This window comes from Actinoplanes sp. NPDC051494 (assembly GCF_044454705.1).
GTDB lineage: Bacteria > Actinomycetota > Actinomycetes > Mycobacteriales > Micromonosporaceae > Actinoplanes.
Map to the genome: position 1 here is coordinate 92,859 of NZ_JBITDZ010000003.1, position 57,671 is coordinate 150,529.

Sequence of the window (57,671 nt, forward strand, 5' to 3'; positions counted from 1 at the left end):
AACCCTAACGTCTGCCACATAATCGGGGCCCCGCGCGCCGCCCCCCCCCCCCCCGCCGGGGCCCCCCCCCCCCCCCCCCGGCGGGGGGGGGGGCCCCCCCCCCCCCCCGCGTCGCTGTCGAAAGACCGGTTCAGACCTCGACCGGGGTGAGCTCCGGGAGAACGGCCGGCTCCGGGGCGACAGCGCGCCGGGCCGCCGGGACCAGCAGCGCGACCGCGAAAGCCGCCGCCCCCGCCGCAGCCAGGACCAGGAACGCCAGCGTGTAGCCGCGTTCGGCCGGGAGGCCCTGCGCACCGGGATGGCTGGTGACGATCGCGCTGACCACGGCCGTGCCGATGGACGCGCCGACCGTGCGGATGTTGGTGTTCATGCCGCTCGCCGTGCCGGTCTGGTGCGGCGGGACCGCCTGGACGATCAAGTTGATCAGCGAGGAGTACACCAGGCCCAGGCCGATGCCGAAGACCGCGCCGGCGACCGCGACCGCCCACTTCTCGTCGTGGTTGAGCGCGAAGGAGAGGCAGGCGAGCGTGCTGAGCCCGGCTCCCCAGAGCAGCTGGGCCTTGCTGCCGGCCCACCGGGTGAGGGGGCCGCTGAGCGAGCCGAACACCGCCATGGCCACCAGCATCGGCAGCATCAGCAGGCCGGCGCCGGTGATGTCGGCGCCGAAACCGTAGCCGGAGACCGCCGGCACCTGGACGAGCTGGGGCACGAACGCGAAGACGCCGAACATCGCGGCGCCGAAGAGCAGCGCGACCAGGTTGGTGGTCCAGACCGCGTGCAGCCGCATCATCCGCATGTCGATCAGGGGGTTGGCCGAGCGGACCTCGGCGGCGAACCAGGCGGCGAAGAAGACCACTGCCACAGCAAACAATCCGAGGGTACGACCGGAGCTCCAGCCCCACGCGGTCGCTTTGCTCAACGGGAGCAGCAGAGCGACGAGCCAGCCGGAGAGCAGCACGGCGGAGAGCCAGTTGACCCGTCCAGGGGTGCGCACGGGCGAGGCCGGCACGACGCGCCAGGCCAGGATGCCGACGCCGATGACCACGACCATGGGGATCCAGAACAACCAGCGCCAGTCGAGGGCGCCCACGATCGGGCCGGCCAGCACGATGCCGAACCCGCTGCCGGTGGCGATGACGGCGGCGAGGACACCGACCGCCGAGGTGACCCGGGCGGGCGGGAACTCGTCGCGGATGATGCCGAACGAGACGGGGAAGACGGCGGCGCCGAGACCCTGGACGACGCGGGCGGTGATGAGCACGCCGACGTTCGGCGCGAGTGCGGCGAGCAGGCAGCCGACGGCGATCGCGGCGAGCGCGACCAGCAGCGTGCGGTCCTTGCCGAGCATGTCGCTGATCCGGCCCATCAGCGGGGTGGCGACCGACGCCGAGAGCAGCCAGGCGGTGAGGACCCAGGTCACGGTGCCCGGGGTGGTGTGCAGGTCCTGCTGGATCGTCGGCAGCACCGGCGTGACCAGCGACTGCATCAACGAGAAGGCGGCGGCGGCCGCCGCGAGCACCGCGAACGTGGCCCGCGGTGAGCGATGATAAAGTCGAGGCATGCCTCCACATTAGCGGAGGTGTGCCTCCGGTTAGCAAGGGGCGGGAGTGTGAGGTGGATAACGTGACCGAGCCAACGGTGTCGGCGAGGGTGCGGGTGGCCGCTACGGTTCGCCGTCCGCAGCGGGCTGACGCGCGCCGAAACTTCGACGCTCTGCTTGTCGCCGCGCGGGAAGCTTTTGCCGAGGGGGGCACCGAGGCTTCGCTGGAGGACATCGCGAAGCGCGCCGGCGTCGGGATCGGGACGCTCTACCGCAACTTCCCCACGCGCAAGGACCTCTTCGAGAGTGTCTACGTGGAGGAGATCAACCAGCTGGGCGACGTGGCCGAGGCCGTGGCGACACTGCCGCCGTGGGAGGCGCTGACCGCCTGGCTGCAGCGTTTTGTGGAGTATGTCGTCACCAAGCGGGCCATCATCGAGGCGCTCAACCGCGAGTCGGAGATGTTCCGGTCCTGCCGTGCGGCGATGTACGCGGCCGGCGAACCGCTCATGGCGCGGGCGCAGGAGGCCGGTGAGGTGCGCGCGGATGTCGCGTTCGACGACGTGCTGCGCCTGGTCTCCGGCCTGACCTCGGCGGCCTTTGTGGACGATGGCCAGCGGGACCGGGTGCTGGCCCTGGCCCTGGACGGCCTGCGCACGAAGCGATAGCGGCCCGCTCGCAAAGCGATAGCCGCCTGCGTACGAAGCGATAGCCGCCGGTGCGCGGAGCGATAGCCGCCTGCGTACGGAGCGATAGGACACTTTTGCCTCTCAAGACAAAAGTTGGCGGGGATCATCGAGAAGGTATGGACTAGTGAGGCGGAAGGGACCTAGTGTGACGGGCGTGACACCGTTCCGTTTCGGCGGTGTGAACGGCCGGAGGTACCCGTGCATGTCGTCGACGCCCCCCACCATCGTCTGCTCCGTCTGCTGCGGGACGAGGGTCCGATCTCGCGTGCCGAGCTCGGTGACCGCCTCGGTCTGACCCGCCCGCGACTGCTCGCCGAGGTCGAACGACTCGTCGCCGGCGGCTACATCGCCGAGGCCGGGATGGCCGCCTCGCGGGGCGGCCGACGCTCCACTTTGGTCGAGTTGAACCCCCGGCTGCGGTTCGCCGCCGTCGACCTCGGCGCGAGTTCCATCGACATCGAGGTGACCAACGGGCGGTTGGAGCCCGTCGCCGCGTACCGGGAAAGCACCGACATCCGGTCCGGGCCGAAAGCGATCCTGCACCGGATCAACGAACTGCTGGCGAAAGCGCGCACCGACGGCGCGTACGAGAAGTTGGACGCGGTGGGGATCGGCGTGCCCGGCCCGGTCAGTTTCCGTGACGGTGTCCCGGTCTCGCCGCCGATCATGCCCGGCTGGGACCGTTATCCGCTGCGCGAGCTGCTGACCCGCGAGCACGGCTGCCCGGCGGTCGTGGACAACGACGTCAACATCATGGCGATCGGGGAGCGGCACGGCGGGGTCGCCCACTCGGTGGACGACTTCCTCTTCGTGAAGATAGGTACGGGCATCGGCTGCGGTATCCACCTCGGCGGCGATGTGTACCGGGGGGTGGACGGCTGCGCCGGCGACATCGGGCACATCCAGGTCGATCCGCAGGGGCCGATGTGTTCGTGCGGCAACGCCGGTTGCCTGGAAGCGCTGTTCAGCGGCGCCGCCCTGGCCCGCGACGCGCTCGCCGCGGCCCGCAGCGGGGAGTCCCCGGCCCTGGCCGAACGCCTCGCCGCCAACAAGGCCCTCGGCGCCCGCGACGTGGCCGAGGGGGCCGCGGAGGGGGACGTGACCTGCATCCGGTTGATCCGCGACGGCGGTCGCCGGGTCGGCGCGGTGCTCGCCACGCTGGTCAGCTTCTCGAACCCGTCGATGATCGTCATCGGGGGCGGGCTCGCCCAGCTGGGTCACATCCTGCTCGCGGAGATCCGCAGCATCGTCTACCGGCGTTCGTTACCGCTGGCGACCGGCAACCTGCCCGTGGTCCTCAGTGAACTCGGCGCGCGGGCCGGTGTCACCGGTGCCGCCGTGCTGGCCAGCGACACCGCGTTCGAGCAGGCATCATGACCGAGCCCACGGTTGTTCTGCAGCTCAGCGGCGTCGCCAAGACGTTCCCCGGCGTACGGGCACTGGACGGTGTCGAGCTCGAGGTCCGCGAGGGCGAGGTGCACTGCCTGCTGGGCCAGAACGGCGCCGGCAAGTCCACGTTGATCAAGGTGCTGGCCGGGGTGCACCAGGCCGACGAGGGCACCATCATGTGGCAGGGCGAGCCGTTCGCGCCGGCCAGCCCCCAGGCCGCGATGCGGGCCGGGATCGCCACCATCTACCAGGAGCTCGACCTCGTCGACGACCTGTCGGTGGCGGAGAACGCGTTCCTCGGTCACGAGAGCAGCCGCGCGGGTTTTCTGCGACGACGCGGGACCGCCGCCCGTACCCGCGAGATCCTGGCCCGGCTCGGGCACCCGCAGATCCCGCCGCGCCGCCTGGTCCGGTCGCTACCGGCCGCGGGCAAGCAGATCGTCAGCATGGCGCGGGCGCTGTCGCACGACGCGAAGCTGATCGTGATGGACGAGCCCAGCGCGGTGCTCGCGCACGACGAGGTGGAGAACCTGTTCCGGATCATCCGGGAGCTGACCTCGCACGGCATCGCGGTCATCTACATCTCGCACCGGATGGAGGAGATCCGCGACATCGGCGACCGGGTCACCGTCCTCAAGGACGGCCGCACCACCGCGGCGAACCTGCCCGCCCGCGACACCCCGACGCGCGAACTCGTCAGCCGGATGACCGGGCGCACCATCGAGTACGTCTTCCCGCCCCGCGTCGCAGCGACCTCCCAACCTGAGCCGTTGTTGCAGGTGGAGGGCCTGAGCCGGGCGGGTGAGTTCGAGGATGCCGCGCTGACCGTGCGGGCGGGGGAGATCGTCGGCATCGCCGGGCTGGTCGGCTCGGGGCGCTCAGAGCTGCTCGAGACGATCTTCGGGGCGCGGCGGGCGGACCGCGGCACCGTCACCCTGAACGGCAAGCGGATCAGCTCGATCGGTGCCGCGGTCAGAGCCGGCATCGGCATGGCGCCCGAGGAACGCAAGAGCCAGGCGCTGCTGCTCGACGAGCCGATCTACCGCAACATGACGCTCTCGTCGTTCTCCGGCTATGCCCGGGGCGGATTCACCGACACCGGCAAGGAACGCGCGGCGGCCCTGAAGACGGCCGACCAGCTGGAACTGCGTCCCCGCAACGTGGACCGGGCGGTGCGCACGCTGTCCGGCGGCAACCAGCAGAAGGTGGTGGTCGGCCGCTGGCTGCTGGGCGGCACGAAGCTGTTGCTGCTCGACGAACCGACCCGGGGCGTGGACGTCGGCGCCCGGGCCGAGTTGTACCAGGTCATCCAGGATCTCGCGGCGGGCGGCGTGGGTGTGCTGCTGGTGTCCAGCGAGGTCCCCGAGGTGCTCGGCCTCGCCGACCGGGTGCTGGTCATGCGCGAGGGCCGGTTGATCCACGAAGCACCGGCGGGGGAGATCGACGAAGCCACGGTTCTGGACCTCGTGATGGCGGGGTCCCTCATGGAAGGGGAGGCTCAGCTATGACGGATCAGAGCACCAGACCGAAGCACGTCGACTCCCCGCAGCCGGCGCCGAACACCGCGACACCGTGGTGGCAGGCAACGTGGTGGAGGGGCGACGCGGCCGACCCGGTCCGCCGCAACCTCGGGCTGGTCGGCGTCCTGGTGATCCTGGTGATCATCGGTGCGGTCACCCGCCCGGAGCTGTACGGCGACGCGAACTGGGTCACCAACAACATCTGGACGATCCTGCAGCAGGCCTCCGCGATCGGGGTCGTCACCGTCGGCATGACGTTCGTGATCATCGGCGGCGGCATCGACCTGTCGGTGGGCGCGATCATCGCGGTGGCCGGTGTCTGGTCCACCACGCTCGCCACCCAGAGCTACGGCACGTTCGGGATGATCTTCACCGCCCTGCTGGTCGGGGTCGTGGTGGGACTCATCAACGGGGTGCTCATCTCGTACGGCAGGCTGGTGCCCTTCATCGCCACCCTGGCCATGATGGTGGCCGCGCGCGGTCTCGCCGCGCAGATCTCCGGCAAGCAGACCCAGGTCTCGGCGGACAGCACGATCAACGGCATCGCCAGCACCAAGATCCTCGGGGTGCCGATGCTGGTGATCATCCTGGCCCTGGTCGTGGCCGCCGGATGGGTCCTGCTCAACCGCACCACGTTCGGCCGGCGCACGGTCGCCGTCGGCGGCAACCCCGAGGCGGCCCGGCTCGCCGGCATCAACGTGCGGCTGCACACCGTGCTGCTGTACGCGCTCTCCGGCCTCTGCTGCGGCATCGCGGCGATCATGCTCACCTCACAGGCGACCAGCGCCCAGGCCGCGATGGCGAACCTCTACGAACTCGACGCGATCGCCGCCGCGATCATCGGGGGCACCCTGCTCAGCGGTGGCCGCGGCACCATCATCGGCGCCCTGTTCGGGGTGCTCGTCTTCTCCACCATCACCAACCTGTTCGCGATCAACAACCTCTCCACCGAGGTCCAGAACATGGTCAAGGGCGGCATCATCGTCGCGGCCGTGCTCCTGCAGCAGTTCCGCTACCGCTCTCTCACCCAGCTCCTCGGACGCAAGTCCAGCTCCTGATCTTGTTGAAAAAGTCAGGCGACCCCATGGGCCGCCTGGTCGACCCTGGGAGAAATACGATGAACGATCTGTCCCGTCGTCGCATCCTCTTCGGCGGCGCCGCCGTCGGCGCCGGTGCCCTGCTCACCGCCTGCACCAGCAACGCCCCCACCGAGAACACCCAGATCAACACCAACAAGGACACCGAGGCCAACCCGAACGCCGCCTCCGGCGAGAAGGTCGTCATCGGCTTCTCCGCACCGGGCGCCGACCACGGCTGGGTCGCCGCGATCACCAACAACGCCAAGGCGCAGGCCGCCGCGTACTCCGACGTGGAGTTCCGCAGCGTCGAGGCCGGGACCGACGCCGCCGCCCAGCGCGCCGCGCTCTCCACCCTGATCGCCCAGAAGCCCACCGTCATCGTGCTGCTGCCACACGACGGCAAGGAGCTCAACGCGGTCGGCCTGGAAGCCATGCGGGCCGGCATCCCGGTGATCAACCTGGACCGGGCGTTCCCGGACCGTGGTGCCTACCGGCTGCAGATCAAGGGTGACAACTTCGGTATGGGCCTGGCCGCCGGCACCTACATCGGCGAGCAGCTCAAGGCCAAGAACATCACCAACCCGATCATCGGCGAGATCCCCGGCATCGACTCGCTGGAGCTGACCCAGGAACGCTCGGCCGGCTTCAACGAGGCGCTCGGCGTGTACGGCTTCAAGGTCGCCAACCGCCGCCCGGCCGAGTTCACCGCCGACACCGGGCAGCGCGCCGCGACCGAGCTGCTGCAGGCCCTGCCGAAACTCGACGCGCTCTGGAACCACGACGACGACCAGGGCATCGGCGTGCTCGCCGCGGCCAACCAGGCGGGCCGCAAGGAATTCATCATGGTCGGCGGCGCCGGGTCGAAGCAGGCCATCGACCAGATCATCGCGGACACCAGCGTGCTCAAGGCGACGGTCACGTACAGCCCGTCGATGGCCTCGTCCGCGATCTCCCTCGCCCGGCTCATCGGCCAGGGCAAGGGCATGTCGGACCTGGTTGAGCTGGAGGTCCCCAAGGAGATCACCCTCGCCTCCGAGACGATCACCAAGGAGAACGCAGCTCAGTACGCCAAGCTCGGTTTCTGACGCTCACCGAACGGAGATCACGATGGGGCAGCTGAGAGTCGGCATGGTCGGCCATGCGTTCATGGGCGCCGCGCACTCACAGGCCTGGCGGACCGTCAACCATGCGTTCGACCTGCCGCTGTCGGCACGGATGTCGGTGGTGGCCGGCCGCGACGACCAGCGGGCCGCCACGGCGGCCGCCAAGCTGGGCTGGGAGTCGCACGCCACCGACTGGCGCGATGTCGTCGCCCGCGACGACATCGACCTGATCGACATCTGCACCCCCGGCGACACCCACGCGGAGATAGCCATCGCCGCACTGGCCGCCGGCAAACACGTCCTCTGCGAGAAACCGCTGGCCAACACCGTAGCCGAGGCCCGCGACATGGCCGCGGCGGCCGCGGCGGCGCAGAGCCGGGGCATCCGCTCGATGTGCGCGTTCAACTACCGCCGGGTCCCGGCCGTCGAACTCATGCGCCGGCTGGTGGCGGCCGGCCGGATCGGCACGGTCCGGCACATCCGCGCGGTCTACCTGCAAGATTGGATCGTCGACCCGGAATTCCCCCTGGTCTGGCGGCTCCGCAAGGACGTGGCCGGCTCGGGCGCGCTGGGCGACATCGGCGCGCACATCGTCGATCTCACCCAGTTCATCACCGGCACCCACATCACCGCGGTCACCGCGCTCACCGAGACGTTCGTCCGGGAAAGACCCCTGCTGAACGGATCCAAGACCTCCGGCGAGGTGACGGTCGACGATGCGGCGCTGTTCCTGGCCCGCCTCGACGGGGGAGCGGTGGCGACATACGAGGCGACCCGTTTCGCGACCGGCCGCAAGAACGGCCTGCGCGTCGAACTCAACGGCTCCCTCGGCTCGGTCGCGTTCGACTTCGAGCGCATGAACGAACTCGAGTTCTACGACGGCGCGCTGCCCAGCACCGAACAGGGCTTCAGCCGCATCCTGGTCACCGAACCGGACCATCCCTACCTGTCGGCCTGGTGGCCGCCGGGCCACCCCATCGGCTACGAACACTCCTTCACCCACGAGGTCCGAGACCTCATCGCGGCAATCGCGGCCGGCGAGGACCCGGCCCCGTCCTTCGCCGACGCCCTCCAGGTCCAACTGGTCCTGGACGCGGTCGAACGCTCAGCGGCCTCCGCAGCCTGGGTCCAGGTCGAACCCCAACTGGCCGCGGCCGTCTGACCCGCGGCCGTTTGTTACGCGGCCGTTCGTTACGCGGCCGTTCGTTCCGCTTCCGCTTGCTGCCGCGAGGGCCGGCCGGGTTGCGCCCCGGGCCGGCAGGCAGCAGGCGGGACGGTGGTCCGGCGCCGACCGTCAGGGTTCCCGGTCGGCGCCGGTCCGCCATTTCATCGGTACGACCGACGAAAGCTCCCGTGGCACCAGGCCCGGCCACTGCCGTCCCGGCCCCATCACGCCCGCATCCGGGCAGACCGCCCACGAGACCATCACCCCGCCGTCACCCCGTCCCGGCCTGCCCCGTCCCGGCCTGCCCCGTCCCGGCCTGCCCCGTCCCGGCCTGCCCCGTCCCGGCCTGCCCCGTCCCGGCCTGCCCCGTGCCGGGTCCACGTGCCGCCGGCTCGGCCTCATTTGTCGGCTGCAGCGCGGTCCTGGACGGCCCTCTTCCCGCGGCCGGGTGGTCCTTCGCGGGCGCTTCCCATCGCTGCGGGCACGTTCGGGCACCCCCGGTGACCCCTGCGGGCAAATGCAGTGTGCATTCGCATGGGGACCATTCGCACGTGTGACTGTCCCGTGCATGTCCGAGTATGCATATAGTGCATTGAGAACGCTCTCAGGGTATCTTCATCGGACTGTCAGGCACCCGATGGTCGCCCTGGTCACACCACTCAGGACCATCGGACTACATGAATGTAATTCCCCTTTATGGATCATGTTCGCAGAGGTCAGGACGTCGCACGGCCAGTACGCCCGCTGATCCGGTGGGCGGCCGAGGCTCGTATCCAAGGGCAGGCAACCCATGGATGGAGGCGTCATGGCATCCCGTCGGTCCGCCACGGCGGCAGCGGTGATCCGCGGCCAACTAGTCCATACTGGACGCAGCACGAACCGATGCACGTGCGAATGCACCGGTGACGCCCCGCTCCAGGAGGGATTCTGATGCGTCTGCGCCACCATTCGGGCCGGGTCGTCCATCTGAGTCACGGCACTGACCTGCGCCCCGCCCGGGACCTTCCGGCTGTCGTCGAGCAACTCGACGCCTACGCCGGTCAGGTCCGGGCACACCTGTCCGAGGCCCGCCTCGACGTGGACTCCATCGGGGTGAGCCTCTGGCTGCCACCCACCCTCGCCGCCGCCCTCGCCATCGACGGGCGCGCCCGCACCCGGCTTCGTGCCGAACTCGACGCCCGCGGGCTCGAGGTTGTCACGTTGAGCGGAGTGCCCTACGCCGAGGGCGGCGACGAGGGCTCCGATCTGCCCGACTGGAGCAGCCCGGCCCGCCTGGAGTACACGCTCGACCTCGCGCGGATCCTGGTCGATCTGCTCCCCGACGACGCGGTCCGCGGCGCGCTCACCACGATCGGCCTGGGCAAGCGCGACGGCTGGGACCAGGCCAAGGAGAAGGCCTGCTCGCGGGTGCTGGGCCGGCTCTCCGGCGGGCTCGCCGAGGTGGCCTGGCAGACCGGCCGTGCGGTACGGGTCGGCTTCCAGCCCGCCCCGGGATACGTACTCGACGGATCGGCCTCGGCTGCCGCGGCGTTCTCCCGGCTCGACAAGGACCGGCTCGGGGTCAGCCTCGACCTGGCCAACCTCGCCTGCACCTGGGAGGACCCGGTCGCCTACCTGGAGCGGCTCAAGGGCGCCGGCATCCCGGTGATCAGGGTCCAGGTGGCCGCCGCGCTGCAGGCCACGCAACCGGCCGCCGCCGCCGGGGTGCTGCGGTCCTACGTCGACGAGGCGCACCCGCAACCGGTCACCACTCCCGACGACGGCTATGTCGAGGACCTCGGTGACGCGCTGCGCGACCTTCCGCCGGGGCCGTGGCGGATCCGTCATCGCGTACCGCTGCACACCGATCCGCCCGCTCCGCTGACGGCGACCACCGAGATCTGGCGTACGGCGGTCCGGCATCTGATGAACGCGGTCCTGCCCGGCACCGAATATCTCGACATCGAGTCGCAGGGCGTCGTCGAGCTTGCCGAGCTCGGTCTTTCTCCCCCGGTTCTTGCTGACAGCAGGGTCCGCACCTAGAGTTCGAGGTGGTGCTCCCGCGAACGGCGGGCCCGGCCGGGAGGCGCAGACCCGGCCCGGCCGCGACGCCGTCACGGGCCTGCCGCCGCCGGCTCCTCGCGCCGGCCCCGGAACCCCCTTCGTCACCACGCGAACAGGGGAAACAAGATCATGGCGCGACCCATCACGCTCTTCACCGGCCAGTGGGCGGACCTGCCGTTCGAGGAGGTCTGCCGGCTCGCCTCCGAGTGGGGCTACGACGGCCTCGAGATCGCCTGCTGGGGTGACCACTTCGAGGTCGACCGGGCGCTCGCCGAGGACGATTACATCGACCGCAAGCGCGCGGTGCTGGAGAAGCACAACCTCAAGGTGTACGCGATCTCCAACCACCTGGTCGGCCAGGCGGTGTGCGACCACCCGATCGACGAACGCCACCAGGACATTCTCCCGGCTGTGATCTGGGGTGACGGTGACCCGGCGGGCGTCCGCGAACGCGCCGCCGAGCGGATGAAGGACACCGCCCGGGCCGCGGCCAAACTGGGGGTGAAGACGGTCGTCGGCTTCACCGGCTCGTCGATCTGGCACACGGTCGCGATGTTCCCGCCGGTGCCGCCGGCCATGATCGAACGGGGATACCAGGACTTCGCCGACCGGTGGAACCCCATCCTCGACGTCTTCGACGAGGTCGGCGTCCGTTTCGCCCACGAGGTCCACCCCAGCGAGATCGCGTACGACTACTGGACCACCCGCCGCACCCTCGACGCGATCGGCCACCGCCCGGCGTTCGGGCTGAACTGGGACCCGTCGCACTTCGTCTGGCAGGACCTCGACCCGGTCAACTTCATCCTCGAGTTCCAGGACCGGATCTACCACGTCGACTGCAAGGACGCGAAAGTCCGTACCGGCGACGGCCGCCGCGGCCGGATGGCCTCCCACCTGCCCTGGGCCGATCTGCGCCGGGGCTGGGACTTCGTCTCCACCGGGCACGGCGACGTGCCCTGGGAGGACTGCTTCCGGGCCCTGAACGTGATCGGCTACACCGGCCCGCTGTCCATCGAATGGGAGGACGCCGGCATGGACCGCCTGGTCGGTGCCCCCGAAGCCCTGGCCTTCGTCCGCAACCTGGCCTTCGACGCCCCCACCGCGGCCTTCGACGCGGCTTTCTCCTCCGGCGCCTGAACGCGCAATGGCCCGGCCCACGAGGTGGGCCGGGCCATGGGAACTGCGTCTTAGTACGTGGTGCCGGTGCTGTTCGAGCCCACGCCCGAGGCGGAGAAGTCGTTGGTCGTGGTGCTGGTCGTCGTCGAACGCGTCGTGCTGGCCGAGTGCAGCTTCTCACCGAGCTTGGACTGGTTCAGCTTGTCCTTGCCCTCGGTGTACAGCTTGTTGGCCTGCGCCTGGGCGACACCAGCGGCCTCCTGGACCGTCGGGTGCTCCCACACCTTCTTGGCGTTGGCCGAGATCTCTTCGTACTTCTCCCGGCCGGCACGGCTGCCCAGGACGAAGCCCGCCGCGAGACCCGTGATGAACATGAGCTTTCCGCGCATGGCGGCTCCTTCCACTAGTCGACGCTTCTGCGTCTGACCACCCCATACCCATCCTGACGCCCGATCATTCGCCCAACCCGACTTTCCTCCCCCGGGGGCCCGTCCCGGGTGTGTCGGCCCCCTCCCGAGCGGGGAGGGCGGTCGGTCATGTATTGTTTCTTCCGTCGCCACGACAACCCGCGCGAGCGGGATGTCAGACACGTTCGATCCCCTGTAGCTCAATTGGCAGAGCAGCCGGCTGTTAACCGGCAGGTTACTGGTTCGAGTCCAGTCGGGGGAGCTTTTACGCAGGTCAGGGCCCACTCCAGTGGGCCCTTTCTTGGTTCTGAGGGTCAAGCCATGACTTACCGCCAATCGCCTCGGTGGCCGGTCGCGCCCTGCGTGCGGTCGCGCAGCCTCTCATGGAGTCTGCCGAAGCCGTGATCCAGTGGTGGAACCGGCTCGGTGGCCGAGCCGCGCATCGACCGGCAAAAGCGACCCGCAGGTTTTCCGAAGCCCAGTCGCTCACGCTCGTCCGCGAGGCCTTCGAGCATTGCGTCAAGACCAAGAATCCCCGCCCTTGCCCCGGAATGCCCGAAAACCTGCTCCGGCGCAGGATCGGGGAAAGTCAGCTGGAAGCTTGATGGCGACCCTTCCATCAACGCCGAGCCACAGTTCGAACCGGCGACCGGCCTCAGGCGGTGGGCATGTCCACGGAGAGGCCAGCTGCTGACGCCGCTTCGGCGAGCCGTTTGTCGTAGGTCACGAACGAGGTCAGTCGTTGCTGATCGCGCAGCCGTAGTGCCGTGGCCAGGTGGATGGCGTCAAGGCTGCGTACGGTGGGTGGGGTGACGGTCTGAGCGAGGATGCGAATTCCGGAGTCGATCTCGACGCGGACGATGAGGTCGAGCAGCGCGTGGAATTGATTGATAACTGCGGGCATGTCGGCTGGCCCCGTGGACCGGACCAGTGCCCGGTAGGTCTCGATCTCCACGAGGCTGGAGCTGACCCACTCGATGGTGGAGCGTTTGTCGAGGAAGTCGCGGAGGGCGGGAGAATCGGCTTCGGCATGGACGAGCTTGACCGCGGCAGCTGAATCCAGGTAGATCAACGGATGTGGCCTTCGCGCTCGCGCGCAATGTCGTCGGCAAGGTTGGTTCCGTCCGGCGCTGGCATGGGCTGGCGCAGGAAGGCGCGCTTCATCTCGGTAAGGCGCTCACGACGTACCGCCGCCTCCAGGAGGGCTTGACGGACCGCCTCCGAGCGATTGGTGCCGTCTCGGGTCAATACGTCCAAGGCGTGCTCGGTATCCGTATCGGTGCGGATCGTAACGGTGTCAGCCATGCGCCAAGTGTAAGACGTATCGTAAGACGCAGCAACGCGTCGGCTTCGGTTGCTTGCTGCCCCCGGCTTGTCGCCGCTGTCTCGCTCGTCGCATCAAGGCGCGTACGCCATCTGTCGCTGTGCGCGACTTGAGGCAGTCCGGGGCTGATCGACCTGTCGGGGGTGTCGTTCGTCCGGGTGCCGCCTGCGATCCGCCGGCCGACTGTTTTCGACCAGTCGCATCGATCGTGATTTTTGCGCTGGGAAGGCTCGCCTCCGGCTGACGCGGGTGGAGATCCGGACCCGGGCCGTATCCCGGCAGGTGCAACCGGGCGGGTCGTCGTCGTTGCGGCCGGAACGGCCGGCTTTGCGGTCAATGGCGTTCTGTGCGAACAAAAGCCGTTGCGCACTGTGGACCGCGGAGGCGGCTTCGGGCGTCCGTCCGGACACCGTGGAGTCGTCCCGTCGGGCCGTGACGCACCGTCAGATATGGGCTCTCCCGTGCCCTCGAAACCCCGTGGTGGCGGCCGCTCGAACCGGGCTCTATCGGTGTGGATCTACCGGTATCCGATCGCGTCCGACTTAAAACGATCATGTTGGGTCGGTTTATGTGTGTGGTGCATCAATCAGGTAACGACACGCTTCAGTGACCTTGACCGATGTGTGGGCGGAGAGCGACCTTGTGCCGTCGCGATCACGACGTGGTGACGCTGACACTTTCCGTCACTTCAGGTCGTACGGGGGAACTCATGTCCCAGCCTTCCGATGAGGATTGCCCAGCCTCATCGCTCTTCAAACCGCCGTCGGCGCACCGCGCCCGGCGCCGCACGTCGATCCTCATGGCATCCCTGCTGTTCAGCCCGTTCGCCGTGGCCTCGCCCGCCCGGGCCGAGGCTCCGGTCACCGCTGAGCAGGCCGCTCCCGGTGCGGACGCCGCCGAGCGTCCGGACAAGGTGTCGGCGTTCCTGGCGGCGCGGGCCACCGGTCACGACATCCTGGTGACGGGGGAGACGTCGGCGACCTCGCTGACGTACGCGCAGCCCAACGGCTCCCTGCGGTCCGAGGTCTCGGCGGTCCCGGTCCGGGTCCGGCGCGGTGACGGGACTTGGGCGGATGTCGACTACGACCTGGAGAAGGTCGCCGGCGGGTACGCGCCGAAGGCCTCGCCCGCCGACGTGGTGTTCTCGGCCGGCGGCGACGGTCCGGCGGTGACGCTGGACAACGGTGCCCGTGGCGTGGACCTGTCCTGGACCACGTCGTTGCCGGCGCCCACGGTCGCCGGGAACACCGCTGTCTACCAGCTCACCGACAACGAGCAGCTGGTGCTGACGGCGACCTCCGACGGCTTCGAGCAGTCGCTGAAGCTGTTGTCGCGGCCCACGAGCGCGCCGAAGCTGCGGCTGGGCTTCGACACCACGGGCATGACGATGGTGGCGAACGGCACCGACGGCTACGACTTCGTCCGGACCGACGCCGGCAAGGCCACCTCGACGGTGCTGTACACGATGCCGACGCCGCAGATGTACTCCTCGCTGGTGGTCAACGAGGAGCACACGCAGATCCGCCGGGTCCCGGTGACGCTGACCACCGACGACGACGGCACCCGGTACGCCGACCTGAGCGCGGGACTGGCGTTCCTGAACGACCCCGCGACGGTGTATCCGGTGTGGATCGACCCGGCGGTGTCCTCGGTGTCACGCTACGGCGACACCTATGTGACCGAGGCCGACGCGGACTCGCACGTCTCCGACAGCGACCTGCGCATGGGGGTGTCCGCAGCGGGCAACATCCGCCGGTCGCTGGTGCGGTTCAACACCACCAGCAGTGTCCCGGCGGGCGCGCACGTCACCTCCGCGGCGCTCAAGCTGTGGACCAACTACTCCGGTACGTGCACCGCGCGCTCGATGTCCGTGTACCCGGTCACCGAGAGCTACACGATGACCAGCGCCACCTGGGCGAACCAGCCCACGTACTCGACGTCGGCCTCCTACAGTGCGTCGTCGTCGTTCGCGTACGGCAACGAGGACCTGGGCTGTGCCAACGGCACGGGGTCGATCCCGGTGACGAACATGGTGCAGGCGTGGGTCGCGGGCAAGCTCACCGACTACGGCATGCTGCTCAAGGCCGGCAGCGAGACCGACACGACGTACACCAAGTATTTCTGCTCGATGAATCTCGACACGACCGCGGCGACCAGCTGCACGGTCGCGGCGCATTACCCCACGATGTCGGTGGTCTACAACACCTACCCGGGTACGCCGGCCGGTGTCACGTTCTCGCCGAAGGTGGCCGGCACCACCAGCGACAGCAACACCGGTGGCGCGCGGATCTTCTCGACGTCGCTGACCCCGACGTTCTCGGCGAAGTTGTCCAACGCCGACGGCGGCAAGGTCGCGTTGCAGGTCAAGCTGTCGCGTGACGTCAACAACACCGCCGAGGGCACCGGTGAGATCACCACCGTCACCTCGGCGGCGATCACCCCCGGCTCCACGGCGAAGGTCACCGTGCCCGCCGGGGTGCTCAGCAACAACACCCACGTGATGTACCAGAGCCGGGCGCGGGTCACCAACGGTGCGGGCGGCTACGACTACTCGGCCTGGACACCGGCGGCGCTGTCGGCCACCACGGCCACGAAGTTCCAGCTCAACACCGACGTTCCCGCCGCGCCCGCGATCACCTGCGGTGGGTACCCGGCCGGCACCTGGACCGCGCAGGCCGCGGCCACCACCTCGTGCTCGCTCGACACCACCGCGGCCGACGGCGCCGGCTACTACTGGGGTCTGGACGACCCTTCAACGCCGACCCTGGCCAACGACGCCGGCAACACCGGTGCCGCCGTCGCGGTGTCCACGATCGCGAGCACCCCGGGCTGGCACACGCTGTACGCCCGGAGCCGCGACACCGCGCTGCACCTGTCCACCGCGGCCACCACGTACGCGTTCGGTGTCGGCGCGGGTGGCGTGCTGAGCCCCGCCGCCGGTGCCTCCACCGCCAAGGCCGTGGCCCTGACCGCGTCGGCCGGCCTTACCTACACCGGTGTCACCTACCAGTGGGCCCCCGGCGCCACGTCGGCCACCTGGACCGATCTGCCCCCGGCCGACGTCACCCCGGCCGGGTCGCCGACCCCGATCGGGTCGTGGCCACTGACCGGTACGACCTCCGGTTCCCAGGTCACCTTCACCGGCTTCAACTGGAACGTCGCCGCGACGCTGGCCGCGGCCGGTGAACCGGACGGCGCCCTGCGGGTCCGGGCGAAGTTCACCACCGCGTCCGGCGCCGCCGGGTACTCCGCGGAGCGTTCCTTCGCCCTCGCGGTGACGACCTTCGGTGAGAATGCCGCCACCAGCGACCTCGGCCCCGGCACGGTGTCGCTGACCACGGGTGACTTCCAGGTCTCGGCGGGGGACTCCTCGGTCGGCGGGCTCAGCGTCGGCCGTACCGCGACGAGCCTGGTCCCGGCCGCCTCCTCCACCGGTGCGTCCGGTGTCTTCGGTGCGGGCTGGCGCGCGTCCCTGCCGGGCGCCGACGCGGGCGCCGGAGACGCCACGTTGCTCGACAACTCCGCGTCCGGATCGCTGACGCTGCAGCACGCCGACGGCACCGAGGCCGTGTACGTGAAGCAGACCGCCGGCGTGTACTCCGGCAAGTACCTCGGGGTCGGCGCCGCGAACGACGGCGGCGTGCTGGCCAGGTCCACGACGATCGTCAACCCGGCCGATCCCGCCGACACCACGTCGTACACCGGCTGGCAGCTGACCGGTTCCGACGGCACGGTCACCACGTGGACCAGGACGACCGCCGGCGCGTGGGTGGTCGCCTGGGTCGACGAGCCGGGCAAGGAGGCCGAGACCGCGTACGCCCGCGACGGCAACGGCCGGGTGACGACGATCCTCGCTCCCACCCCGGCGGGCGTCACGTGCACGACCAGTTCGTTCAGCACGGCCGGCTGCAGTGCGCTGCGCCTCACGTACGCCACCGCCACCACGGCGACCGGCACCGAGGAAGCGGGCTGGGGCGCGTACACCGGCCTGGTGTCGGCGATCTCCTGGACCGGCTACGACCCCGCGTCCGCCGCGATGGTCACCAAGCAGGTCGCGGCCTACCTCTACGACTCGACGGGACACCTGCGCGCCGCGTGGGACCCGCGCGTCGCCACCGCGCTGAAGACCCGCTACAGCTACGACCAGGCCGGGCGCATCGCCACCATCACGCCCCCGGGGCTCAACGCGTGGACGCTGGCGTACGACAACCGCGGCCGGCTCTCCGGCGTGTCCCGCACCGACCCGGCGAACGGCGTCGCCACCCGGGCGGTCGCCTACGACCTGCCGGTCTCCGGTGCCGTGGGTGCCCCGGACGTGTCCGGTGCCACCGCGGCCGGCTGGGGGCAGACCACCGACCTGGCGTACACGGGTGCGGGTGTCTTCCCGGCCTCGCACGTGCCGTCCGTCAACCCGGCGACCGGGGCCTACGCGCCGGCCGCGGCTGACTGGCCGTACGCGTCGGTGAGTTACGCCGACGTCGACGGTCATGTCGTCGACACCGCCGGCTACGGCGCCGGGGCGTGGCAGATCGACGCCGTCCGCTACAACGTCGACGGCGACGAGATCTGGTCCCTCAGCGCCGGCAACCGGGCCCAGGCACTCAGCCCGACAGCCGACACCGACCCGTACGTGGCGTCGCAGAACTCCTCGGCGGCCCGTGCCGATCTGCTGGCCACCATCAGCACCTACAGCGAGGACGGGGTGGACCTGACCACCACGCTCGGGTCCGCGCACCCCGCGCAGCTCGCCGGTGGGGACGTGGCGTCCGTCCGGGTCAGGACCGCCTTCACGTACGACACGGGAGCGCCCACCACCGACCAGTACCACCTGGTCACCAAGACCGTGACGAGCCCCGTCGCACTGGACGGAACCGTCACGACCGCCGCGGACACCAGGACGACGGTGACCGGCTACAACCCGATCGACGGCTCCTCGGCGACGGGCAACACCTCCGGCTGGGTGCTGCACACACCCACTACGGAGACCACGTGGCTGGGCATGGCCGCCTCGACGGCCGACCTCACCAACCAGACGCGGTACGACGCCGCCGGGCGCGTCGTGGAGTCCCGTCTGCCGGGTGGCGCGGCCACCGACGCCAACACCACCGTCACCACCTACTACACGAGCGCGGCGAACGCGACCTACCCGGCATGCGGCGCCAAGCCGTACTGGACGGGCATGGTGTGCCGCACCGACCCCGGCGGCGCGCCCTCGGCCGGATTCCCGGTGCCGGCGAAGGCCTACACCTACAACCTGTACGGCCAGCCGCTCACCGTCACCGAGACGTCGGGCACGGTCGTCCGCACCACCACCACGGGCTATGACGCGCCGGGACGCGTCACCGGGACCAGCATCGGCGTCGCCGGGCTGCCCACGTCCACCGCTGTCGCCGCCACCGGCCGCACCTACGACGTCGCGACCGGGCTGCCGGCCACGACGACCCAGGGATCCGCGGTGCTGACCAACACCTACGACGCCCTCGGCCGGGCGGTCTCGTACACGGATGCCGACGGCGGCGTGACCACCTACACCTACGATGTCGACGGCCGCACCATCCGGTTCGCGGACGTCCGGACGACCACCTACACGTACGACTCCGGCACCGAGCACCGTGGTCTGCTGCTCGCGATGAGCGCCGGGATGGACACCGGGCCCTCGGTCTTCACCGCCGCCTACGACGCGGGCGGCAGGATGACCGGCCAGGCGTACCCGAACGGGATGACGGCCGCCTACACGTACGACAACACCGGTCAGCCGACCGGCCTGGCGTACCAGCTACCGGCGGTCACCGGTGCCGCCGCGGGCACGGTCGAGTTCTCCACGGTCGCCAACCCCGGTGGGCAGACGGTGCACGCCCAGTCGCCGCTGTCGGCCCAGGACTACACGTACGACAATGCCAACCGGCTCACCCAGGTGCAGGACACCACCGACGGTGCCTGTGTCACGCGGCGCTACGGGTTCGACAAGCAGTCCGACCGTACGTCGCTGGCCAGTTATGCGGCGACCGCCGAGGGCGACTGCCAGAGCACCACGGCCACCAGCACGGTCACCAGCGGTTACGACACGGCGAACCGCATCACCACGGCCGGCTACACCTACGACCGGCTCGGGCGCACGCTCACCACCCCCGCCACGGACCTGGCGTCGGGCAGCGCCGCGCTGACGGTCGCGTACCAGGACACCGACCTGCCGGTCAGCATGACGCAGGGCACGGCGGCGAAGACCTTCACCGTCGACCCGGCCCGGCGTTACCGCCAGGTCCTGGACACCACATCGGGTACGGAGACCCGGCGGACCACCAACCACTACGCCAACGACTCCGACTCCCCGTCGTGGATCTCGGTCTCCAGCGACGCCGGTGCCACCGCCGCGTGGTCCCGCAACATCATCGGCATCGACGGCAAGCTCGCCGCGGTGCACTCCTCCGACGGCACTTCCACCCTGGAGCTCACGAACCTGCACGGTGATGTCGTCGCGACCGTCCCCAACCACGTCCCCACCGCCGCGGACCCCGCGGGTGCCAGCACCTCCGCCTATTTCGAATCCACGGAGTACGGCATCGCCCGCGACGCCACCTCGACCGGTCGCTACAACTGGCTGGGCGGGGCACAGCGGTCCACCGACGCCGTCGCGTCCCTGATCCTCATGGGCGCCCGGCTCTACAACCCGGCCAGCGGCAGGTTCCTGACGGTCGACTCGATCGCCGGGGGCAACCAGAACGCCTACGAATACCCCAGCGACCCGATCAACTCCTTCGACGTGACCGGCCTGAAGCGGCACGGTGGCTTCAAGCGGCACTGGTGGGGCATCAGCCTGTACCTCACGGAATGGGCCACCAACCGGCTGATGCGCGGGCTCGCGGCCGGGTCCGGCATCGCCTGGGTGGCCGCCGAGCTCACGTCCTGGACGGGAATCGGTGGGCTGACCGGCGGGGCCATCGCGGCGCTCATGGCCGCCATGGGCGGCGCGATCTGGGCGTGTGACTGGCACGACCGAGGCGTAGGTTTCCACTACACCTATCCCTGGTACGGAGGAGGCTTCTGGTGCTGGCCCCGATGAGCCGTAACCTCCGGGCCGTGGCCCTCGTCTGCGGCGTGGCGGGCGTGACGCTGGCGATCTGGGCGCTGTTCGGCGGTCCGTCGTTCGTTCCCGGCCTGTTCCTGATCCTTCTCGCCGGGGGCCTGGGAGCGATGTCACGCGGTAGGTGACACCTGTTCTCCTGATGCTGCTGGGCCGGGCCGCTCGAAAGCGCCCGGCCCAGCATGCTCGGCCCGAAACGCGCCGGCTCCGTGGTTTTTTGATCCACTGTCGAGCACACTGCTCGGCATGGGACAGGTGATGGTGCTCGGGGGCGGGGCCGCCGGGCTCGCGGTGGCGGCTCAGCTCAAGGCCAAGGGTGTGGAATGCGTCGTTCTCGAGCGGGGGCCCGGGGTTGGCGCGAGCTGGCGGGGGCGGTACGACCGGCTCAAGCTGCACACCACCCGCGGCCTGTCCGGGCTGCCTGGATTCCCCATCCCGCGGGAGTACGGCCGGTGGGTCAGGCGGGACGACCTGGTTCGGTACCTGGAGTCGTACGCGGATCGCTTTGATCTCGAGGTGCGGACCGGGGTGACCGTCAAGCGGGTCAAGGCGGCCGATGGCGGGTGGTCGGTGCAGCTCGCGGACGGGTCCGAGGAGCCGGCGCCGACGGTGGTCGTCGCCACCGGCTATCTGCACACGCCGGTGGTGCCGGCGTGGCCCGGGCTGGAGTCGTGGACGGGGGAGCTGATCCACTCGGCGCAGTATCGCGACGCCGGGCCGTTCCGGTGCAAGGATGTGTTGGTCGTGGGGCCGGGCAACAGCGGGGCCGAGATCGCTTCCGACCTGGCCGAGGGCGGTGCGAAAAAAGTGCGACTCGCAGTTCGCACTCCGCCGCACATCGTGCGCCGGCAGACCGCGGGGTGGCCCGCTCAGATGAACGGTGTCGCGCTGGGGTGGTTGCCGGAGCCCGTTTTCAACACGGTGGCCGCCGCGATGGCGCGGTTGGAGATTCCGGACCTGCGGCCGTACGGGATGGGGCGTCCGGTGGAAGGGTTGAAGACCCGGTTGCGGACCCAGCGGTACGTGCCTCTGCAGGATGTCGGCATCGTCCGGGACGTGGTGGCCCGGCGGGTGCTCCCGGTCGCCGCGGTGGAGAGCTTCACCGCTACGTCGGTGCTGCTGGCGGACGGTTCCAGCGTGCAGCCGGACGCGGTCATCGCGGCCACCGGGTACGCGACCGGGCTGCGTGAGCTGTTCGAGGACCCGTCGCTGTTCGACGGGACCGGGGTGCCGCGGGTGCACGGGGGTGCGCCGGCCCGGCCGGGCCTGTTCTTCCTGGGGTACGACGTCACGCTGGGCGGGATGCTGCGGCAGGTGGCGATCGAATCGCGGCGCGTGGCTCGTACCGTGTCTGCTCGGTAACAGAAAGTTTTTCCGGTCCGGCGGCAGCGGGGGCGGTGGGCCATCGCGTTCAAGGGGAGGAGTTGCACCTCGACACGCAAGGAGTTCCCTCGATGGCATCGCACCGTAGGCGGAGTCGCATCACGGTAGGGCTGGCGGTCGTGGCCGCCGCGGCAGTGGCGGTCGGTGTCGGCATCGGCACCGCTGACGCGGGGACCCGCAAGCCCTGGCACGGGTCCAAGCCCAAGCCCACGGCAACCGCCAGCGCGAGTACGGCCGTGCCGTCACCGTCCGTCAAGCCGTCACTGTCCGTCAAGCCGTCACGGAGCACGTCGGCCTCGCCGTCGGCGTCCGTGTCGGCGTCTGCGTCCGCGTCCGTGCGGCCGTCGGCGACATCGGCGCCGACGAAGAGCGCGACCCCGGTCCCGGCAGCGACGACCCCGGCCGCCGCCACGTGGACGCCGCCGCCCGCCAACGGGACGTTCGACTACCAGATCGGTGGCGCGTACACGCCGCCGTCCGGGGTCACCGTGGTCAGCCGGGACCGGACCGCGAACGCGGCGTCGGGGCTCTACAACATCTGCTACGTCAACGCGTTCCAGGCACAGCCCGACGCCAACGCGTGGTGGGAGGCCAACCACCCGGAGCTGCTGCTGCGGGACGCGAACGGCGAGGTGGTCATCGACGAGGACTGGGACGAGATCCTGCTGGACTTCTCGACCGCGGCCAAGCGGGCGGCGCTGACCACGATCGTCGGCGGCTGGATGGACGGCTGCAAGAGCAAGGGCTACCAGGCCGTGGAGCCGGACAACCTGGACTCGTGGACCCGCTCGGGCGGTCGGCTGACCAAGGACCAGGCCATCTCGTACGCCAATGCGCTCGTCTCCTACGCCCACGGCAAGGGTCTCGCCGTGGGGCAGAAGAACACCGCCGACCTGAGCACCGCGAACGCCAAGCAGATCGGGTTCGACTTCGCGGTCGCCGAGGAATGCGCGGATTTCGACGAGTGTGAGAACTACACCGCCACGTACGGCAACAATGTGATCGTGATCGAGTACACGCAGAGTCAGTTCACGAAGGCGTGCGCGGCCTTCGGCAGCAAGCTCTCGATCGTGCTGCGTGACGTCGATGTGACGGCCCCGGGCTCGGGTTCGTACGTTTTCAAGAGCTGTTGAGCCGCCGCGACCCGGCCACGATGACCACGAGCGATGCGACGTCCGCCGGGCACCCGGAGGGCTTCGACGACTTCGTGCACGTCCGTGGCCGGGCGTTGCTGCGGTTCGCGTACGTGCTGTCCGGCGACGCGCACCTCGCCGAGGACCTCGTCCAGGAGGTGCTCGCGCGGATGCACCGCCGCTGGGACAAGATCACCGCGATGCACCACGCCGAGGCGTACGTGCGTACCGCGATCGTCCGGCAGTTCCTGTCCTGGCGCCGGCGGCGGTCGGCGGGCGAGGCGATCCTCGCCGAGGTGCCCGAACCGGTGGCGTTCGACGAACCGCAGCAACGGGTGCTGGCCCGCGACCAGATGTGGCAGCTGCTGACCGGGCTGCCCCGTGCGCAACGGGCAGTGCTCGTGCTGCGCTTCTACTGCGACCTGCCGGACGACGAGATCGCGGCGCTGCTGGGCTGCGGCGAGTCCACGGTACGGTCGCAGGCGTCCCGAGCACTCGCCCGGATGCGGAAACTGCTGGGCGAGGAGGGGGTGTACGGCGATGGATGACCTGGACCGGTTGCTCGCGGAGTCGATGCGTGACGCCGCTGACGGCGCGCCTTCCGACGGTGGTCTGCTGGCCACGGTGCACCAGCGGTCCCGCCGCTACCACCGGCGGCGGATCGTCACCGGACTGTCCGCCGCGGCCGCGGTGCTGGCGCTCGGCATCCCGTTCGGGGCGGTGCTCGTCACCCGTTCGGCACCGATGACACCGTCGCAGGGCACGGTGCCGGCCGCACCGGCTCCGACCACGGAGCCGGCCACCTCGCCGGCCCCTTCACCGTCCGCCTCCGCCTCCGTATCGGGGTCCGCATCCGGGTCCCCGGCCGCCAGTCACACTCCTTCGTCGGCTCCCCCTTCGTCGGCTTCCGCGACCGTCGTGAAACTGGAGGACGGCTACACGGCGCCGGTGTTCCCCTACACGCTGCCGGCGACCGACGGCATGAAGGCCCCGGTCGCCTCGATGCGCGACGGGGACCTCATCGCGCTGTTCGAGGCCACCGAACTGCGGGACCACGCCGACACCACGGTCACGGTGTCGAGCCGGAAACCGGTGTTCGACACGGACGCCACGCAGACCACGCAGCGGGTCCGCGGTCACTCCGGAACACTGCGGACGCTCGACGTGGAACCCGCCAGGCAGCTCACCCTGTGGTGGCAGGAATCGTCGAGCCGGTGGATCCAACTGGCCACCGATGACACGTACACGCCGCAGGAGGTTGTCGCTCTTGCCACGTCGCTGTCGGCGGGGGCGGTCGCGGTGTCGCCGCCGTTCACGCTCGACCGCAGCCCGGCGGGCCTGGTGGCGGACACCGTCACCGCGTCGAGGATGAGCTTCCGGGCGGCGGGCGGCGAGAAGATCGAGGTGGTGTTGCGCAAGCGCCGGGAACTCACCGGGGACACCGTCACGGTCGGCGACTACCAGGGGGTGCTCACGCAGGGCAAACTCGCCGTCGACGTCACCGACTGGGACGCGACGCTGGAGGTGACCGTCGGTGCCGGGCTCACGATGTCCGGCGCGGACCTGCTGCGCTTCGCCGAGGGCGTACACATCCTGAACCGTTCCGACCCGGAGTGAGCGCGGCCGCGGCGGCGAGTCCGCAGCAGATCCCCGCCGCGGCGAGCGGCGCGGCGGGGCCGGTGTGATCGGCGAGCCAGCCGGACGCCCCGGGCCCGAGCGCCTGACCGGTGGCGAAGACGACCGTCAGCAGGGCAAGGTGCCGGGTGGGCACCCCACCGGCCCGGGCGACGATCGTGGTGACGGCGGCCGGCACCATCATGAAGGTCAGCCCGAAGCCGAACGCCGACGCCACCACGAGTGGGACGGCGGTGCCGAGCAGGGGTAAAGCGGCCGCGGCTGCCACGCCGGCCAACAGGGTGGCGAGAGCGCGGTGGCCGGGCCAGACCGCGATCGGCCGTTTCCAGACCGGGCCGGCCAGCAGCGTCCCGGCACCGATCAGCACCCAGGTCACCGCGACCAGGGCGGCCGGCGTCCGGGACAGGTAGGTCGTGAGGAACGTCAGGTAGGCGAGATACCCGGCGCCGAACAGGAAATAGGCGCCGCCCAGCCCGAGCCGCGAAGGCACCCGGTGCCGCCGGCCCGGACCCGGCCTGACCGCGGCCGATGGTGTGGGCTCGGGCCTCGCGCCCCCGGGTCTGGTGGTGGGCGCTGGGCCGGTGGTGGGTGCTGGGCCGGTGGCGGGCGCTGGGTTGGTGGTGGGTGCGGGGCTGGTGGTGGGCGCTGGGGCTGCGGCCGCTTGCCAGGTGGCGATGGTGGCTGCGGTGGCGGCCAGGGTGAGTAGCCACCAGCCCTGGGGCCAGCGGTCGGGATGGCCGGTGAGCAGCGGCGGCAGGATCGCTCCGGTGACGATGATGCCGTAGCCGGTACCGCTGAAGTAGGTGGCGATCGTGGCGGTGCGGGTGGCGAGGGTGGCCCCGGCGATGAAGACGAGGGCACCGGCGACTCCGGCCACCGTACGGGCGATGATCTGGCCCGGCAGGCAGGTCAGTGTCGCGCTCGCACCGAGCGATGCGGCCGTGAGGGTCATGCCCAGGCGGAATGCCGCCGTGGGGCGGGTCATCCGGAAACTCAGGGCGGCGCCGAGCAGGTAGCCGGCACCGTTGGCGGCGGTCAGGGTGCCCGCTTCGGTGAGGGTCCAGCCGAGGTCGGTGCGCATCGCCGGCAGGAACAGGCCGTAGCCGAAGCGGCTCAGGCCGAGGGCCGTGGCGGTGCCGAGGGCGAGCAGAGCGGTCCGCATGCCCGAAAGCCTATGCAGAGATCGAACCGATCGGTACTATCTGCGGCATGCCTGTTCCCCGAGGAACCTCGCTCGACCCGGCCCGCACCCGGGACGGCATTCTCGCCGCCGCCACCGGCCTGCTCTACGAACGTGGTCTCGACGCGGTCGGGGTCGCCGAGCTGTGTGCCGCCGTCGGAGCGTCCAAAGAGACGCTGTACCGGCACTTCGGCTCGAAGGACGGCCTCATCGAAGCCGCCCTGACCGCCCGCAGCGACCGGGTCATGACCTGGGTCTCCACCGCGGTGGAGGCCGCCGGGGACGATCCGGTCGCGGCTCTCGAAGCGGTCTTCGACGCGCTGGGGGAGTGGTACACGCGGCCGGAGTTCCGTGGCTGCGCCATCGTCAACGCCGCCACCCAGCGCCGGGCCGGGCCGGTCGGTGACTTCTCGGCCTGGCACCTCGACCGGTGGCTGGCGCTGCTCGCCGACATCGCCCGGCGTGGCGGTGCCGCCGACCCGGCCCGGCTGGCCCGGCAACTGTTGATCCTTGTGGAGGGTGCCACCGTGGTCGCCGATCATCACCGGGCCGGGGCCCTGGCGGCCGCCGACGCCAAAGCCACCGCCCTGACCCTGCTGGCCGCCCGGTGATCGCGCGGGCGGTGGGTGGTCCGGCGGTGCACGGCTGGGCCGCTGACGGTTTTGAGGCGGTCGCGGAAGCGCTGGCCGGGACGACGGCCGAGATGGGTGGGGCCGCGGTTGCCGCCTACCATCGGGGGCGGCTCGTCGTCGACGCCTACGCGGGGGACTGGCAGCCGGACACCCTGCCGATGCTCTTCTCCGGGACCAAGGGCTTCACCGCCGCCTGCGTCCTGCTACTGGTCGAACGCGGTCAGGTCGAGCTGGCCGCACCCCTGGCCCGATACTGGCCCGCGTTCGCCGCCCGCGGCAAGTCGGCCGTGACAGTGGCCGAGGTCATGTCCCATCAGTGCCGGCTGCCCGGGGTCCCCGGTGGTGTCACCGTGGCGGATCTGCGGGACCACGACACGATGGCGGGGCTGCTCGCCGATTCGGCGCTCGACGAGGATCCCCGGGCCGGGTTCGTCTATCACGCGCTGACGACCGGGTGGCTCATCGCCGAGCTTGTCCGCCGTGTCGACGGGCGGCCGCTCGGGCGGTTCTTCGCCGAGGAGTTCGCCGGGCCGCTCGGGCTCGACGCGTGGATCGGGCTGCCGGAGACCGAACACCACCGGGCCGCCACGATGATCGCCGGGCCGGGCGTGCTCACCGATCCGGCCCCGGTCAGCCGGGACCCGCTGCGCCGGCGGGTGCACAACCCGATCACGGTCACCGGCTCCGACACGGTGTGGAACAGTGCCGCGTTCCGGAGTGCGGGGCTGCCGTCGGTGGGTGGATTCGCCACTGCCCGCGCGGTCGCCCGTTTCTACTCGTGCCTGGTCACCGGTGAGTCGGGGCTCGCGCCCGCCACGGTCGCCCTCGGTCGCACCGCGTTGCGCCGGGGTGTCGAACCCCTGTGGGGGATCCCGGTCGCGTACGGGGTCGGCTTCGAGGTCGGCGTTCCGCACCTGGGTCCCGTACCGGATGCTTTCGGTCATTCCGGTTTCGGTGGCTCCCGGCACGGCGCCTGGCCCGGTCGGCAGGTCGGGTTCTCCTACGTCATGGGCGAGGTGCGCAACCAGCCCGACAACCGCGCGGCCACTGTCCTGGCCGCCCTGAACACGGCGGTGACCGACCGATGAAGAAGTTGCTCACCATCGTCGCTGCCGTGATCGCGCTGCTGTTGTCGCCGATCGGCGTCACGCCGGCCGGCGCGGCGATCGCCATGGAATGGGACAAGGGCGTCGTGCCCGCATCCCCGTTCGAGCTGACGAACGACAGGTCGTGCGTCCTGATCGGTGCCGGGGCCGGGTGCTTCGAACCCCAGGGCGACTACTTCTATGTGACCGACCGCCTCGCGGACGGCCACTCGGCGGCCCTGTTCTGGCGCAACTACCACCCCGGCGACACGTTGTACCGCAACGGTGCCTGTTTCAACACCGCCGGTGCCGACACCGCCAGGATCTGCAACAAGGACATGCGCGAGAACTCGAAACTGCAGATCCGGCTCTGCGCCGCGGACGCGCGGCTGCCGGACGTGCCGGTCCTGGTGCTCTCGGGTGACCTCGACGCCAACACCCCGACGGTCTCCGGCCGCGAGGCGGCGGCGCAGTTCCCGCACGCCGAGGTGGTCGAGGTCGAAGGCGCCGGGCACACCCCGGCCCAATCCCCGGAAGGGGCGAGGCTGACCGCCGAGTTCCTGAGCCGTCAGACCTCCTGACCGGTCAGACCTCCTGAGCTGCGGTTTCCTGATCGGATGCGGTCATCACCGAGCCGAGCAGCCCGGGGAAGCGGGTGTCGAGATCCTCGTCGCGGAGCCGGCTGAGGATCCGGGTGCCCTGATAGTGCTGCTCGATGATGCCGGCCTCGCGCAGCACCCGGAAGTGATGCGTCGACGTCGACTTGGTGACCGGCAGCTCGAACGCGATGCACGCCTGGTCGCCGTGGCCGTCGGCGAGCTGTCGGACGATGCGCCGGCGGATCGGGTCGGCGAGCGCGGTGAGCACCGTGTCGATCCGGAATTCCCCCGGGGTCGGGTGGGGCAGCGTGCGCATGGACACACTCTAGCGCCTGTGGTACGAGGATCTTCGTACTACGATGGGTCCCGGACAAGGGAGACGAGATGCCAGGACTGTTCGAACCCGTCACGCTGCGTGGACTCACGGTCGACAACCGTGTGTGGATGTCGCCGATGTGCACCTACTCGGCGTCACCGGCGCCGGAGCTGGCCGGGCGGCCCACCGACTTCCATGTCGCGCACTACGCCGCCCGGGCGGCCGGCGGTGTCGGCGTGGCCCTGGTCGAGGCGACCGGCGTGGTGCCCGAGGGCCGGATCTCGCCGTTCTGCCTGGGCCTGTGGTCCGACGACCAGATCCCGGCGTTCACCCGGGTCGCCACCGCCATCCGCGAGGGCGGCGCGGTCCCCGGCATCCAGCTCGCCCACGCCGGCCGCAAGGGCTCGACCGGCGGCCCGTTCCTGCCCGCCGGATCGGTCGCGGAGGCCGACGGCGGCTGGCCCACGGCCGGCCCGAGCGCGGTCGCGTTCCCCGGCTACGCCACCCCGGCGGAGCTGACGACCGAGCAGATCGCTGCCCTGCCCGGCGCGTTCGCGGACGCCGCCCGTCGTGCCGTCACCGCCGGTTTCGAGATTGCCGAAGTGCACGCCGCACATGGCTACCTGCTGCACGAATTCCTCTCACCGCTGTCCAACCACCGCACCGACGAGTACGGCGGCAGCCTCGAGAACCGCGCCCGCCTGATCCTCGAGGTCATCGACGCGGTCCGGGCGGCCTGGCCCGCGGAGAGCCCGCTGCTGCTGCGGGTCTCGATGACCGACTGGGTCGAGGAAAATCCCGAGGACACTCGTGCGTCCTGGACCGTCGGGGAAACCGCGCAACTCGTCCGCTGGGCCACCGAGCACGGCGTCGACCTGGTCGACTGCTCCTCCGGCGGCAACGACGTGGTGAGCATCCCGTCCACCGTGGACTACCAGACCGCGCTCGCCGCCCGGCTGCGTGCCGAGACCGGCGCCCCGATCGCCGCGGTCGGCCGCATCACCGAGCCGGAACAGGCTCAGCAGCTGATCGAGAGCGGTCAGGCGGACGTGGTGCTGCTCGCCCGCGCCCTGCTCCGCGACCCCTCCTGGGCCAACCGCGCGGCCGAGGCGCTGGGCCAGAAGCCGCGCTACATGAAGCAGTACGCCTACACGCTCTGACGCGAGCGAACGTCGAACCCGCCGAAGTAAGACGGGATCTTACTTGCGACGCGGACTACCGATGATACTAATGTGGATCGATGGATGAGGATTGGGCGCGGGCGAACGGGATCGACACATCGGTGGTCCATCCCGCCCGGCGTTACAACTACCTTCTCGGTGGCGCCGACAATTTTCAGGCGGACCGGGATTCCGGAGACCTGCTCGAGCGGGTCTCCGGGTCGGCGCGGGTCACGGCACGGGAGAACCGGGCGTTTCTCCAGCGTGCGGTCCGGTTCCTCGCGGAATCCGGGATCGACCAGTTCCTCGACATAGGGACCGGCCTGCCGACTGCTGACAACACCCACGAGGTCGCTCAGCGGGTCAATCCCCGGAGCCGGGTCGCCTATATCGACAACGACCCTCTGGTGCTGGTTCATGCGCGGGCGCTGCTGGCCGGTGCTCCTGAGGGGCGGACCTGTTACGTCGAGGCGGACCTCCGCCGTCCCGGCGAGATTCTTGCCCACCCCGAGGTGGTCGGTGTTCTCGACTTCGACCGGCCGGTGGCGCTGGTGCTCAGCGCCGTTCTGCACTTCATCGAGGACGACGCCGAGGCTGGGGACGTGGTTCGGCGGCTCCGCGACGCGCTGCCGGCCGGAAGCTGTCTGATCCTGTCGCACATGTCGGTGGATTTTGTCCCACCGGAGGCCGCAGCGGCCTACCGGGCGCTGGTCGACGCGGGCGAGGTCGACGCGTATTCGCGGTCGCGGGAACAGATCGCCGAGTTCTTCCGAGGGTTCGACCTCCTCGAGCCCGGCATCGTGTCGATCTCCGACTGGCGATCCGCGCGATCGGCTGACCAACGACCGGCCGCCGTGGCCGCCTACGGAGCGGTCGGCCGCAGCCGGTCGTGACCTGCGGCTACGCAAACGGCTGTCGCCGGGTGTGTCTCGCGGCCGGGGTGGTCCGGGTGGCGGTGGCGGGTTGCGGATGGTGCTGGTCAGGCTGAGGTTCGCCAGACGATCGGGGACTCGAGGATCATGCTGGCCGCGGTGTGGTCCTCGCCGCGGACCTGGCGCAGGACGAGGTCGGCGGCCGCGCGGCCGATGTCGGTGGCCGGTTGGTGGACCGTCGACAGTGGGGGCTGGGTGCGCATGGCCCAGGAGCTGTCGTCGAAGCCGACGATGCCGATGTCGTCGGGGACGGTGCGGCCGGCGTCGCGCAGGGCCTCCATGGCTCCCGCGGCGACCGCGTCCGAGGCGGCGAAGACGCCGTCGATGGCCGGGTCCTGGGCCAGCAGGGTTCGCATGCCCTTGACGCCGCAGGAGAAATCGTAGAGCGGGACCTCGGCCACCAGGGCCGGGTCGAAGCGGTCGCCGAGAGCCTCGCGGAAGCCGATCAGGCGGTCCGCGCCCGAGTCGCGGTCGACCGCGGCGGCGATCATGCCGATGGTGCGGCGGCCGGTGGCCATCAGGCGGGTGGTGAGCGCTCGGGCCGAGCCGGCGTTGTCGATGCCGACGAAGGGGATGCCGCGGCTCAGGTCGGCGGGGTGGCCGACGAACGTGGCGGGCAGGCCGAGGTCGGCGATGACCCGGATGATCGGGTCGTGGGTGCGCGCGGAGAGGATTATCGCGCCGTCGACGAAGCCTCCGCTGAGGTAGCGGGCGACGCGTTCGGTGTCGCGGGCGGAGTCGATGACCAGGTTGACCATCTGGTAGTCGGCGACCGAGAGGACCGCGTTGGCGCCCAGCATGATAGCGCCGATGTTGGGGTCCTCCAGCAGCAGTGACTGGGGTTCGAGGGCCAGGAAGCCGATGGCGTGCGAGCGCCGCATGACGAGGTTGCGGGCCGCGGTGTTGGGGACGTAGCCGACCTCGGCGATGGCGGCCTCGATGGCGGTGCGGGCCTCGGCCGAGACGTAGCCGCCGTTGAGGACGCGGCTCACGGTGCCCCGGGAGACGCCGGCCGCGGCGGCGACGTCGTGCACGGTGGCCCGGCGCAGCTTGCGGGTCATGCGGCAACCTTAAGAGCCGCGCTGCGACAGGCCCTGCACACCCGGCGGAAAAGAACTATTGACCACGTCACAATGCCCAGCCTACTGTGTGCACGTTCACACACCGGTCACATCCCGGTGAGCCAGACGAAATGTGTGCACGTGCACACAGTGACGCAGGAGACATCGTGATCACGCTGGGCTGCGATTACAACTACGAGCAGTGGCCGCCGGAAATCTGGCGTGACGATGTCGCTCTCATGCGGGAGGCCGGCGTCACGCTGGTGGCGATCAACGTGTTCGGGTGGTCGGACATCGAGCCCCGGCCGGGGGAGTACGACTTCACCCGCCTCGACGAGATCATCGGCCTGCTCCACGAGAACGGGATCCGCCTCAACCTGGGCACCGGCACCGCCTCCCCGCCGCCGTGGCTGACCAGGGCGCACCCCGAGGTGCTGCCGACCGTCGCCGACGGGACCCGGCGCTACCCCGGCGGCCGGCAGGCCTGGTGCCCGAGCTCGCCGGTCTTCCGCGCGCGGGCCCTGGCGCTGGTCGAGCAGGTCGTCCGCCGCTACGGCGACCACCCGGCGGTCGCGCTCTGGCACGTCTCCAACGAGCTGGGCTGCCACAACGCGCTCTGTTACGACGAGGCGAGCGCCGGCGCGTTCCGGGTCTGGCTGCGGGAGAAGTACGGCGACCTCGCCGCCCTGAACACCGCGTGGGGCACCGCGTTCTGGAGTCAGCGCTACGGCGGCTGGGACGAGATCGACCCGCCGCGTCTGGCGTTGTCCACCCGTAACCCGGCGCACCTCGTCGACTTCCAGCGGTTCAGCTCCGACGCGCTGCTCGACCACTACCGTGCCGAGGCCGAGGTGCTGCGCCGGCACAGCAGCGTCCCGGTCACCACGAACTTCATGGTCACCGCGCACATCCGGAACCTGGACTACTGGAGCTGGGCGCCGGAGATGGACGTGGTCGCCAACGACCACTACCTCGATCACCGGCTCGGCGACCCCACCGCGGAGCTGTCGTTCGCCGCCGACCTCACCCGGGGCCTGGCCGGCGGCCGCCCGTGGATGCTCATGGAGCAGGCGGTCGGCGCGGTCAACTGGCAGCCGCACAACCTGGCCAAGGACGACGGCCAGATGCTGCGCAACTCGCTGACCCACGTGGCCCGCGGCGCCGACTCCATCTGCTTCTTCCAGTGGCGCGCTTCCGTGCAGGGCGCGGAGCAGTTCCACTCCGCGATGGTGCCGCACGCCGGCACGGACAGCGTCGCCTGGCGCGGGGTCCTCGAACTGTCGGCCACCCTGGGCAAGCTCGCCGAGGTCGCGGGCTCGCGGGTCCGGGCCCGGACCGCGCTGGTGTTCAGCTGGGAGTCCTGGTGGGCGGCCGACACCGAGGCCCGCCCGTCGCAGTCGGTGCGGTATCTGGACCAGGTGCACGCCGCGTACAACGAGCTGCGCGAGCTGGGGCACACCTGCGACGTGGTGGCGCCCGGATCGGATCTCACCGGGTACGACCTGGTCGTGCTGCCCGGCCTCTACATGGTGTCGGACAGCCAGGCGAAGGTCGTCGAGGAGTACGTCGCCGGCGGCGGCCACGTGGTCGTCACGTTCAACAGCGGCATCGTCGACGAGGACGACCGGGTCCGGCTCGGCGGGTACCCGGGTGCGTTCCGGGACCTGCTCGGCGTCTCGGCGGAGGAGTTCGCCCCGCTGCTGCCCGGTCATGAGGTGACGCTGACCAGCGGCGCCACCGCGACGTTGTGGATGGAACGGCTCCGGGCGACGTCCGCGACCGTGCTGGACACGTACGCGGAAGGGCCGTTGGCGGGCGTCCCGGCGGTGACCAGGAACGGTAATGCCTGGTACGTCGCCACCGCGCTGGCCCCGGCCGGCCTGCGTGACGTCCTGCGCCGGGCCGCGGAGGCCGCCGGCGCCGTGCCGGAGGGCCCGGGCCGGGGCGTCGAAGTGGTGCGCCGCCACGGCGACCGGCGCAGCTACCTGTTCGTCATCAACCACACGAACACCGAGATCGAGTACGCAGCCCACGGCTGTGACCTGGTGACGGGCGGAGCCGTGGACGGCCTGCTGCGCGTCGCGCCGGGCGCCGTACGGGTCGTCAGAGAGGAACCGACCCGATGACAGCGATAAACAAGAAACACGGCCGGGCCGTGGCCATATTCGTCCTGCCGTTCGGCATCCTGTTCACCGCCTTCTACCTCGTGCCCATCGGGTACGCGGTGGTCCAGTCGCTGTACAAGGTGGAGCGCACCGGCACGTTCGGGCCGGTCAAGGAGGTCTTCGGCGGCCTGGAGCAGTACCAGCGGGTGTTCAGCGACAGCCCGTTCTGGGAGTCCGTCGGGCGCGTGCTGCTGTTCGGCGTGGTGCAGGTCCCGGTGATGCTGGGCGTGGCGCTGCTGCTGGCGTTGCTGCTCGACTCGGGACTGGTCAAGGGGCGGCGCTTCTTCCGGCTGGCGTTCTTTGTCCCGTACGCGGTGCCCGGTGTCATCGCCGCGATCATGTGGGGCTTCCTCTACTCGCCGAACCTGTCGCCGTTCAAGCCGCTCACCAACGCGGTCGACCTGCTGTCGGCGGACTTCGTGCTCTGGGCCATGGCCAACGTCGTGACCTGGGTCTACGTCGGCTACAACATGCTGATCATCTATTCGGCGCTGCTGGCCATCCCGTCGGAGGTCTACGAGGCGGCGCTGCTCGACGGCGCCGGCCCGATCCGGACCGCCTGGTCGATCAAGATCCCGCTGGTGATGCCGGCGATCGTGCTCACCACGGTCTTCTCGATCATCGGTACGTTGCAGCTGCTCGCCGAACCCCAGGTGTTCCGCAGTTTCAGCTCGGCGGTCTCCAGCACGTACACGCCGAACCTGACCGTGTACTCGACGTCGTCGGTGCCGAACTTCAACCTGGCGGCGGCGTTCTCCGTGGTCCTCGCGCTGGCCACCTTCGCGCTGTCCTTCACGTTCCTGAAGGCCACCCAGCGGAAGGAGTCCTGATGCGCAGGTCAGTCCCCATGGTGATCATGGGCGCGGCGACGCTCTACTTCCTGGTGCCGATCTGGTGGCTGTTCGTCGGGGCCTCGAAGAGCAGCGACCAGTTCACGAGTACGAACCCGCTCTGGTTCGCCGACTTCGACCTGTTCACGAACATCGGCGACCTGTTCTCGTACCGTGACGGGGTCTTTCTTCGATGGATGGCCAACAGCATCGCTTACACCGGCGGTGCGGCCCTGATCGGCACTCTGCTGGCTGCGATGTGCGGATACGCACTCGCGAAGTACCGGTTCTTCGGCCGCGAGACGTTGTTCAACGTCGTGCTCGGCGGGGTCCTCGTGCCGGCCACCGCGCTCGCGCTGCCGCTGTTCCTGATCTTCTCCAAGGTCGAGATGACCAACACGTTCTGGGCGGTGTTCCTGCCGAGCCTGGTCAACCCGTTCGGGGTCTACCTGGCGCGGATCTACGCCACCGCGAGCGTGCCGGAGGAACTGCTGGAAGCCGCCCGCCTCGACGGCTCCGGCGAGGTGCGCACGTTCTTCCGCATCTCGAGCCGGCTGATGTTCCCCGCGCTGGTGACCATCTTCCTGTTCCACTTCGTCGCGGTCTGGAACAACTTCCTGCTGCCGCTGATCATGCTCAGCGACGAGCGGCTGTTCCCGGTCACGCTCGGCCTCTATTCCTGGAACACCCAGGTCAACCAGATCCCCGAACTGCGCGGACTGGTGATCGTCGGTGCCCTGCTCTCGATCACCCCGCTGGTCGTCGCGTTCCTGTTCCTCCAGCGGTTCTGGCGCTCGGGCCTCGGCTCCGGCGCCGTCAAGTAACCCGTCCAACAAAGGATTTCCGATGCGCAAAACCCTCAGCGCCCTCCTGATAGCGACCCTCGCCCTCAGCGCGTGCTCATCCGGCGGCGACGACTCCTCGGATGAGGCAGCCGCCTCCTGCGCGCCGTCCACCGGCAAGGTCGACCTGACGTTCACGAGCTGGATCCCGGGCATCGAGGAGGTCGTCGCCGCCTGGAACGCCAAGAACCCCGACATCCAGGTCAAGGTGCAGACCGGCCCGAACGGCAACGGCGGCACGTACCAGAACTTCTTCAACCAGCTCAAGGCCGGCAACGCGCCCGACCTGGGTCAGATCGAATACGACGCGCTGCCCAGCTTCCGCGTGCAGGATGGGCTCATGGACGTCGGCGCCTGCGACATCGTCGCCCAGGCCAAGGACCAGTTCGTGCCCTGGACCTGGAACCAGGTCAGCTTCGGCGAGGAGGGCCACGCGTTCGGCGTGCCCCAGGACGCCGGCCCCATGGCGCTGTTCTACCGCGCCGACCTGTTCGAGAAGAACGGCATCGCGATCCCGACGACCTGGGACGAGTACGCGGCGGCGGCGGTCAAGGTGAAGGCCGCGGGCGGTTACATCACCAACTTCTCGCAGAGCGACATCAACCAGTTCGCCGGGCTCAGCTGGCAGGCCGGCGGCCGCTGGTTCGCCAACGACGGCAGCAACTGGACCGTCAGCCTCGCCGACGAGAAGACCAAGCAGGTCGCCGACTACTGGCAGAAGCTGATCGACGGCAAGCTCGTCTCGGCGGTGCCGCCGTGGACCACCGAGTGGGACAACGCGTACAACACCGACCAGGCCTGGACCTGGGTCTCCGCGGTCTGGGGCGCCAACTCGATCATGACCGGTGCGCCGAAGACGGCGGGCAAGTGGAAGGTCGCCCCGATGCCGCAGTGGACCGCGGGCGGCACCTCGGCCGGTAACTGGGGCGGATCGTCGACCGCCGTGTTCAAGGGCAGCAAGCACCCGTACGAGGCCGCGAAGTTCGCCCTGTGGCTGAACACCGACGCCGAGTCGCTGGCGCTGCTCAACGAGAAGGCCAACCTGTACCCGGCGACGACCGCCGGCGCGACCCTGCCGGCGCTGACCAAGGGTGTCGAGTTCTACGGCGGCCAGAAGATCTACGAGATCTTCACGACGGCGTCCACCCAGGTCGCACCGGACTTCACCTGGGGACCGACCATGACGTCGACCTACGCGAACGCGTCCGACGGCTTCAAGGCGGCGGTCTCCGGCGGGGGTACCCTCTCCGACGCCCTGACCAAGGCGCAGGCCTCGACCATCGAGACCCTCAAGTCACAGAACATCCCCGTCAAGGAGTAACAGGTTGTTGATCCACCTGCGCGCCGCGGGCACCAGCGTTGTGCTGGACGCCCGCGGCCCGCGGCCTCCGGTGCTGCTGCACTGGGGCGCGGACCTCGGAGAACTGTCCGGCACCGACCTCGCCACCCTGGCGGGCGCGCCGGCGGTCTCGCCCAGCTCGATCGACGAGCCGTTCCGGCCGTCGCTGCTCGCGTCCCGCACCGAGGGCTGGACCGGCCGGCCGGCGCTGTCGGGCCACTGGACGGCGGACGGTGCGCCGCCGGCCGCGTTCACGCTCACCGGGGTCCGCGACATCACCGCCGGCTCCGCGACGGTCGAGCTGACCAGCGCCGACGATCGGCTGCGGGTGGTGACGTCGCTCGAGCTCACCCCGCAAGGAGTGCTTCGCGTACGGCACGAGCTCAGCAACCACGGCTCCGGAACCTTCGACCTCGCCTCGCTGGACGTGCTGCTGCCGATCCCGGACCGGGCCGGCGAACTGCTCGACTTCAGCGGGCTGTGGTCCTACGAGCGCCGCCCGCAACGCACCACGTTGCGTGACGGCGTGTGGAGCCGGGAACGCCGGCACGGCCGCCCCGGGCACGACGACGCGTTCGTGCTGATGCCGGGCACCCCCGGCTTCTCGTTCCGCGCGGGTGAGGTGTGGGGCGCCCACCTGGCATGGAGCGGGGACGCGCGGCTCTGGGCGGAACGCTCCGCGACCGGCCACACGCTGCTCGGCTCCGGAGAGCTTTTCGCACCTGGCGAAATGCGTATCGCACCCGGGGCGCGGCACACCACCCCGTGGACGGTCGCGACCTGGTCGGACGCCGGGATCGACGGGTTGTCCGCGCGCTGGCACACCTGGATCAGGTCCGGCCGGGTCCGGCGCGACCGGCCGGTCACCCTGAACACGTGGGAGGCCGTGTACTTCGACCACGACCTCCCGACCCTGCTCAAGCTCGTGGACGCGGCCGCCGGCGCCGGGGTGGAACGCTTCGTGCTCGACGACGGCTGGTTCGCCGGCCGCACCGACGACCGCCGCGCGCTCGGTGACTGGACCGTCGACGGGCAACGCTGGCCGGACGGGCTCACCCCGCTGATCGACGCGGTGCAGGCCCGGGGCATGGAGTTCGGGCTCTGGGTCGAACCCGAGATGATCAGCCCGGACTCGGCACTGGCCCGCGCGCATCCCGAGTGGATCCTCGACGCCACCTCGCCGACGTGGCGGTTCCAGCACGTGCTCGATCTGGCTCAGCCGGAGGCGTACCACCATGTGCTCGGCGGGATCGTCGCGCTGCTGGACGCGTACCCCATCGGGTTCCTGAAGTGGGATCACAACCGTGACCTGCTGCGGGAAGGCGTGACCCACCGGCAGACCGCCGCTCTGTATCGGCTGCTGGCCGAGCTGCGGCAGCGCTTCCCCGGCGTCGAGATCGAAAGCTGCGCCTCCGGCGGCGCCCGCGTCGACCTGGGCATCCTCGAGCACGTCGACCGGTTCTGGACCTCCGACACCAACGACGCGCTGGAACGCCAGCGCATCCAGCGCTGGACCGGCGTCCTGGTGCCGCCGGAATTCCTCGGCAGCCACCTCGGCGCCCCGGTAGCGCACATCACCGGCCGCACCGGGGCCCTCGGCTTCCGGATGGCGACCGCGCTGTTCGCCCACGCCGGCATCGAATGGGACCTGACCACGGCGGCACCGGAGGACCTGGCGGCGGTCGCCTCGTGGGTGGAAACCTACAAGCGGTGGCGCACGCTGCTGCACACCGGCACGGTGGTGCGTTCCGACGGCGACGACCCTGCCCGTACGCTGCACGGCGTCGTCGCCGCGGACGGCTCGCAGGCGCTCTTCGCGTACGTGTCGATGCGGTCCACGCAAGCCGCTGTCCCGGCCCCGGTGCGCCTGCCCGGCCTCGACCCGGACCACCGCTACACCGTGCGTCCCCTCACGATCGGCGCCGAGCCCCGAGCCGTGCAGGACAACCCGCCGACCTGGTGGGCCGAGGGTGAGGTGACGCTGCCCGGCCGGGTCCTGGCCGAGGTCGGGCTGCCGATGCCGCTGCTGGTCCCCGAACAGGCCGCCGTGCTCGCAGTGACCCGGTCCGACGAACGCTGACCGCGACTCCCGGCCGGCCCGACGCGGGCTGGTCGCGGCTCCTTCGTCCGTGGATCTTTCTCGTCCGACGCTACGAAGGCTCCTACCCGATTGATTCCCTGTATGTGCCAAGGACCGGACGCCGAACGGCGCCCGGTCCTTGTCGGTAGGTTCTGTCAGCGACCGCCGGCCTTGGTGAGGCCGTTGACCTTCAGGGTGTACGGCGCGTACTGCTTGACCGTCTCGGTCGGCTCGTCGTACGCCACGATGGCCACGACCTGCGGGAACCGTTTCAGGTCGAGGAGCTGCGCGGGCGTCGCCGTGAACGAGCCCGTCGATCCGAGGTCACGCTGGAGCACGATCTGGCGCCGGGCGTCGAGGCCGACCAGCCGCACGTTCCACGCGGCCACCCGGGTCGGGACGATCTCGGTGATCGAGTCGAACGGGGCGAGGCCGGACCCGTCGCTGAGCAGCGTGCCGCCGACCGCGATGTCGTCGATCAGCCAGCCACCGTTGTTGGTGTTCGCGTCGCTGATGTACTGGAAGCCGAGCAGGATGCTGCGTCCCGCGTACGCCGAGAGGTCGTACCGGTGCGGCTCGAAGCCGACCGTGGCGCCGTTGATCGCCGGCCCGCGCGGTCCGGTCACCGTCTTGTTGCCCGGGATCGCGGTGTACGTCCTGCCGCCGTCGGTCGAGACGACGACGTAGCCGTAGTCGTAGCCCTCCTCCGCACCGTACTTGGCGAGGAACGTCAGGGCGGGGGAGCCGGCCGGGACGGTGACCGGGGTGACCGCGCTGGCGTCGGTGCTGTTGCCGTTGCCGGAGAACAGCACCGGGTTGCCGGCCCGGTTCGGGTCGTTCGTGACGACGGTCCACCGCAGGGGCTGGGGCGGCAGCGTCCGGTCGCCCCGGAACTTCACTGTCCTCAGTTTGGCCCCGGGCCCCAGCGGCACGTAGTCGGCGCCGTTGGGTGCGGCGCCGGGCGTCCGGAACGCGTTGGGGTTGGCGACGTTGACCGTGGACCGCAAGCTTGCCGCGGTGGCCCTGTTCCTGGCGATGCCGATCGTGACGCCGCGCCGGCTGTCCCCGGCGATCTTGTCGGTCAGCGTCATGGTCTGGTAGTCGTGCAGGAACGTGTACAGGTCCTTCTCGCCCCGCGGCTTGATCAGCGCGGCGATGCTGTCGAGCCCTTGCAACGTGGCGTCGCGGTGCAGCCTGCTCAGGAAGCCGGGTCCGAAGCGGTCCTTGAGATAGAGCATGAACTGGTACGCGTTGCCGTAGTCGGCGAGGATCGCGGACGGGTTGGTGCTCTCACCCCACAGGTTCAGGGAGTTCTCCGGACCGCCGCAGTCGCGGGGGTTCGGGTTGTACCGCGTCGGGACCGAGCCGAAGCCCTGGAAACACGCCAGGTGGTTGTCGAAACCGGTCTGGGCGACCGTCCTGGTGCCGTCGATGTACCCGACCAGGGTCTGCGCGTAGTCCGAGAGCCCCTCGTTGAGCCAGCCCGCCTCGTCCGGGTCCACGTACGACAGCAGTAGGTGCTGCCACTCGTGGGCGAACACGCCCTCATAGAGCCGGGGGCGGGCCGGGCGGCTCGTACACGGGTCGGCGGTCGGTTCGTCGGCCGGCGCCGCACCCGTGCGGTGCAGCCAGTCGAACGCGTCGATCGTCATGACGTTACGGTCGAGCAGGTTGTTGAACTGGACGGAGACGAACCCGGCGATGTACGTGCCCGAGGCCGGGAAGGTGTAATAGTTGGCGTCGTGCACGTTGTCGACCAGCGTCACGGTCTTGTCACCGTCGCCGGTGAAGTCGCCGTTGATCTGCGCCTTGGTGCCGTCCCGGTCGGGCGGCGTGCTGAACGCCGCGGTCTCCTTGGGGAAGATGTTCGTGTCGAACTCGGTGATCAGGGACTTGACCTGGGCATCGGTGACCTGGACGGAGCTGGGCACCGCGTTGCGGCAGTCGCCGGCGGGGAACGCCAGGTCGTTGGCGACCCAGACCTCGATCTTGTCGCCGGCGCCGCGCAGCGTGTAGTCCTTGCGGTAGACGGTCTCCCGCTCGTCGTCCATCGCGATCCAGGACCGGACCGTGCCCACCGCCGGGGTCGGCGCGGCCGCCCCGGCGGACCTGGCACCGCGTCTCGTGGTCAGGGAGCTGTCGAGGGCGACTTTGTCGGTGGTCAGCCCGGTCGTCGCTTCGCCCGGGGACACCGCGGCGGTGGCTCCGGCGGGTGCCGCGCCGGCGGCCACGGGCGGGACCACCAGGGCGAGGGCCGGTACGAGGGTGATCGCACCGGCCGCGGCCAGGACACGGTTGCGTGTCATCTAGTTCCTCTGCGTTGCGGGCTGGGAGCCGTGGGCAGGACCAGAGGATTATGGGACGGGCACTGTGGATTTTCTGTGACCTCGCCGCGACAGGCCGTTACGTGACAACGATGTCGGCCATTCAGGTGAGGGGATCGGCCGCCGGTTTGAGTCGGTAACCGATGCCGCGTACCGTCTCGACGATCGGCCCGCCGTCGAGCGACCGCAGCTTCTGCCGGAGTCGCTTGACGGCCGAGTGCAGGATCGACGAGTCGCCGAGGTAGGCGCTGTCCCAGACGGCCGCGAACAGCCGTTCGTAGGGCCACACCTCCACCGGTGGCGACGCGAGCTGAGCGAGCAGGCGGTGCTCCAATCTGGTCAGTTCGAGGGCATGCCCACGCCATGCGACCTGATGCTGTATGGAGTCGACGACCAGGTCGCCGAAGACGACGGTCTCGCCGGCCTGCCGGACCGGCCGGGGGCCGGTTCCGGGGGTGGCGAGCATGGCACGCAATTCGCCGATATCGGCGCACATCAACACGGTTCCGAGGTCGTCGAGGCGACGGACGAGGGTTTCGCGGACCTCACGGTCCGGAGAGACGCAGACCACCAACGGCACGCTGGATCGACCCAACACAGAAGTCCTCCGGGATCTTCGGCTGTGACCAGCAAACGCTGTCCCATAGGTGCCGGTCAACATCTCCTCATAGAGAATTCACAGCAACGCAATGGTTTCGCCCACCCCCTGCCCGGATCTTGGCCAGCGGACGCCATTGATAGACGCCGCTGTCGGGCCGAGCATTGCATCGACACCCGCGCATGCACGCACGGTAGATACGTGTACGACGCACGGTGTCGGCCGGGCTCCGGATACCCCGGGCTCCGGCTCTCTTGGGGGAGGAAGAACCATGTCAGGTCCGCGCGTGAATCGCGTACGACGACGAAGTATCGCCGGGGCCGTACTGGCCGTGGCGATGACCGTGACCGGGCTCCCGGTGACGGCCGCGAACGCGGCTGAGCCGGCGGCGGCACCGAAGGTCAGCGGTGAGCTCCTGTCCACCCTGGCCGAGGACGGCACCGCCAGCTTCTGGGTGTACCTGCGGGACCGGGCCGACCTGGGCACCGCGTCCCGCGTCGCGAACAAGGCCGACCGGACCACCCGGGTGTACAACGAGCTCACCAGCACGGCCAAGGACAGCCAGAAGGGGCTGCGGGCGCTGCTCGACCAGCAGAAGGCCAGCTACTCCAGCTACTGGATCGCCAACGCCGTCCGGGTCACCGGCGACCGGAAGCTGCTCGACACGATCTCGGCGCGCGCCGACGTGGAGCGGGTGGACCCGGTCCGTACGCTCAAGGTGATCGAACCGGTCGCCAAGGTCAAGGACACCAAGGCCAAGGCCGGTAGCAGCACCCAGGCCGTCGAATGGGGGCTGAGCAACATCAAGGCCCCGCGCGTGTGGGACGAGCTCGACGACACCGGTGCGGGCATCGTCGTCGCGAACATCGACACCGGCGCCGACGTCACCCACCCGGCGCTCAAGCCGCACTACCGCGGCACCAAGGCCGACGGCACATTCGACAACAACTACAACTGGTTCGACCCGGCCGGCGTCTGCCCGGTCGCCGGCACCCCGTGCGACAACCACGGCCACGGTACGCACACCGCGGGCACCATGGTCGGCGACGACGGCAACGGCAACCAGATCGGTGTCGCACCGGGCGCTACGTTCATCTCCGCCAAGGGCTGCGAGTCCGGCAACTGCTCCGACACGTCGCTGCTCGCGTCCGGCCAGTGGGTCCTCGCGCCGACCGACTCCAACGGTCAGAACCCGCGCCCCGACCTGCGCCCCGACGTGGTCAACAACTCGTGGGGCGGCGGCCGCGGCGATCTGTGGTACCAGCAGACCGTGCAGGCCTGGGTCGCGGCGGGCATCTTCCCGGCGTTCGCGGCCGGCAACGCGCAGACCGCTCCCTGCAACACCGTCAGCAACCCGGGCGACTACCCCGACGCGTACGCCGTGGGCGCCTACGACGTGAACAACGCCATCGGCTACTTCTCGCTCAAGGGCACCTCGTCGATCGACGGCTCGATCAAGCCGGACATCTCCGCGCCCGGCCTCGACGTGCGCTCCAGCGTCCCCGGCGGCGGTTACGAGGCCTGGGACGGCACGTCCATGGCCACCCCGCACGTGGCCGGTGCGGTCGCCCTGCTCTGGTCGGCGGCCCCGTCGCTGCGCGGTGACATCGCCGCGACCCGCGAGCTGCTCGACTTCGGCGCGACCGACGTCAACGACACCAGCTGCGGTGGTACGGCCGACGACAACAACGTGTTCGGTGAGGGCCGGCTCGACATCTACAAGTCCGTCATCGAGGCGCCGCGCGGCCCGATCGCCCGGGCCTCCGGCACGGTCACCGACGCCGCCACCGGCAAGGCGATCGCGGACGTCACCGTCACCTCCGAGGGCCGCACGGTCACCACGGGCGCGGACGGCAAGTTCGCGCTCACCCTCGACGCCGGCACGCACGACGTGACCGCGTCCAAGTACGGCTACGTCGCGAAGACCACCACGATCACGGTCGAGGAGGGCGAGGTCGTCACGCTGAACTTCGCCCTGGCCCCGGCGCAGATGGTCACCGTCAGCGGCACCGTAACCGATGGTTCCGGGCACGGCTGGCCGCTGTACGCCAAGATCGAGGTCACCGGCCGTCCGGGTGCCCCGTTGTACACCGACCCGGTCACCGGCCGCTACACGCTGCAGGTCCCGGCCGGTGCGACGTACCCGGTCAAGGCCACCGCGGTCTACCCGGGATACCAGCCCACCACCGTGCCGGCCGTCGTCGGCACGACCGCCGTGACGGCGGACATCGCGGTGCCGGTCGACGCCGAGTGCGACGCCACCGGGTACACCGCTTCCTACGGCGACCCGGTGTTCGCCGAGGACTTCACCACGACCGCCGCTCCGCAGGGATGGTCGGTCGTCAACCGCACCGCCGACGGTGGCTGGGCGTTCGAGGACGTCAAGGCTCGGGGCAACCGTACCGGCGGGTCCGGGGGCTTCGCGATCGTCGACAGTGACGGCTTCGGCTCCGGCAAGCGCCAGGACACCGATCTGATCACCCCGGCCATCGACCTGACCGGCCAGGCCGCTCCGTTCCTGCGCTTCAACAGCGACTTCTACGCGCTGAGCAGCCCGGCCGACGTCGAGGTCTCCGCCGACGGCGGCACCACCTGGACGAACGTCTGGCACCAGACCGCCAGCCGCCGCGGTCCCGTCGTGGAGGAGGTGTCGCTCGCCCCGATCGCCGGGGTGGCCGGCGCGCAGATCCGCTTCCGCTACTCGGGTTCGTACGCGTGGTGGTGGGAGGTCGACAACGTCCGCATCGTCAACCGCAGCTGCAACGTGATCCCCGGTGGCCTGGTCGTCGGCAACACCACCGACGCCAACACCGGCACCGCGCTCAACGGCGTCACCGTCACCAGCGACGACGTCCCGGCCGACAAGGCCGTCTCGGCGGCCACCCCGGACGACCCCGCGCTGGCCGACGGCTTCTACTGGCTGTTCTCCACGGCCACCGGGTCGCACGGCTTCACCGCGACCAAGACGCCGTACACGCCGCTCACCAAGACCGTCGCGGTCATGGCGAACAGCGTGAAGCGGGCGGACTACGCGCTCAAGGCCGGCCGGATCTCGATCACGCCGACCAGCATCGAGTCCTACCAGACGTACGGGGCCACGCGCTCCACCACCGTCACGGTCACCAACTCCGGCAACGCACCGGCCACGGTGGACGTGATCGAACGCCCGAAGGGCTTCGAGGCGCTGGTCAACAACGCGACCAAGGCGGTGGAGACGCCGATCAAGGGGCTGACCACCAACGCGGCCCCGGTGTCGTACGCGTCGACCGACCCGAAGGTGAAGACCACGGCGGCGGACGCCTGGACGCCGATCGCCAACTACCCGATCCCGGTGTTCGACAACGGCGCGGTCAACGTGGACGGCAAGATCTACTCGTTCGGCGCGGCCAACGGCACCGGCAACGAGAAGAAGGCGTTCGTCTTCGACCCGGCCACCGGTACGTGGAGCGGGCTGCCCGACCTCCCGACCGGCCGTGGCAAGCCGTCGGTGGCGGCGGTGGACGGCAAGATCTACCTGCTCGGCGGCTGGTCGCTCGCCGACGACGGCGCCCCGGTGCCGTCGGTCGACGTGTTCGACATCGCCTCCGGTTCCTGGACAACCCTGTCCGGGGTGACCAACACCAAGGCGCGGGCCGCATCCGGCACCGCGGTGGTCGGCGGGAAGATCTACCTGATCGGCGGCTGTGTCTCCGGCACCTGTACCGCGTCGGCCGACGTGGTCGTGTTCGACCCGGCGACGGCGTCGTTCAGTGACACCACGGCGTACCCGCACGCGGTCTCCTGGGCCGGTTGCGGCGCCATCGACGAGGCGGTCTACTGCGCCGGTGGGGCCAGTGGCACCACGTTCTTCAAGGACACCCGGGTGTTCGACCCGGCGTCCGGCACGTGGACGGCCGGCGCCGACATGGCCAAGGACAACTTCGGCATGCAGGCCACCGCGGCCGGCGGCCTGCTGGTCCTGGCCGGCGGTGCGGTCGACGGGGCCAGCGCGCTGAGCAGCCAGACGATCGGCTACGACCCCGCGGCCGGCGCCTGGGTGAACCTCCCGGCGATGGCGGCCGGTCGCTACCGGGGTGCCGCGGCCTGCGGTGCGTACCGGATCGGTGGCTCGTCGGGTGCGGCCAACGCCGACGCCGCACTGCTGGGTGACCTGGGTGGCTGCGACGCGGCGGGCGATGTCCCGTGGCTGTCGGAGGACCCGGCCAGCTTCACCCTCGCCCCGGGCAAGTCCAAGGCTGTCAAGGTCACGCTGACCGCGACGGCCGCCGCCGGGGTGCTGCAGCCGGGCGAGTACACCGCCCAGCTCGGCCTGAAGACCGACACCCCGTACGCCGTCCCGACCGTCGCGGTGGAGATGAACGTGTCCCCGCCGGCGAGCTGGGGCAAGCAGCTGGGCACGATCACCGGTACGTCGTGTGCCGGCGTCGTCACCCCGCTCAAGGCGACGATCCGCCTCAACGGCACGACGACCAGCTACACGCTGATCGCCGACGCCCAGGGCAAGTACTCCTGGTGGCTGCCGAAGGGCACGTACCAGACGATCGTCGCCAAGGACGGCTGGATCCCCGAGGTGGCCAGCATCAAGGTCAGCGCGGGCTTCTCCCAGACCACCGACTTCGATCTGGAGCCGGTCGTCTCCTGTGCGGTCCGCAAGCAGGCGATGATGCGACCGGGCATCATCTGATCCACGTGAGGTGAACCGGCCCCCGCGTGCCGCGGGGGCCGGTTTCACATGGTGCTGAACCGCTGCTGACCGAGCACGCCGAGCAGTGCGAGTTTCTCGGCCGCCTCGCTGCGGGGAGCCGCGGTGAGCACCAGCAGCGTCTGGCCCTGGTCCTCGGTGAACAGCGCCTGGCAGTCCAGCTCGATCGACCCGAGCTCGCGGTGCAGCAGGGTCTTGTGGTCCTCGAACCGCGTCACGACCTCGTGCATGTCCCACACCCCGGCGAACTCCGGGCTCACCCTGCGCAGCTCCCGGACCAGGTTGCCGGCCCGCGAGCTCTCACCCGCGATGCCGTACGCGACCCGGAGCCCGGCGACCTGGGCCCGGCCCTGCCGCGGCTGGTCGTCGACCGGGTAGGCGGCCCGCTCGGCCGGGTCGGTGAACCAGCGGTACACGCTGCTGCGGGCCGGGCCGGTGTGCCGGGAGTGGTCACCGAACAGCGCGGCGGCCAGCCTGTTCTGCACCAGCGTCTCGCTCAGGCTGGACAGCACCAGGGCGGGGGTGTCCTCGAGCCGGTCGAACACCCGCAGGAGCGCCGGCGCCACATGGGTGTCCAGCGGCGTCCGCGACGGCACACCGTGCCCGGCGAGGCGGTACAGATAATCGCGTTCGTCGCCGCTGAGCCGCAGTGCCCGGGCCAGCGCGGCCAGCATCTGCTCGGACGGCTGCGGACCACGTCCCTGCTCCAGCCGGATGTAGTAGTCGGTGGACATCCCGGTCAGCGCGGAGACCTCGTCGCGCCGCAGCCCGGGGGTGCGCCGCCGGGAGCCCTCCGGGAGGCCGACGTCCTCGGGGAGCAGCCCGGCCCGGCGGGTACGCAGGAAGTCGGCCAGCGCGGTTCGGTCCATGCACCGATCATCGCGCGGGTCACAGCCGGGAAGAAGGGATCGGGAATCCTACGACAAATGATCCTCTCCCACCCGTGCCCGGCGCGTCGCATGGTCGACCCATGAACATCACCGGAAACACCGTCTTCGTCCCCGGCGGCACCTCGGGCCTCGGCCTCGCCCTCGCCGTGCGGCTCCGGGCCGCCGGCAACACCGTCATCATCGGCGGCCGCCGCACCGGGTTGCTCGACGCCCTCGCCACCGAGCACGGCCTGTCCACCGTCACCGTCGACACCACCGACGCCGGCTCCGTCCTGGCCGCCCGCGACCGGGTCCTGGCCGAGCACCCGGACCTCAACGTGCTGATCGCCATGGCCGGCATCATGGCCGTCGAGGACGTGCACACCCCCGGTTTCCTCGCCGACGCCGAGCGCATCGTCACCACCAACATCCTCGGCCCGCTGCGCCTGATCGCCGCGTTCACCGAGCACCTGCAGAGCCGCCCGGACGCCACGTTGATCACGGTCTCGTCCGGCCTGGCCCACACCCCGCTGGCGCCGTTCCCCACGTACAACGGGTCGAAGGCGTTCATCCACCAGTTCACCGAGAGCATCCGCCTCCAGCTCGCCGGGACCTCGGTCCAGGTCATCGAGCTCTGCCCACCGGCCGTACAGACCGAACTGCTCCCCGGCGGGTCCTCGGTCGAGCACTACCTGCCGCTCGACGCGTTCACCGACGAGGTCATGACGCTGCTGGAGACCCGCCCGGACGCCGGGGAGATCCTCGTCGAGGCGGTCAAATTCCTGCGCTTCGCCGAGGCCGAGGGCCGCTACGACGCCGCCGTCGCCGCCCTCAACACACACTGACCGGGTACGGGCGGCAGGTCCCGGGCGCCGGCGTCCGCCCCCGATGCGCCGCGCTCCCGTCGTTGGGCTTTCCGCTGCCGTGGGTGGCGTCCGACGTTAGGCTGGGGACTGCGTTGTTTGTCCCCCAGTGAGGTGTGCGCGTGGAGCAGCCGGTTGAGGTGGACGTCGTCATCGTGGGCGGCGGTCTGGCCGGGTTGGCTGCTGCCCGGCGGCTGGATCGGACCGGGGTCGACTGGCTGCTGGTCGAGGGGTCGGACCGGCTCGGTGGACGGGTGGTCACCGATGTGGTGGACGGGTGGCACCTCGACCGGGGGTTCCAGGTCCTCAATACGTCCTATCCGCGGGTGCCGGCGCTCGTCGACATCGACGCGCTCGACATGCGGTATTTCACGCCCGGGGTGCTGGTCCGGCGGGGCGGGAAGCTGCATCGGCTGGAGAACCCGCTGCGGGAGCCGCAGACCGTCGTGCAGACGCTGGGCAGTGGGGTGGGATCGCTCGCGGACAGGCTGAAGTTTGCCGCGCTGGCGACGCGCTGCGCCACGTACCCTCCGGCGCGGTTGCTCGATGCCCCTGAGATGACGACCCAGGAAGCTCTGCGCAAGGCCGGTCTGTCGCACCGGATGATCGAGGAGGTGCTGCGGCCGTTCCTCTCCGGGGTGTTCGGCGACCGGTCCCTCGACACGTCCAGCCATGTGCTCGCGATGGTGCTGCGCTCGTTCGCGCGGGGGCGGATCGGGGTGCCCGCCAGCGGGATGGGGACCCTGCCGGCGGCGGTCGCGGGGCCGCTGCCGTACCCGCAGCTTCTGATCAATGCCCGGGTCCTGTCGCTCGGGCCCGGGATGGTGGTCACCGAGGGTGGCGAGATCCGATGCCGGGCCATCGTCGTGGCGACCGATCCGGTCACCGCGAGTGAGTTGCTGCCCGGGCTGCCGCGGCCCGACATGCATGGCCTGACCACCTATTATTTCGGTGCGCCGCACGCGCCGATCGGGGAGCCGACGCTGCTGCTCGACGGCGACCGGCGCGAGATCGTGGCCAACACGATCGTCATGTCCAACGCCGCCCCCGAGTACGCGCCGGCCGGAAAATCCCTGATCGCGGCGTCGGCCGTCGGGGTGGCGGCGCCGTCGGGGGCCTCGGAGGCGGTCCTGCGGGTCGAGCTCGCCCGGATCTACGGCGTGCCCACCGACGACTGGGAACTGTTGAGCATCGTGCCGATCCCGCACGCCCTGCCGTCGGCCCCGGCACCCCAGCACCGGCTACGGAAACCGGTCGCGCTCGGCGACGGTCTCTACGTGGCGGGGGACCACCGTGACAGCCCGTCCATCCAGGGGGCGCTGGCCAGCGGATGGCGTACGGCGGGAGCGGTCCTGGCCGACCTCGGAGCACCGGCCGGGGCGTCGCGGGGGTAGCAGAAATACCGCCGAGCGGTGCCCGGGCGTAGATCGCTGGCCTGCGCCGGTGCCCACGGGTTAGGATCGCCGCCGGTAACGGGGGCGGTAGCTCAGTGGGTTAGAGCAGGGGACTCATAATCCCTCGGTCGCGGGTTCGAGTCCCGCCCGCCCCACCCTAGCCTTTCGCGGGCTGCAACCGGACGATCGCCCGGCCCGTCAGCCCGCGTGTGGGTGGGCCTTGGCGTGGCACGATTGAGGCAGCACCCGCCGAGAGTGAGGCGATCTGATGAGCGTGGCAGTGTTGGAGCATCCAGGTCCGTGGAGCGAAGACGAGTACTTTGCTCTCGGTGAGACGCCGAACCGGATCGAGCTCATCGATGGGAGCTTGTGGGTGAGTCCCGCACCGTCCAAGCGCCACCAGCACATTGCATTTCTACTCGCTAGGGGACTCTATGCCCCTGCAGAGCAAGCCGGACTACTGGTGTTGCAGGACGTCAACCTGCGGCTGGCGGCCAGTCGCGTAGTGCAGCCGGACGTCGTCGTGGCTGATACCGATGACCTTGGCAATGTGGTCGAGGCGGTCGAGGTCAAACTCGTTGCCGAAGTGGTGTCACCGAGCAATGCCGGAACGGATCGATTGCTTAAGACACAGCTGTATGCGGCCGCCGGAATTCCCTGGTATCTGCGGGTGGAGCAGCCACACGACTCGGTGGAGCTGCACCTGCAGAAACTTGAGGACGACCATTACATTCCGTACGTCGTTGCCCGTCCCGGTCAGGCTCTGGCGTCAGACGATCCGTTTCCGATTCACCTCGACGTAGCGTCTCTGCTGCCCCGACGTTCTCGCTGACCGCCCGGTCGTAGCGTCCGGGCGGCAGAACCTCGCGGCCTCGCCGGGCCGGCGGTGACGGACTCAAGCGTCCGTCGCCGGCGGCCCTACTTCTTGGCGCCTTTGCGGAGCGCGGCGACCAGGGCGAAGCCGATCGCGACGATGGCGGCGGCGAGGACGATCAACACGATCACGTGCCACGGCTGCAGGGCTCCCATGGGTGAGCACCGTAACGGCCCCGGGCAACTGTCACCCGTCCAGGACGGCCGCACCCGGTGTGCGGGCGGTGGCGGGGTGCGCCCTCATGATGGCCTGGCGTTGATCCGATCGATCATCGTGCTCGTATCCATCGATGAATTTTGTGCCGGATGGGCCGACTGTCATGTTTGCGTCGATAGGACATGACCGGCCCGGGTAGGTATTGACGAGGGAAGGAGGTGCGTCGTGAGCTGGGTTCTTGTTCCCTCCCTGGTGAAACTGCGGGCGGAATTCAACTCTCTGGCCCCTGGGCGTGACAAGGCGTCCGACGGGTCCATCGGCGACACGTCGCATTCGGCGGGCGCGTCGGACCACAATCCCGACGAGACCGGGAACACCTCGACCGAGGACGCCGACAACAAGGATGAGGTCCACGCGATCGATGTGGACGCCGACCTGCGGAAGTCCGGCTGGACCATGCAGCGGTGCGTCGACATCATCGTCGCGCGGCACAAGGCCGGCAAGGACGACCGGCTGCAGTACGTGATCTGGAAACGGCGGATCGCGTCACGCTCGTGGGGGTGGACGTGGCGTGACTACACCGGCACATCGCCGCACACCGAGCACGCCCATTTCAGTTCGCGGTACACGACCGCACAGGAATCCGACACGCGGCCCTGGGGGCTGCTCGCAGCAGAGGAGGACGACATGCCGAGTGCCGCAGAGGTGGCCGCTGAGGTCATCAAGCAGCTGGAAGCGAGCCGTGGGCAGGCCGCGATCGGCAAGGCCGTGGTCGGCTACAAGTACGGCAGCCGGACCTACCCGACGCGTACCGTCGCGGATTTCCTGAAGGACGAGCACGGCAAGCGGGACTACCAGATCGGTGACAAGGCCGGGGCGAAGGGCTACAACCCGCTGGCCGGGTCCTGGATGAAGGTGCTGGAGGGCATCCCCGCGTCGCTGGCCGCCCAGTCGAAGGCCATCGCGGCCATCGCCCAGGCGGTCGCCTCGGAGGACAAGGACCTGGACGCCATCCTCGCCCGGCTGGACCAGATCACGGTGGCCCAGACCGGCCTGGCCGAGGACGTCCGGGAGGCGCTGGAGATCGGCGGCACGGACGAGGAGACCGCGGCCGCCCTGCAGTCCGCACTCGGCGACCGCGCCGCGGCTGTGGGGAAGCTGCTCGCCGAGAGCTGATCGCAGAAAGCTGCCCGCACCGCGAGCTGAGGGGCTGCTGGATCGCGAGCGGCGTGCAGATGGCTGATCGCAGACAGCCGTGGGACCGGCAGGCGGCACAATCCTGGTATGCGTGCTGTCGTCTATGAACGTTTCGGTGAGCTGCCGGTGCTCACCCAGGTCGAGGATCTGGTCCCGCCGGCCGGTGGGGTCGTCGTCGCGGTCGAGGCCACCGGGGTGTGCCGCAGCGACTGGCACGGGTGGCGGGGCCATGATCCGGACATCCGGCTGCCGCACGTGCCGGGTCACGAGTTCGCCGGGGTGGTCGCGGCGGTCGGGGCCGGGGTCTCGCGGTGGCGGCCGGGTGACCGGGTGACCACGCCGTTCATCTGCGCCTGCGGCACCTGCGCCGCCTGCCTGGCCGGTGACCAGCAGGTCTGCCTCCGGCAGGAACAACCCGGATTCACCCACTGGGGATCGTTCGCGGACCAGGTGGTGGTCCATCACGCGGACACCAATCTGGTACGCGTCGACGAGCGCATCGGGTTCGTCGCAGCGGCCGTGCTGGGCTGCCGGTTCGCCACGGCCTTCCGGGCGGTCACCGTTCAGGGGCGGGTCCGGGCCGGCGACTGGCTCGTCGTGTTCGGGTGCGGCGGCGTCGGCCTGTCCGCCGTGATGATCGCCGTGGCGGCGGGCGCCCGGGTGATCGCCGTGGACGTGGCACCCGCGGCGCTGGCACTTGCGGCCCGCTTCGGCGCGGAGGTCACCGTCGACGCCGGTGCCACGGATGCCGCCGAGGCTGTCCGGGACGCGACCGGTGGCGGGGCGCACGTGTCGATCGACGCGCTGGGCAGTGCGGCCACGCTGACCGCGTCGATCGAGTCACTGCGACGCCGGGGACGGCACGTGCAGGTGGGACTGCTGCCCGCGATGGGCGGCCGGCCTTCCGTACCCATGGAGCTCGTCGTCGCGTACGAGCTGGAGATTCTGGGTAGCCACGGCATGGCCGCTCACGCGTACCCGGGCATGATGGGTTTGATCGAGAGTGGCGTGCTGCGCCCCGCCGAGCTGGTCACGCACGAGATCGCGCTGGATGCCGCGCCGGCGGCGCTGGCCGCGATGGACGGCCCGGCGCCGGCCGGTTTCACCGTGATCAGAGTCCGGTGAGTTCGCGGGCCAGGTCGACGCCCTGCTGGTACTCGGGGTGCCGGCCCAGTTCTTTCTGCACCACCGGGAACTTCTCGGTGAGTTCGATCAGCACCTCGGCCTTGCGCATCAGCGCTTCGCCGCCGAGCCGGATCGTGCCCCAGGTCAGGTCGGCGGGGACGTCGAAATCCCCGGACGCCGCCTCCTTGTCCCAGGCCAGCAGGGATGTGTCGAGGATCTGCGCCTGTGTCTCCATGCCCGGAACAACGACAATCCGGGCATTCGGTCAGCGCCGTCACCGTGCCGCCGGGCGTGACGCCCGCCACCCGGCTCAGGGGACCTGCTGCTCGAACCGGTCGCGTTTGCTCAGCAGGTCCCAGAACGTGCCGGCGATGACTGCGGGATCGATCTGGGGTACGTGCGAGAGGTCGATGTCCGCCGCGAGCTCGCCGGACATCATGGCGGCGTGCCCGGCGCTGCCCTTGACGATCGCAGCGACGTGGACCGCGCCGGCGTAGACACCCGTGCCCGCGAGCTCGAGATGCAGGGTGTGCAGATAGTTGCGAGCCGCAGCCATCGCCGGGCCGACCCCGCTCAGTCCGGCCATCGGATGGATCGCCGAGATCCCCTGCCCGAGGAGGATCCCGCCGTCCCCGCGCTCCAGCATGCCGGGCAGCACCGCACGCACGATCGCGATCGGCGTCAGCAGGTAGAGGTTGACGTAGTGCTGCATCGTCGCCGGGTCCAGCTCGGTCGCGGAGACGAACCCCTCGGTCGTGATCGGCGCGTATTCGACGACATCGATCCGGCCGAAACGATCAAGAACCTGAGAGATCAGACCGGGCACATCATCCGTACGGGACAGATCGGCCGGAAAAGCCGCAGCCTCGACGCCCGCCTCGACCAGCTCGGCACTCAGCGCCTCGATCCGCGTCCGGTCCCGGGCGACGAGTGCGACCCGGAAACCCTCACGTCCGAAGCGGTGCGCGACGGCGGCGCCAAGGCCTGAACCGGCACCGAGGACGACAACGGTCTTGCTCATGGTGATGCTCCTTCATAAGTTGACGATGGCCTCAAGTTACGGCGAAGTTGAGGCGGTCGTCAACTTATGTGGGACGGTTAGTCTTCGGGGGTGTCTACTCCGTTGCGGCGCGACGCCCGCCGAAACCAGGAACGCCTGGTGGCGGCGGCGGCCGAGGCCTTCCGTGAACGCGGCCTCCAGGTTCCGCTCGAAGAGATCGCCCAGCGCGCCGGGGTCAGCGCCGGCACCCTCTACAACCGGTTCGGCGGTCGCGACGCCCTCATCGACGCCGTCATGCCGGCCCTGGTGGAAGCCCACGTCCGGGAGGCGCTCGACCAGGCGTCAGCCCTGGTCGACCCGTGGGCCGGGTTCGAGCTGTACGTGACGCTGCTCTGCGACATGCAGGCAACCAGCCCCGCCCTCAACGACGCGGTGACCCGCCGCTTCCCGGCCGCGGCCGAGCTGACCGCCATCTGCGATGCGCAGATGGCCAACGCCCAGACCCTCGTCGACCGGGCCCAGCAGGCAGGTGTTCTCCGCCCGGACTTCACCACAGCGGACATGGCCTACATCTTCTGGTCGATCGCCGCCATCGTCCGCGCCACGAACGAGACGGCCCCGGAAACCTGGCGCCGAGCCCTGGCCCTCACCCTCGACGGCTTGCGGACCCCGGCAGCCCACCCCCTGCCACAGCCCCCGCTGACCACAGCCCAGGTCCACGAAGCGATGCTCGGCCTGGGCGACCGCCGCCCCCGCCCCTAACGCCGCCGCCCGCGCCCGCGCCCGACCAGGAAAGCGACCAGCAACCCGCCGACAAGGAGCACACCCCCGGCGGCGACCCCGGCCACCAGGAGGGGAGAGGTCCGCTCGGTTCCTGCTTGCTGACCGAGACCGTTCGGCGGCGAAGTATCCGGGCTGGATGAGGCTGACGACGGCGCCGCGGCTGGAACATCAGCGGTCAAGGCCCGCAGAACATCCAGCCGCCCGTACCCGTACTCATCATCGCGGCCGGGTTTGCCGGCATCCCGAGCGGTAGCGGTGATCCGGTGAACCACCTCATCGGCCGAAAGCTCCGGAAACCGAGCCCGAACCAGAGCAACCGCCCCGCTGACCACAGCAGTAGCCTCACTGGTCCCGCTGCCCTCGTAGTAGCCGGACCCAGAAATTCCCGTCGTGACGATGTCTACCCCCGGCGCTACAACGTCGACCTGGGGACCGGTCTGAGAGAAGTCGGCGATGCCGCCATCCTGGTTTGACGCTCCGACGGTCAATACTTCTGGGTACTTTCCGGGGTAGTCCCCGCGGGGCCCGTCCAGGTTTCCTGAGGAAGCTACGACGACGATGTCAGCGGCTTTCGCATCACGGATCGCATTGTGCAGAACGGTATCATCCATGCCACCGAAGGACATGTTGATGACGTTTGCACCGTGCTGCTTTGCGAAGATGACTGCTTGGGTTACATAGTCGTGAGTTGTAATGGCATTGATAGGACTTCGAATAGGAAGGATCTTTGCCTCAGGGGCGATCCCGAGGACGCCGCGGCCGCCCCCGTGGCCTCGTCCTGCGATGATTCCTGCCATCTGGGTTCCGTGTCCGTTGATGTCATCACGACCGTCACCGATAGGGTCCGGCAGGAGATCGGTCCCGGCAGCAACCGCGTCGGAGAGATCAGGGCTGTCGGTGGAGACTCCCGTGTCGATGAGTGCGACGGTGACGCCGGCACCCCGCGAGATCTTGTGTACTCGGTCCGCCGCGAGAGCATCCAGATGCCATTGTGCGTCTCTGATTGAGTCTGCATAGGCCGCAACGGGCGGCCATCCGACGAGAGCGGAAGCCGTCGCCATGACGAAGCCAAAAATCATCAATCGCTTCAGCGGCCTCACCGGTCGAGTCCGATGACGCCAGGACCGGGTCCGTGATCGTGCCGGTGGCGATGTGGTCTGATGACCGGCGAAACTCCCTCGATGACACCCCAGGTCTGATCCGCTGCACCGCCGGCCGAAGAGCTTTCACCAGAACGCTTTCGGCGGTCCGCAGCCTGGCCAGGGCGCCCTCCGGTCGGCTGTCCCATGAGCCCCGGTGTCGAGGGCGCGGTCCTGTTCAATCCAGGGTTTGCCCCGATGACGCTTCCTGAGGGCATTGCTGTGCGAACAGGAACTGCCTGCCGACCAGGAGGTGTGGACGGCCGGAAAGGTAGCGGGGTCCCGGGAGCCCCGGTACGCACTCCGCCAGCGCCGCCGAACCCTGGAGGTATCACCAATCCGCCGGTGCCACCGATGAGCCCGCCTGGTGCACCAGGGGGGACGCTGCCCACACCGGGCGCTCCGGCGCCCCCGACAGCGCCTGGCGGCAGTACGTCGCCAACTGCGACGGGCGGCACGAGACCGGAAAGGACGGGTCCTAAGTCTGTTCCCGGAGGCGGGCCGGCGGTATCAGGGACCCTGATCGGTTCCGTTGTGGGCACGGGTGGATTGTGCGGGACCGGAACAGGTATCGGTGTGGCCCGCGGGGACGTGGGACGTGTCCCAGCATCCCCGACCGAACTATTTTCTCGATCGATCGGAGAGCCTGTCTCGCCGGGAATCTCTCTGCCGGTCCCGCCGTCCCCGCCGTCCGCCCGGAACAGGTCGGGCGGCTGTAGCTGGGTGCTGTGGTCGGCGATGGCTGACTCGGCGGCCTGCATTGCCAGGCGGGCTTTGGCGTCGTATTCGTCTTCGGCCTGGTCGGCCCAGCGGGGGATGAGGTCGTCGGAGACCTGGGCTCGTTGGCCGATCATGGGCTGGATGGTGGTCTGGGCCTCGGCTATGGCCTCGATGATGCCGCGGAGTCCGGCCCGGGTGTCCTCGGCCCGGGTGAGGGTTTGTTGCATCGAGGCCGCGAGGATGTCCATGCGGTCGATGAATTCCCGGGCTGAGGCGTTCTTGTCCGGCGGCCAGGCCGCGGCGAGTTCTTCCTTGGCCGCGAGCAGGCGGCGGTGCTGGGTGCGGACGTCGTGGGTGAGGGCGTCCCAGTCGAAGATGCGGTCCGCGCCGTCGCAGGCATTCTCGTGGCGGAGCATCTGCCAGATGTCGGGGAGCGTGTAGGCGTCCCAGTTTGCTCCGGCCATCACTGCTGTCCTTCGTGCGGGGACGGGGACAGAGTCGCGGGCTGGGTGGGGCCGGACAGGAGGGCTTCGACGCGGCGCTGGGCCTCGTCCGCGGTGATGTCGGCGTCGGCGAAGGAGCGGGCGATCTCTTCGGCGGCCTGGGCGAAGATGGTGGCCGCTCGGCGGTATTCGCGGAGGTTGGCCTCGGTGTTCTCGAGGACCTGGGCGTAGAGCGCTTTGGCGGTGAGGGTCGTCTCGCCGGGGATGGCGGTGCCGAAGACCACGCCGTGGTGGTGGAGGTCGGCGCCGCGGGCGGCTGCTGAGCGGAAGCCGTCGTCCGCGTCCGTACGGATGGTGTGCGCGAAGTCGGTGACCTGCTCGGTCGCGATCTGTACCCCGTCGGCCATGATTCCTCCCCGCTTGCGCACCGCCGATCATATCGAGCAATACCAACACGTGCGAATTCCTGGAACCGTTCAGACAATGTGTGATCTGTTCCTCGAAATTGATCAAGAGAGTGCGATGGAATTGATCATGATTGGGGGTCGGGGATCATGAAAGGCGATCGCGAGGCAGGCGGAAGAGCGGTCACTTCGGACCAGCCGGCAGGCACGAAGCCGATAATCGGCAGCCTGGAAGGCCAGAACGCGAAGGGC

45 protein-coding genes and 2 tRNA genes are annotated in these 57,671 nt (G+C 69.9%); 33 read left to right on the forward strand and 14 right to left on the reverse strand.

Features of this window, described 5'->3' with window-relative positions; all coding sequences use genetic code 11:
- Positions 1-130: 130 nt before the first annotated feature.
- Positions 131-1,561, reverse strand: a complete 1,431-nt coding sequence (locus ACIA6A_RS12945; protein WP_396097738.1) for an MFS transporter — start codon at positions 1,559-1,561, stop codon at positions 131-133.
- A gap of 62 nt (positions 1,562-1,623) precedes the next feature.
- Between ACIA6A_RS12945 and ACIA6A_RS12950 the strand changes: the two genes are divergently transcribed.
- The 8 genes from ACIA6A_RS12950 (at position 1,624) to ACIA6A_RS12985 (ending at position 11,665) form a co-directional block, all read left to right on the forward strand.
- Complete coding sequence (locus tag ACIA6A_RS12950; RefSeq protein ID WP_396097739.1) at positions 1,624-2,208, forward strand: TetR/AcrR family transcriptional regulator; 585 nt, start codon at positions 1,624-1,626, stop codon at positions 2,206-2,208.
- A 219-nt stretch (positions 2,209-2,427) separates the two neighbouring features.
- Positions 2,428-3,606, forward strand: a complete 1,179-nt coding sequence (locus ACIA6A_RS12955) for an ROK family protein (RefSeq protein ID WP_396097740.1) — start codon at positions 2,428-2,430, stop codon at positions 3,604-3,606.
- Positions 3,603-5,126, forward strand: coding sequence for a sugar ABC transporter ATP-binding protein (locus ACIA6A_RS12960; RefSeq protein ID WP_396097741.1), 1,524 nt, complete (start codon positions 3,603-3,605; stop codon positions 5,124-5,126). Before ACIA6A_RS12955 ends, ACIA6A_RS12960 begins: the two co-directional genes overlap by 4 nt.
- Positions 5,123-6,196, forward strand: coding sequence for an ABC transporter permease (locus ACIA6A_RS12965; protein ID WP_396097742.1), 1,074 nt, complete (start codon positions 5,123-5,125; stop codon positions 6,194-6,196). Before ACIA6A_RS12960 ends, ACIA6A_RS12965 begins: the two co-directional genes overlap by 4 nt.
- A gap of 59 nt (positions 6,197-6,255) precedes the next feature.
- Positions 6,256-7,302 carry a substrate-binding domain-containing protein gene (locus tag ACIA6A_RS12970; protein ID WP_396097743.1) on the forward strand — a complete coding sequence of 349 codons (1,047 nt, stop codon included), beginning with the start codon at positions 6,256-6,258 and terminating at the stop codon, positions 7,300-7,302.
- Positions 7,303-7,324: 22 nt separating this feature from the next.
- Positions 7,325-8,482, forward strand: coding sequence for a Gfo/Idh/MocA family protein (locus ACIA6A_RS12975; RefSeq protein ID WP_396097744.1), 1,158 nt, complete (start codon positions 7,325-7,327; stop codon positions 8,480-8,482).
- 933 nt (positions 8,483-9,415) lie between these two features.
- Entirely contained in the window at positions 9,416-10,507 is a 1,092-nt protein-coding gene (locus tag ACIA6A_RS12980) for a xylose isomerase (protein ID WP_396097746.1), read from the forward strand.
- Between the two features lie 150 nt (positions 10,508-10,657).
- Positions 10,658-11,665 carry a sugar phosphate isomerase/epimerase family protein gene (locus ACIA6A_RS12985; RefSeq protein ID WP_396097747.1) on the forward strand — a complete coding sequence of 336 codons (1,008 nt, stop codon included), beginning with the start codon at positions 10,658-10,660 and terminating at the stop codon, positions 11,663-11,665.
- A gap of 50 nt (positions 11,666-11,715) precedes the next feature.
- Here the strand turns inward: ACIA6A_RS12985 and ACIA6A_RS12990 are convergent, their stop codons facing one another.
- Positions 11,716-12,033 carry a hypothetical protein gene (locus ACIA6A_RS12990; protein WP_396097748.1) on the reverse strand — a complete coding sequence of 106 codons (318 nt, stop codon included), beginning with the start codon at positions 12,031-12,033 and terminating at the stop codon, positions 11,716-11,718.
- A 207-nt stretch (positions 12,034-12,240) separates the two neighbouring features.
- On the opposite strand from ACIA6A_RS12990, the gene ACIA6A_RS12995 reads away from it, so the two are divergent.
- Positions 12,241-12,313, forward strand: a tRNA-Asn gene (locus ACIA6A_RS12995).
- Between the two features lie 393 nt (positions 12,314-12,706).
- Here ACIA6A_RS12995 and ACIA6A_RS13000 read toward each other — a convergent pair.
- Positions 12,707-13,123, reverse strand: a complete 417-nt coding sequence (locus ACIA6A_RS13000; protein ID WP_396097749.1) for a type II toxin-antitoxin system VapC family toxin — start codon at positions 13,121-13,123, stop codon at positions 12,707-12,709.
- Positions 13,120-13,356 carry a hypothetical protein gene (locus ACIA6A_RS13005; RefSeq protein WP_396097750.1) on the reverse strand — a complete coding sequence of 79 codons (237 nt, stop codon included), beginning with the start codon at positions 13,354-13,356 and terminating at the stop codon, positions 13,120-13,122. Before ACIA6A_RS13005 ends, ACIA6A_RS13000 begins: the two co-directional genes overlap by 4 nt.
- A gap of 818 nt (positions 13,357-14,174) precedes the next feature.
- On the opposite strand from ACIA6A_RS13005, the gene ACIA6A_RS13010 reads away from it, so the two are divergent.
- The 6 genes from ACIA6A_RS13010 (at position 14,175) to ACIA6A_RS13035 (ending at position 24,589) form a co-directional block, all read left to right on the forward strand.
- Positions 14,175-20,435 carry a DNRLRE domain-containing protein gene (locus ACIA6A_RS13010; protein ID WP_396097751.1) on the forward strand — a complete coding sequence of 2,087 codons (6,261 nt, stop codon included), beginning with the start codon at positions 14,175-14,177 and terminating at the stop codon, positions 20,433-20,435.
- Positions 20,432-20,584, forward strand: a complete 153-nt coding sequence (locus tag ACIA6A_RS13015) for a hypothetical protein (RefSeq protein ID WP_396097752.1) — start codon at positions 20,432-20,434, stop codon at positions 20,582-20,584. Before ACIA6A_RS13010 ends, ACIA6A_RS13015 begins: the two co-directional genes overlap by 4 nt.
- A gap of 118 nt (positions 20,585-20,702) precedes the next feature.
- Entirely contained in the window at positions 20,703-21,818 is a 1,116-nt protein-coding gene (locus ACIA6A_RS13020) for a flavin-containing monooxygenase (RefSeq protein ID WP_396097753.1), read from the forward strand.
- 356 nt (positions 21,819-22,174) lie between these two features.
- Complete coding sequence (locus ACIA6A_RS13025; protein WP_396098532.1) at positions 22,175-22,972, forward strand: endo alpha-1,4 polygalactosaminidase; 798 nt, start codon at positions 22,175-22,177, stop codon at positions 22,970-22,972.
- Between the two features lie 20 nt (positions 22,973-22,992).
- The gene (locus ACIA6A_RS13030; RefSeq protein WP_396097754.1) at positions 22,993-23,520 is read left to right on the forward strand and encodes a SigE family RNA polymerase sigma factor; all 528 of its coding nucleotides are present in this window, start codon (positions 22,993-22,995) and stop codon (positions 23,518-23,520) included.
- On the forward strand, positions 23,513-24,589 hold the full coding sequence (locus tag ACIA6A_RS13035; RefSeq protein WP_396097756.1) for a hypothetical protein: 1,077 nt from the start codon (positions 23,513-23,515) through the stop codon (positions 24,587-24,589). The genes ACIA6A_RS13030 and ACIA6A_RS13035 overlap by 8 nt, the downstream gene beginning before the upstream one ends.
- Here ACIA6A_RS13035 and ACIA6A_RS13040 read toward each other — a convergent pair.
- A complete protein-coding gene (locus tag ACIA6A_RS13040) occupies positions 24,516-25,769 on the reverse strand; it encodes a YbfB/YjiJ family MFS transporter (protein WP_396097757.1) in 1,254 nt (417 codons plus the stop codon). The two genes, ACIA6A_RS13035 and ACIA6A_RS13040, sit on opposite strands and share 74 nt — an antisense overlap.
- A gap of 47 nt (positions 25,770-25,816) precedes the next feature.
- Here ACIA6A_RS13040 and ACIA6A_RS13045 point away from each other — a divergent pair, with 47 nt between their 5' ends.
- The 3 genes from ACIA6A_RS13045 to ACIA6A_RS13055 are packed head-to-tail and all read left to right on the forward strand — an operon-like array spanning position 25,817 to position 28,085.
- Positions 25,817-26,398, forward strand: coding sequence for a TetR/AcrR family transcriptional regulator (locus ACIA6A_RS13045; protein ID WP_396097759.1), 582 nt, complete (start codon positions 25,817-25,819; stop codon positions 26,396-26,398).
- Complete coding sequence (locus ACIA6A_RS13050) at positions 26,395-27,507, forward strand: serine hydrolase domain-containing protein (RefSeq protein WP_396097760.1); 1,113 nt, start codon at positions 26,395-26,397, stop codon at positions 27,505-27,507. Before ACIA6A_RS13045 ends, ACIA6A_RS13050 begins: the two co-directional genes overlap by 4 nt.
- The gene (locus ACIA6A_RS13055; protein WP_396097761.1) at positions 27,504-28,085 is read left to right on the forward strand and encodes an alpha/beta fold hydrolase; all 582 of its coding nucleotides are present in this window, start codon (positions 27,504-27,506) and stop codon (positions 28,083-28,085) included. The genes ACIA6A_RS13050 and ACIA6A_RS13055 overlap by 4 nt, the downstream gene beginning before the upstream one ends.
- A 4-nt stretch (positions 28,086-28,089) precedes the next feature.
- Here ACIA6A_RS13055 and ACIA6A_RS13060 read toward each other — a convergent pair whose 3' ends face one another.
- Complete coding sequence (locus ACIA6A_RS13060; RefSeq protein WP_396097762.1) at positions 28,090-28,419, reverse strand: ArsR/SmtB family transcription factor; 330 nt, start codon at positions 28,417-28,419, stop codon at positions 28,090-28,092.
- 68 nt (positions 28,420-28,487) lie between these two features.
- Here ACIA6A_RS13060 and ACIA6A_RS13065 point away from each other — a divergent pair, with 68 nt between their 5' ends.
- Positions 28,488-29,579 (forward strand): NADH:flavin oxidoreductase/NADH oxidase, encoded by a 1,092-nt coding sequence (locus ACIA6A_RS13065; protein WP_396097763.1) that lies wholly within the window; start codon positions 28,488-28,490, stop codon positions 29,577-29,579.
- An 80-nt stretch (positions 29,580-29,659) separates the two neighbouring features.
- The gene (locus ACIA6A_RS13070; RefSeq protein WP_396097764.1) at positions 29,660-30,472 is read left to right on the forward strand and encodes an SAM-dependent methyltransferase; all 813 of its coding nucleotides are present in this window, start codon (positions 29,660-29,662) and stop codon (positions 30,470-30,472) included.
- Between the two features lie 86 nt (positions 30,473-30,558).
- Here the strand turns inward: ACIA6A_RS13070 and ACIA6A_RS13075 are convergent, their stop codons facing one another.
- Positions 30,559-31,572 carry a LacI family DNA-binding transcriptional regulator gene (locus ACIA6A_RS13075; RefSeq protein WP_396097765.1) on the reverse strand — a complete coding sequence of 338 codons (1,014 nt, stop codon included), beginning with the start codon at positions 31,570-31,572 and terminating at the stop codon, positions 30,559-30,561.
- 131 nt (positions 31,573-31,703) lie between these two features.
- Between ACIA6A_RS13075 and ACIA6A_RS13080 the strand changes: the two genes are divergently transcribed.
- Genes ACIA6A_RS13080 through ACIA6A_RS13100 form a run of 5 tightly spaced genes read left to right on the forward strand, consistent with a single transcriptional unit; the run spans position 31,704 to position 38,828 of the window.
- Positions 31,704-33,698, forward strand: coding sequence for a beta-galactosidase (locus tag ACIA6A_RS13080; RefSeq protein WP_396097767.1), 1,995 nt, complete (start codon positions 31,704-31,706; stop codon positions 33,696-33,698).
- Positions 33,695-34,567: a carbohydrate ABC transporter permease gene (locus tag ACIA6A_RS13085; RefSeq protein WP_396097768.1), complete on the forward strand. Its 873-nt coding sequence runs from the start codon at positions 33,695-33,697 to the stop codon at positions 34,565-34,567. The genes ACIA6A_RS13080 and ACIA6A_RS13085 overlap by 4 nt, the downstream gene beginning before the upstream one ends.
- A complete protein-coding gene (locus ACIA6A_RS13090) occupies positions 34,567-35,391 on the forward strand; it encodes a carbohydrate ABC transporter permease (RefSeq protein WP_396097769.1) in 825 nt (274 codons plus the stop codon). The genes ACIA6A_RS13085 and ACIA6A_RS13090 overlap by 1 nt, the downstream gene beginning before the upstream one ends.
- 22 nt (positions 35,392-35,413) lie before the next feature.
- A complete protein-coding gene (locus ACIA6A_RS13095) occupies positions 35,414-36,730 on the forward strand; it encodes an ABC transporter substrate-binding protein (protein ID WP_396097770.1) in 1,317 nt (438 codons plus the stop codon).
- 4 nt (positions 36,731-36,734) lie between these two features.
- A complete protein-coding gene (locus ACIA6A_RS13100) occupies positions 36,735-38,828 on the forward strand; it encodes an alpha-galactosidase (RefSeq protein ID WP_396097772.1) in 2,094 nt (697 codons plus the stop codon).
- 155 nt (positions 38,829-38,983) lie between these two features.
- On the opposite strand, the gene ACIA6A_RS13105 is transcribed toward ACIA6A_RS13100, so the two are convergent.
- Positions 38,984-41,134, reverse strand: a complete 2,151-nt coding sequence (locus ACIA6A_RS13105; RefSeq protein WP_396097773.1) for a peptidase M6 immune inhibitor A — start codon at positions 41,132-41,134, stop codon at positions 38,984-38,986.
- 121 nt (positions 41,135-41,255) lie between these two features.
- The gene (locus tag ACIA6A_RS13110) at positions 41,256-41,747 is read right to left on the reverse strand and encodes a winged helix-turn-helix domain-containing protein (RefSeq protein ID WP_396097774.1); all 492 of its coding nucleotides are present in this window, start codon (positions 41,745-41,747) and stop codon (positions 41,256-41,258) included.
- 340 nt (positions 41,748-42,087) lie between these two features.
- Between ACIA6A_RS13110 and ACIA6A_RS13115 the strand changes: the two genes are divergently transcribed.
- The gene (locus ACIA6A_RS13115; protein ID WP_396098533.1) at positions 42,088-46,434 is read left to right on the forward strand and encodes a S8 family serine peptidase; all 4,347 of its coding nucleotides are present in this window, start codon (positions 42,088-42,090) and stop codon (positions 46,432-46,434) included.
- A gap of 44 nt (positions 46,435-46,478) precedes the next feature.
- Here ACIA6A_RS13115 and ACIA6A_RS13120 read toward each other — a convergent pair whose 3' ends face one another.
- Complete coding sequence (locus ACIA6A_RS13120) at positions 46,479-47,321, reverse strand: helix-turn-helix transcriptional regulator (protein ID WP_396097775.1); 843 nt, start codon at positions 47,319-47,321, stop codon at positions 46,479-46,481.
- A 101-nt stretch (positions 47,322-47,422) separates the two neighbouring features.
- Here ACIA6A_RS13120 and ACIA6A_RS13125 point away from each other — a divergent pair, with 101 nt between their 5' ends.
- The 6 genes from ACIA6A_RS13125 to ACIA6A_RS13150 all read left to right on the forward strand — a co-directional run bounded on the left by ACIA6A_RS13125 (position 47,423) and on the right by ACIA6A_RS13150 (position 52,930).
- Positions 47,423-48,166 (forward strand): SDR family oxidoreductase, encoded by a 744-nt coding sequence (locus ACIA6A_RS13125; protein WP_396097777.1) that lies wholly within the window; start codon positions 47,423-47,425, stop codon positions 48,164-48,166.
- Between the two features lie 140 nt (positions 48,167-48,306).
- Complete coding sequence (locus tag ACIA6A_RS13130; RefSeq protein ID WP_396097778.1) at positions 48,307-49,578, forward strand: NAD(P)/FAD-dependent oxidoreductase; 1,272 nt, start codon at positions 48,307-48,309, stop codon at positions 49,576-49,578.
- An 81-nt stretch (positions 49,579-49,659) separates the two neighbouring features.
- Positions 49,660-49,733 (forward strand) — tRNA-Ile (locus ACIA6A_RS13135).
- 113 nt (positions 49,734-49,846) lie between these two features.
- Positions 49,847-50,410 (forward strand): Uma2 family endonuclease, encoded by a 564-nt coding sequence (locus tag ACIA6A_RS13140; protein ID WP_396097779.1) that lies wholly within the window; start codon positions 49,847-49,849, stop codon positions 50,408-50,410.
- A gap of 423 nt (positions 50,411-50,833) precedes the next feature.
- Positions 50,834-51,784 carry a hypothetical protein gene (locus ACIA6A_RS13145; RefSeq protein WP_396097780.1) on the forward strand — a complete coding sequence of 317 codons (951 nt, stop codon included), beginning with the start codon at positions 50,834-50,836 and terminating at the stop codon, positions 51,782-51,784.
- Between the two features lie 108 nt (positions 51,785-51,892).
- Complete coding sequence (locus ACIA6A_RS13150) at positions 51,893-52,930, forward strand: zinc-dependent alcohol dehydrogenase family protein (RefSeq protein ID WP_396097781.1); 1,038 nt, start codon at positions 51,893-51,895, stop codon at positions 52,928-52,930.
- Here the strand turns inward: ACIA6A_RS13150 and ACIA6A_RS13155 are convergent.
- Positions 52,917-53,165 carry a hypothetical protein gene (locus tag ACIA6A_RS13155; protein WP_396097782.1) on the reverse strand — a complete coding sequence of 83 codons (249 nt, stop codon included), beginning with the start codon at positions 53,163-53,165 and terminating at the stop codon, positions 52,917-52,919. The genes ACIA6A_RS13150 and ACIA6A_RS13155 overlap by 14 nt on opposite strands.
- Positions 53,166-53,240: 75 nt before the next feature.
- Positions 53,241-53,951, reverse strand: a complete 711-nt coding sequence (locus tag ACIA6A_RS13160; RefSeq protein ID WP_396097783.1) for an SDR family NAD(P)-dependent oxidoreductase — start codon at positions 53,949-53,951, stop codon at positions 53,241-53,243.
- A 90-nt stretch (positions 53,952-54,041) separates the two neighbouring features.
- Here ACIA6A_RS13160 and ACIA6A_RS13165 point away from each other — a divergent pair, with 90 nt between their 5' ends.
- Complete coding sequence (locus tag ACIA6A_RS13165) at positions 54,042-54,692, forward strand: TetR/AcrR family transcriptional regulator (RefSeq protein WP_396097784.1); 651 nt, start codon at positions 54,042-54,044, stop codon at positions 54,690-54,692.
- On the opposite strand, the gene mycP is transcribed toward ACIA6A_RS13165, so the two are convergent.
- Together mycP and ACIA6A_RS13175 are read right to left on the reverse strand one after the other, a co-directional pair.
- A complete protein-coding gene (mycP, locus tag ACIA6A_RS13170) occupies positions 54,689-55,813 on the reverse strand; it encodes a type VII secretion-associated serine protease mycosin (RefSeq protein WP_396097785.1) in 1,125 nt (374 codons plus the stop codon). The genes ACIA6A_RS13165 and mycP overlap by 4 nt on opposite strands.
- A 1,222-nt stretch (positions 55,814-57,035) precedes the next feature.
- Positions 57,036-57,422: a hypothetical protein gene (locus ACIA6A_RS13175; protein WP_396097786.1), complete on the reverse strand. Its 387-nt coding sequence runs from the start codon at positions 57,420-57,422 to the stop codon at positions 57,036-57,038.
- Between the last annotated feature and the right edge of the window lie 249 nt (positions 57,423-57,671).

Excerpts from the sequence above, each read along its gene's own strand:
- ACIA6A_RS12945 (WP_396097738.1), bottom strand. The coding sequence starts at position 1,561 with ATGCCTCGACTTTATCATCGCTCACCGCGGGCCACGTTCGCGGTGCTC.
- ACIA6A_RS12960 (WP_396097741.1), top strand. The coding sequence starts at position 3,603 with ATGACCGAGCCCACGGTTGTTCTGCAGCTCAGCGGCGTCGCCAAGACG.
- ACIA6A_RS12965 (WP_396097742.1), top strand. The coding sequence starts at position 5,123 with ATGACGGATCAGAGCACCAGACCGAAGCACGTCGACTCCCCGCAGCCG.
- ACIA6A_RS12970 (WP_396097743.1), top strand. The coding sequence starts at position 6,256 with ATGAACGATCTGTCCCGTCGTCGCATCCTCTTCGGCGGCGCCGCCGTC.
- ACIA6A_RS12975 (WP_396097744.1), top strand. The coding sequence starts at position 7,325 with ATGGGGCAGCTGAGAGTCGGCATGGTCGGCCATGCGTTCATGGGCGCC.
- ACIA6A_RS12980 (WP_396097746.1), top strand. The coding sequence starts at position 9,416 with ATGCGTCTGCGCCACCATTCGGGCCGGGTCGTCCATCTGAGTCACGGC.
- ACIA6A_RS12985 (WP_396097747.1), top strand. The coding sequence starts at position 10,658 with ATGGCGCGACCCATCACGCTCTTCACCGGCCAGTGGGCGGACCTGCCG.
- ACIA6A_RS12990 (WP_396097748.1), bottom strand. The coding sequence starts at position 12,033 with ATGCGCGGAAAGCTCATGTTCATCACGGGTCTCGCGGCGGGCTTCGTC.
- ACIA6A_RS13005 (WP_396097750.1), bottom strand. The coding sequence starts at position 13,356 with ATGGCTGACACCGTTACGATCCGCACCGATACGGATACCGAGCACGCC.
- ACIA6A_RS13010 (WP_396097751.1), top strand. The coding sequence starts at position 14,175 with ATGGCATCCCTGCTGTTCAGCCCGTTCGCCGTGGCCTCGCCCGCCCGG.
- ACIA6A_RS13015 (WP_396097752.1), top strand. The coding sequence starts at position 20,432 with ATGAGCCGTAACCTCCGGGCCGTGGCCCTCGTCTGCGGCGTGGCGGGC.
- ACIA6A_RS13020 (WP_396097753.1), top strand. The coding sequence starts at position 20,703 with ATGGGACAGGTGATGGTGCTCGGGGGCGGGGCCGCCGGGCTCGCGGTG.
- ACIA6A_RS13030 (WP_396097754.1), top strand. The coding sequence starts at position 22,993 with ATGACCACGAGCGATGCGACGTCCGCCGGGCACCCGGAGGGCTTCGAC.
- ACIA6A_RS13035 (WP_396097756.1), top strand. The coding sequence starts at position 23,513 with ATGGATGACCTGGACCGGTTGCTCGCGGAGTCGATGCGTGACGCCGCT.
- ACIA6A_RS13040 (WP_396097757.1), bottom strand. The coding sequence starts at position 25,769 with ATGCGGACCGCTCTGCTCGCCCTCGGCACCGCCACGGCCCTCGGCCTG.
- ACIA6A_RS13045 (WP_396097759.1), top strand. The coding sequence starts at position 25,817 with ATGCCTGTTCCCCGAGGAACCTCGCTCGACCCGGCCCGCACCCGGGAC.
- ACIA6A_RS13055 (WP_396097761.1), top strand. The coding sequence starts at position 27,504 with ATGAAGAAGTTGCTCACCATCGTCGCTGCCGTGATCGCGCTGCTGTTG.
- ACIA6A_RS13060 (WP_396097762.1), bottom strand. The coding sequence starts at position 28,419 with ATGCGCACGCTGCCCCACCCGACCCCGGGGGAATTCCGGATCGACACG.
- ACIA6A_RS13065 (WP_396097763.1), top strand. The coding sequence starts at position 28,488 with ATGCCAGGACTGTTCGAACCCGTCACGCTGCGTGGACTCACGGTCGAC.
- ACIA6A_RS13070 (WP_396097764.1), top strand. The coding sequence starts at position 29,660 with ATGGATGAGGATTGGGCGCGGGCGAACGGGATCGACACATCGGTGGTC.
- ACIA6A_RS13075 (WP_396097765.1), bottom strand. The coding sequence starts at position 31,572 with ATGACCCGCAAGCTGCGCCGGGCCACCGTGCACGACGTCGCCGCCGCG.
- ACIA6A_RS13080 (WP_396097767.1), top strand. The coding sequence starts at position 31,704 with ATGTGTGCACGTGCACACAGTGACGCAGGAGACATCGTGATCACGCTG.
- ACIA6A_RS13085 (WP_396097768.1), top strand. The coding sequence starts at position 33,695 with ATGACAGCGATAAACAAGAAACACGGCCGGGCCGTGGCCATATTCGTC.
- ACIA6A_RS13090 (WP_396097769.1), top strand. The coding sequence starts at position 34,567 with ATGCGCAGGTCAGTCCCCATGGTGATCATGGGCGCGGCGACGCTCTAC.
- ACIA6A_RS13095 (WP_396097770.1), top strand. The coding sequence starts at position 35,414 with ATGCGCAAAACCCTCAGCGCCCTCCTGATAGCGACCCTCGCCCTCAGC.
- ACIA6A_RS13105 (WP_396097773.1), bottom strand. The coding sequence starts at position 41,134 with ATGACACGCAACCGTGTCCTGGCCGCGGCCGGTGCGATCACCCTCGTA.
- ACIA6A_RS13115 (WP_396098533.1), top strand. The coding sequence starts at position 42,088 with ATGACCGTGACCGGGCTCCCGGTGACGGCCGCGAACGCGGCTGAGCCG.
- ACIA6A_RS13120 (WP_396097775.1), bottom strand. The coding sequence starts at position 47,321 with ATGGACCGAACCGCGCTGGCCGACTTCCTGCGTACCCGCCGGGCCGGG.
- ACIA6A_RS13125 (WP_396097777.1), top strand. The coding sequence starts at position 47,423 with ATGAACATCACCGGAAACACCGTCTTCGTCCCCGGCGGCACCTCGGGC.
- ACIA6A_RS13140 (WP_396097779.1), top strand. The coding sequence starts at position 49,847 with ATGAGCGTGGCAGTGTTGGAGCATCCAGGTCCGTGGAGCGAAGACGAG.
- ACIA6A_RS13150 (WP_396097781.1), top strand. The coding sequence starts at position 51,893 with ATGCGTGCTGTCGTCTATGAACGTTTCGGTGAGCTGCCGGTGCTCACC.
- ACIA6A_RS13155 (WP_396097782.1), bottom strand. The coding sequence starts at position 53,165 with ATGGAGACACAGGCGCAGATCCTCGACACATCCCTGCTGGCCTGGGAC.
- ACIA6A_RS13160 (WP_396097783.1), bottom strand. The coding sequence starts at position 53,951 with ATGAGCAAGACCGTTGTCGTCCTCGGTGCCGGTTCAGGCCTTGGCGCC.
- ACIA6A_RS13175 (WP_396097786.1), bottom strand. The coding sequence starts at position 57,422 with ATGGCCGACGGGGTACAGATCGCGACCGAGCAGGTCACCGACTTCGCG.